Origin of the sequence: Vreelandella profundi (assembly GCF_019722725.1) — a bacterium.
Classification (GTDB): domain Bacteria; phylum Pseudomonadota; class Gammaproteobacteria; order Pseudomonadales; family Halomonadaceae; genus Vreelandella; species Vreelandella profundi.
Map to the genome: position 1 here is coordinate 2,124,635 of NZ_CP077941.1, position 57,671 is coordinate 2,182,305.

At 53.0% G+C, this 57,671-nt stretch carries 52 protein-coding genes and 3 rRNA genes (2 of these 55 running past the window's edge); 16 read left to right on the plus strand and 39 right to left on the minus strand.

The genetic code is table 11. From position 1 onward, the window contains the following. From KUO20_RS09775 to KUO20_RS09785, 3 genes are all read left to right on the plus strand, one after another. Positions 1-440, plus strand: the 3' portion of a protein-coding gene (locus KUO20_RS09775; RefSeq protein ID WP_235039694.1) for an ATP-dependent zinc protease family protein. 1 nt of this gene lie to the left of the window's left edge; the window shows 440 of its 441 coding nt (coding positions 2-441); its start codon straddles the left edge of the window (only 2 of its three bases are visible, at positions 1-2); its stop codon occupies positions 438-440. Positions 441-477: 37 nt separating this feature from the next. After that, positions 478-1,386 (plus strand): 30S ribosomal protein S6--L-glutamate ligase, encoded by a 909-nt coding sequence (gene rimK / locus KUO20_RS09780; RefSeq protein ID WP_235039695.1) that lies wholly within the window; start codon positions 478-480, stop codon positions 1,384-1,386. Positions 1,387-1,473: 87 nt separating this feature from the next. Further along, the gene (locus KUO20_RS09785) at positions 1,474-1,920 is read left to right on the plus strand and encodes a hypothetical protein (protein ID WP_235039696.1); all 447 of its coding nucleotides are present in this window, start codon (positions 1,474-1,476) and stop codon (positions 1,918-1,920) included. Here KUO20_RS09785 and KUO20_RS09790 read toward each other — a convergent pair. The 14 genes from KUO20_RS09790 to KUO20_RS09855 form a co-directional block, all read right to left on the minus strand. Continuing rightward, the gene (locus tag KUO20_RS09790; protein ID WP_235039697.1) at positions 1,917-2,651 is read right to left on the minus strand and encodes a SanA/YdcF family protein; all 735 of its coding nucleotides are present in this window, start codon (positions 2,649-2,651) and stop codon (positions 1,917-1,919) included. The genes KUO20_RS09785 and KUO20_RS09790 overlap by 4 nt on opposite strands. 18 nt (positions 2,652-2,669) lie before the next feature. Further along, positions 2,670-3,239 (minus strand): putative Fe-S cluster assembly protein SufT, encoded by a 570-nt coding sequence (gene sufT, locus KUO20_RS09795; RefSeq protein WP_235039698.1) that lies wholly within the window; start codon positions 3,237-3,239, stop codon positions 2,670-2,672. Positions 3,240-3,261: 22 nt separating this feature from the next. Further along, positions 3,262-4,521, minus strand: a complete 1,260-nt coding sequence (locus KUO20_RS09800; RefSeq protein ID WP_235039699.1) for a cysteine desulfurase — start codon at positions 4,519-4,521, stop codon at positions 3,262-3,264. A 52-nt stretch (positions 4,522-4,573) separates the two neighbouring features. Next, a complete protein-coding gene (gene sufD, locus KUO20_RS09805; RefSeq protein WP_235039700.1) occupies positions 4,574-5,914 on the minus strand; it encodes a Fe-S cluster assembly protein SufD in 1,341 nt (446 codons plus the stop codon). Beyond that, positions 5,911-6,660, minus strand: a complete 750-nt coding sequence (gene sufC, locus KUO20_RS09810) for a Fe-S cluster assembly ATPase SufC (protein ID WP_235039701.1) — start codon at positions 6,658-6,660, stop codon at positions 5,911-5,913. The genes sufD and sufC overlap by 4 nt, the downstream gene beginning before the upstream one ends. A 73-nt stretch (positions 6,661-6,733) precedes the next feature. Then, positions 6,734-8,176: a Fe-S cluster assembly protein SufB gene (gene sufB / locus KUO20_RS09815; protein WP_235039702.1), complete on the minus strand. Its 1,443-nt coding sequence runs from the start codon at positions 8,174-8,176 to the stop codon at positions 6,734-6,736. 72 nt (positions 8,177-8,248) lie between these two features. Further along, positions 8,249-8,719 (minus strand): SUF system Fe-S cluster assembly regulator, encoded by a 471-nt coding sequence (locus KUO20_RS09820; RefSeq protein ID WP_235039703.1) that lies wholly within the window; start codon positions 8,717-8,719, stop codon positions 8,249-8,251. 331 nt (positions 8,720-9,050) lie between these two features. Beyond that, entirely contained in the window at positions 9,051-9,392 is a 342-nt protein-coding gene (locus tag KUO20_RS09825) for a zinc ribbon domain-containing protein YjdM (RefSeq protein WP_235039704.1), read from the minus strand. A 113-nt stretch (positions 9,393-9,505) separates the two neighbouring features. Then, positions 9,506-9,982: a YbhB/YbcL family Raf kinase inhibitor-like protein gene (locus tag KUO20_RS09830; RefSeq protein WP_235039705.1), complete on the minus strand. Its 477-nt coding sequence runs from the start codon at positions 9,980-9,982 to the stop codon at positions 9,506-9,508. 36 nt (positions 9,983-10,018) lie between these two features. Further along, complete coding sequence (locus tag KUO20_RS09835) at positions 10,019-10,585, minus strand: hypothetical protein (protein ID WP_235039706.1); 567 nt, start codon at positions 10,583-10,585, stop codon at positions 10,019-10,021. Between the two features lie 23 nt (positions 10,586-10,608). Next, complete coding sequence (locus KUO20_RS09840; RefSeq protein WP_235039707.1) at positions 10,609-10,983, minus strand: thiol-disulfide oxidoreductase DCC family protein; 375 nt, start codon at positions 10,981-10,983, stop codon at positions 10,609-10,611. A gap of 91 nt (positions 10,984-11,074) precedes the next feature. Further along, positions 11,075-12,385, minus strand: a complete 1,311-nt coding sequence (locus KUO20_RS09845) for an arsenic transporter (protein WP_235039708.1) — start codon at positions 12,383-12,385, stop codon at positions 11,075-11,077. A gap of 110 nt (positions 12,386-12,495) precedes the next feature. Beyond that, positions 12,496-12,897: an arsenate reductase (glutaredoxin) gene (arsC, locus tag KUO20_RS09850; protein ID WP_235039709.1), complete on the minus strand. Its 402-nt coding sequence runs from the start codon at positions 12,895-12,897 to the stop codon at positions 12,496-12,498. A 6-nt stretch (positions 12,898-12,903) separates the two neighbouring features. Beyond that, on the minus strand, positions 12,904-13,254 hold the full coding sequence (locus KUO20_RS09855) for an ArsR/SmtB family transcription factor (RefSeq protein ID WP_235042460.1): 351 nt from the start codon (positions 13,252-13,254) through the stop codon (positions 12,904-12,906). Between the two features lie 175 nt (positions 13,255-13,429). Here KUO20_RS09855 and KUO20_RS09860 point away from each other — a divergent pair, with 175 nt between their 5' ends. Next, positions 13,430-13,648: a beta-barrel domain-containing protein gene (locus KUO20_RS09860; protein ID WP_235039710.1), complete on the plus strand. Its 219-nt coding sequence runs from the start codon at positions 13,430-13,432 to the stop codon at positions 13,646-13,648. 395 nt (positions 13,649-14,043) lie between these two features. Beyond that, complete coding sequence (locus tag KUO20_RS09865; RefSeq protein ID WP_235039711.1) at positions 14,044-15,132, plus strand: histone deacetylase family protein; 1,089 nt, start codon at positions 14,044-14,046, stop codon at positions 15,130-15,132. A 97-nt stretch (positions 15,133-15,229) separates the two neighbouring features. On the opposite strand, the gene fadA is transcribed toward KUO20_RS09865, so the two are convergent. Both fadA and fadB read right to left on the minus strand, forming a co-directional pair. Continuing rightward, positions 15,230-16,408, minus strand: coding sequence for an acetyl-CoA C-acyltransferase FadA (gene fadA, locus KUO20_RS09870; protein ID WP_235039712.1), 1,179 nt, complete (start codon positions 16,406-16,408; stop codon positions 15,230-15,232). 23 nt (positions 16,409-16,431) lie between these two features. Next, on the minus strand, positions 16,432-18,618 hold the full coding sequence (gene fadB, locus KUO20_RS09875) for a fatty acid oxidation complex subunit alpha FadB (RefSeq protein WP_235039713.1): 2,187 nt from the start codon (positions 18,616-18,618) through the stop codon (positions 16,432-16,434). A 230-nt stretch (positions 18,619-18,848) separates the two neighbouring features. On the opposite strand from fadB, the gene KUO20_RS09880 reads away from it, so the two are divergent. Together KUO20_RS09880 and slyA are read left to right on the plus strand one after the other, a co-directional pair. Continuing rightward, the gene (locus tag KUO20_RS09880) at positions 18,849-19,994 is read left to right on the plus strand and encodes a DUF5924 family protein (protein WP_235039714.1); all 1,146 of its coding nucleotides are present in this window, start codon (positions 18,849-18,851) and stop codon (positions 19,992-19,994) included. 85 nt (positions 19,995-20,079) lie between these two features. Next, positions 20,080-20,619, plus strand: coding sequence for a transcriptional regulator SlyA (slyA, locus tag KUO20_RS09885; protein WP_235039715.1), 540 nt, complete (start codon positions 20,080-20,082; stop codon positions 20,617-20,619). On the opposite strand, the gene KUO20_RS09890 is transcribed toward slyA, so the two are convergent. Continuing rightward, positions 20,598-21,167, minus strand: a complete 570-nt coding sequence (locus KUO20_RS09890) for a preprotein translocase subunit YajC (RefSeq protein ID WP_235039716.1) — start codon at positions 21,165-21,167, stop codon at positions 20,598-20,600. The genes slyA and KUO20_RS09890 overlap by 22 nt on opposite strands. 153 nt (positions 21,168-21,320) lie before the next feature. Here KUO20_RS09890 and KUO20_RS09895 point away from each other — a divergent pair, with 153 nt between their 5' ends. Further along, on the plus strand, positions 21,321-21,773 hold the full coding sequence (locus tag KUO20_RS09895) for a universal stress protein (RefSeq protein WP_235039717.1): 453 nt from the start codon (positions 21,321-21,323) through the stop codon (positions 21,771-21,773). 61 nt (positions 21,774-21,834) lie between these two features. Here the strand turns inward: KUO20_RS09895 and KUO20_RS09900 are convergent, their stop codons facing one another. Continuing rightward, on the minus strand, positions 21,835-23,751 hold the full coding sequence (locus KUO20_RS09900) for an ATP-binding cassette domain-containing protein (RefSeq protein ID WP_235039718.1): 1,917 nt from the start codon (positions 23,749-23,751) through the stop codon (positions 21,835-21,837). A gap of 152 nt (positions 23,752-23,903) precedes the next feature. On the opposite strand from KUO20_RS09900, the gene KUO20_RS09905 reads away from it, so the two are divergent. Then, positions 23,904-24,917, plus strand: coding sequence for an AraC family transcriptional regulator (locus KUO20_RS09905; protein WP_235039719.1), 1,014 nt, complete (start codon positions 23,904-23,906; stop codon positions 24,915-24,917). A gap of 48 nt (positions 24,918-24,965) precedes the next feature. On the opposite strand, the gene KUO20_RS09910 is transcribed toward KUO20_RS09905, so the two are convergent. From KUO20_RS09910 to KUO20_RS09930, 5 genes are read right to left on the minus strand one after another with little or no spacing between them, the layout of a single operon-like run. After that, a complete protein-coding gene (locus KUO20_RS09910) occupies positions 24,966-26,618 on the minus strand; it encodes a fatty acid--CoA ligase (protein WP_235039720.1) in 1,653 nt (550 codons plus the stop codon). 40 nt (positions 26,619-26,658) lie between these two features. After that, the gene (gene bktB, locus KUO20_RS09915) at positions 26,659-27,846 is read right to left on the minus strand and encodes a beta-ketothiolase BktB (RefSeq protein ID WP_235039721.1); all 1,188 of its coding nucleotides are present in this window, start codon (positions 27,844-27,846) and stop codon (positions 26,659-26,661) included. A gap of 46 nt (positions 27,847-27,892) precedes the next feature. Then, entirely contained in the window at positions 27,893-29,053 is a 1,161-nt protein-coding gene (locus KUO20_RS09920) for an acyl-CoA dehydrogenase family protein (RefSeq protein WP_273543233.1), read from the minus strand. Continuing rightward, on the minus strand, positions 29,050-30,603 hold the full coding sequence (locus KUO20_RS09925) for a fatty acyl-CoA synthetase (protein WP_235039722.1): 1,554 nt from the start codon (positions 30,601-30,603) through the stop codon (positions 29,050-29,052). Before KUO20_RS09925 ends, KUO20_RS09920 begins: the two co-directional genes overlap by 4 nt. Before the next feature lie 39 nt (positions 30,604-30,642). After that, positions 30,643-31,872 (minus strand): ABC transporter substrate-binding protein, encoded by a 1,230-nt coding sequence (locus KUO20_RS09930; RefSeq protein ID WP_235039723.1) that lies wholly within the window; start codon positions 31,870-31,872, stop codon positions 30,643-30,645. Positions 31,873-32,096: 224 nt separating this feature from the next. Between KUO20_RS09930 and KUO20_RS09935 the strand changes: the two genes are divergently transcribed. After that, on the plus strand, positions 32,097-32,957 hold the full coding sequence (locus KUO20_RS09935) for a TatD family hydrolase (protein WP_235039724.1): 861 nt from the start codon (positions 32,097-32,099) through the stop codon (positions 32,955-32,957). A 4-nt stretch (positions 32,958-32,961) separates the two neighbouring features. Further along, a complete protein-coding gene (locus tag KUO20_RS09940) occupies positions 32,962-33,441 on the plus strand; it encodes a hypothetical protein (protein ID WP_235039725.1) in 480 nt (159 codons plus the stop codon). On the opposite strand, the gene KUO20_RS09945 is transcribed toward KUO20_RS09940, so the two are convergent. Beyond that, entirely contained in the window at positions 33,438-34,022 is a 585-nt protein-coding gene (locus KUO20_RS09945) for an elongation factor P hydroxylase (RefSeq protein WP_235039726.1), read from the minus strand. The two genes, KUO20_RS09940 and KUO20_RS09945, sit on opposite strands and share 4 nt — an antisense overlap. 138 nt (positions 34,023-34,160) lie before the next feature. On the opposite strand from KUO20_RS09945, the gene KUO20_RS09950 reads away from it, so the two are divergent. From KUO20_RS09950 to KUO20_RS09960, 3 genes are all read left to right on the plus strand, one after another. After that, a complete protein-coding gene (locus KUO20_RS09950) occupies positions 34,161-35,579 on the plus strand; it encodes an MATE family efflux transporter (protein WP_235039727.1) in 1,419 nt (472 codons plus the stop codon). Between the two features lie 2 nt (positions 35,580-35,581). Further along, complete coding sequence (locus tag KUO20_RS09955) at positions 35,582-36,589, plus strand: DUF3080 family protein (protein WP_235039728.1); 1,008 nt, start codon at positions 35,582-35,584, stop codon at positions 36,587-36,589. Positions 36,590-36,709: 120 nt separating this feature from the next. Beyond that, positions 36,710-37,405 carry a hypothetical protein gene (locus tag KUO20_RS09960; RefSeq protein WP_235039729.1) on the plus strand — a complete coding sequence of 232 codons (696 nt, stop codon included), beginning with the start codon at positions 36,710-36,712 and terminating at the stop codon, positions 37,403-37,405. An 80-nt stretch (positions 37,406-37,485) separates the two neighbouring features. Here KUO20_RS09960 and tusA read toward each other — a convergent pair whose 3' ends face one another. Further along, entirely contained in the window at positions 37,486-37,740 is a 255-nt protein-coding gene (tusA, locus tag KUO20_RS09965) for a sulfurtransferase TusA (RefSeq protein WP_235039730.1), read from the minus strand. Between the two features lie 29 nt (positions 37,741-37,769). Between tusA and KUO20_RS09970 the strand changes: the two genes are divergently transcribed. Continuing rightward, a complete protein-coding gene (locus KUO20_RS09970) occupies positions 37,770-38,057 on the plus strand; it encodes an antibiotic biosynthesis monooxygenase family protein (RefSeq protein WP_235039731.1) in 288 nt (95 codons plus the stop codon). A 19-nt stretch (positions 38,058-38,076) separates the two neighbouring features. Here the strand turns inward: KUO20_RS09970 and rlmM are convergent, their stop codons facing one another. From rlmM to KUO20_RS10010, 8 genes are all read right to left on the minus strand, one after another. After that, positions 38,077-39,144, minus strand: coding sequence for a 23S rRNA (cytidine(2498)-2'-O)-methyltransferase RlmM (gene rlmM / locus KUO20_RS09975; protein ID WP_235039732.1), 1,068 nt, complete (start codon positions 39,142-39,144; stop codon positions 38,077-38,079). A gap of 213 nt (positions 39,145-39,357) precedes the next feature. Beyond that, positions 39,358-39,473, minus strand: a 5S ribosomal RNA gene (gene rrf, locus KUO20_RS09980). A gap of 166 nt (positions 39,474-39,639) precedes the next feature. Beyond that, positions 39,640-42,529: ribosomal RNA gene (locus KUO20_RS09985) — 23S ribosomal RNA — on the minus strand. A gap of 315 nt (positions 42,530-42,844) precedes the next feature. Then, positions 42,845-44,379: ribosomal RNA gene (locus tag KUO20_RS09990) — 16S ribosomal RNA — on the minus strand. The 16S, 23S and 5S rRNA genes sit together here, the layout of an rRNA operon. Positions 44,380-44,952: 573 nt before the next feature. Further along, on the minus strand, positions 44,953-46,758 hold the full coding sequence (locus KUO20_RS09995) for an acyl-CoA dehydrogenase C-terminal domain-containing protein (RefSeq protein ID WP_235039733.1): 1,806 nt from the start codon (positions 46,756-46,758) through the stop codon (positions 44,953-44,955). A gap of 227 nt (positions 46,759-46,985) precedes the next feature. Then, the gene (locus KUO20_RS10000) at positions 46,986-47,753 is read right to left on the minus strand and encodes an SDR family NAD(P)-dependent oxidoreductase (protein ID WP_235039734.1); all 768 of its coding nucleotides are present in this window, start codon (positions 47,751-47,753) and stop codon (positions 46,986-46,988) included. A gap of 19 nt (positions 47,754-47,772) precedes the next feature. After that, the gene (locus KUO20_RS10005) at positions 47,773-49,449 is read right to left on the minus strand and encodes an AMP-binding protein (RefSeq protein ID WP_235039735.1); all 1,677 of its coding nucleotides are present in this window, start codon (positions 49,447-49,449) and stop codon (positions 47,773-47,775) included. 200 nt (positions 49,450-49,649) lie between these two features. After that, entirely contained in the window at positions 49,650-50,219 is a 570-nt protein-coding gene (locus KUO20_RS10010; RefSeq protein ID WP_235039736.1) for a TetR/AcrR family transcriptional regulator, read from the minus strand. 125 nt (positions 50,220-50,344) lie between these two features. On the opposite strand from KUO20_RS10010, the gene KUO20_RS10015 reads away from it, so the two are divergent. Continuing rightward, positions 50,345-51,532, plus strand: coding sequence for an acetyl-CoA C-acyltransferase (locus tag KUO20_RS10015; RefSeq protein WP_235039737.1), 1,188 nt, complete (start codon positions 50,345-50,347; stop codon positions 51,530-51,532). A 120-nt stretch (positions 51,533-51,652) separates the two neighbouring features. On the opposite strand, the gene pstB is transcribed toward KUO20_RS10015, so the two are convergent. The 6 genes from pstB to KUO20_RS10045 all read right to left on the minus strand — a co-directional run. Next, positions 51,653-52,456, minus strand: a complete 804-nt coding sequence (gene pstB / locus KUO20_RS10020; protein WP_235042462.1) for a phosphate ABC transporter ATP-binding protein PstB — start codon at positions 52,454-52,456, stop codon at positions 51,653-51,655. 36 nt (positions 52,457-52,492) lie between these two features. Then, positions 52,493-53,851, minus strand: a complete 1,359-nt coding sequence (gene pstA, locus KUO20_RS10025) for a phosphate ABC transporter permease PstA (protein WP_235039738.1) — start codon at positions 53,849-53,851, stop codon at positions 52,493-52,495. A gap of 6 nt (positions 53,852-53,857) precedes the next feature. Further along, positions 53,858-55,237, minus strand: coding sequence for a phosphate ABC transporter permease subunit PstC (gene pstC / locus KUO20_RS10030; RefSeq protein WP_235039739.1), 1,380 nt, complete (start codon positions 55,235-55,237; stop codon positions 53,858-53,860). Between the two features lie 108 nt (positions 55,238-55,345). Continuing rightward, positions 55,346-56,362, minus strand: coding sequence for a substrate-binding domain-containing protein (locus KUO20_RS10035; RefSeq protein WP_235039740.1), 1,017 nt, complete (start codon positions 56,360-56,362; stop codon positions 55,346-55,348). A gap of 141 nt (positions 56,363-56,503) precedes the next feature. Continuing rightward, on the minus strand, positions 56,504-57,235 hold the full coding sequence (locus KUO20_RS10040; RefSeq protein ID WP_235039741.1) for a sulfite exporter TauE/SafE family protein: 732 nt from the start codon (positions 57,233-57,235) through the stop codon (positions 56,504-56,506). Between the two features lie 22 nt (positions 57,236-57,257). Further along, a protein-coding gene (locus tag KUO20_RS10045; protein ID WP_235039742.1) for a multidrug effflux MFS transporter crosses the window boundary here: on the minus strand, positions 57,258-57,671 show its end. It continues 783 nt past the right edge of the window; only the last 414 of its 1,197 coding nucleotides appear in the window; its start codon lies beyond the right edge, outside the window; the stop codon is at positions 57,258-57,260.

The window sequence follows — 57,671 nt, forward strand, 5'->3', positions numbered from 1 at the left end:
TGAAGGAATTACCCTATCAGGCTAAAGCGGTCATTGGTCGCCGTGAGATGGTCACACTACCCGAACTAGGCCTTCATCTATGCTGCAAAGCGGATACGGGGGCACGCACGTCCGCCCTGCACGCAGAAGAAATTGAGACCCTTGAAGATGAGCATGGCCAGCTGTGGGTCAGTTTCATAACCCATAGCGGCGGGCCAACAACGCCTGCCCACCGCTATCAGCTGCATCTGCATGATAGACGCCGGATCACCAGTTCCAACGGTCATAGCGAATGGCGCTATGTTATTCGTACTCCTATGCAAATGGGCGATTTGAATTTCCCTGTTGAACTAACCCTGACTGACCGCAGCAATATGCGCCATCCCATGCTGCTAGGACGCCGCGCTATGCGCCGCCTACTGGTTGCACCCGGCGCCGCGTTTTTGCACGGTGAGCCTTAAATTCCTTTTTAGTCGCCTTTAGCCCGGAGTTTTTTACATGCATATCGCCCTGCTTTCGCGCAACCGCAATCTGTACTCGACCCGCCGCCTCATTGAAGCCGCAGAGCAGCGTGGGCATACCGCACGCGTAGTGGACACGCTACGCTGCTATATGAGCATTACCTCGCACCACCCATCCATTCACTATAAAGGCGAAGAGATCGAGCCGTTTGATGCGGTGATTCCTCGCATCGGTTCATCGGTGACCTTTTACGGCTGCGCGGTGCTACGCCAGTTTGAAATGATGGGCACCTACGTTATCAACGATAACGTCTCGATTACCCGCTCACGCGATAAGCTACGCTCACTGCAGCTGCTGTCGCGCAAAGGGCTGGGCCTGCCGATTACTGGCTTTGCGCACTCACCTGATGACATTCCTGACTTAATCACCATGGTGAAAGGCGCGCCGCTGGTGATTAAATTACTCGAAGGCACCCAGGGCATAGGCGTGGTACTCGCCGAAACCAATCAGGCCGCTGAATCGGTCATTCAGGCTTTCATGGGTATGAAAGCCAATATCATGGTGCAGGAGTACATTAAGGAAGCACGCGGCGCCGATATTCGCTGCTTTGTGATCGGCGATAAGGTCGTAGCGACTATGAAACGCCAAGCGGCTGACGGGGAGTTTCGATCCAACTTACACCGCGGCGGCACCGCCAGCGTGATTCGGATTACTCCGGAAGAGCGCTCGACAGCTATCCGTGCGGCGAAAGCCATGGGACTGCGGGTGGCGGGCGTTGACTTACTGCGCTCAAACCATGGGCCCGTGATTATGGAAGTTAACTCTTCGCCCGGATTACAGGGTATTGAGAACGCTACCGGTAAAGATATTGCGGGAATGATCATTGAGCATATTGAAAAAAATGCGGTTCCAGTACGTAAAGCCCCACCCAAGCCTAAAGGCTAAGGTGGAAATACAAAAATAATCCGTTTTGGGGTGGCAAATCATCGCTGCCACCCCCACAATCGGCGTCACCGAAGGAGGTAGACGCTCATGTTTCTCGATAATCGCCAAGTGGCGATGGACAGCGTATTGGAAGCGCTGGCCGATAGCATTGATTATTTCCAAGATAATATCGAACGCCTGCGCCCATCACTACGCGACGCTTTAAAGCCGCACTATACTGCGCGGCTCAAGCAAATGCGTACACTGCAGGATCTTGCCCGTGCGCATCTAAAAATGCTGCCGCGTGATGCGGACGTTGAACGCGATGATTTTCTGTGGCTATGGAGTCGCCTGAAAAGCTTTGTTGGCAACGACAGCCAGGTATTGATCAATGAGCTATTAGAGCAAGAGCGGGTATTGATGCAGGCTCTCTCATCACTCTTTACCCATCCGCTACCCGACCCAATCGAACCCGTGATTGATGAGGCCATGCAAGGCTGCCGTAAACTGATTCGCGAGCTGTATGCGCTGCAAAAGCGAAAAACGCACCGCTAAGGTTTGAGGCTAGGGCTTATCAAGCGCTCGTCTAACGACGGTAGGATAAGGTCTATTAACGTCCTTTTTGGCAACCTAATGGGCTCCGGCGATCCCAGAAAATAAGGCTGCCTGTTCCAGATATAAAGATCCCCTAGGGTGGCCACGCGCGCCGCCCACTCTCGCACCTTCAAACCCCACTCAACCCCTGCCGTTGGATCATCGGCCACACACCCAGTCACGTCCATCCCGAGTGCACGGCCAATAAACACCGCACGCGGTAGATGCCAGCTTTGGGTAATCAGCAGCGCTTTATCTAACTGAAACACATCGCGTGCGCGCGCCAGCGTGTCATAGGTGCTAAAGCCTGCAAAATCCATGGTAAGCCGTTCCGCCGCGACGCCGCGCCGATGAAGATCGCGCCACATTGCCCGCGGCTCATTATAGGCCTTGGTGCGATTATCACCTGACAGCAGCAAATGCTCGACCTGAGACTGTTCAATTAAGGCAGCAGCGGTGCGCATACGCGCGTGAAAGTGAGGATTGCGAACGCCACTGCGCGTCCAGTGAGACGTGCCAAACACAATGCCCACTTTGTCAGGTCGGCACTGCAGAGGCTGCTGCTCAATATAAGCGGCGGTGGTGGTGACCACCCATAAATTACCGGCTATAAACAGCAATGCCGCCAGCAGCAAAAGCGCTCCTAGCGACATTAATAAGCGCTTAATTGCTTTCAACAACGCGTTATACATCCAGCGCCCCAGCCGAAATTAAAACATGCCGAGTTCAAGCTTGGCCTCGTCACTCATCATGTCACGGCTCCAAGGAGGGCTGAAGACAATCTCAGTGTGCACTTTGCTAATCTGCGGTGCGCCAAGAATTTTATTTCTCGCGTCGGCAGCAATCACATCACCCATACCACAGCCGGGAGCGGTCAGCGTCATGCGAATAGTGGCAATGCGCTCGCCGCTGATTAGCCGATCAATACGGCACCCGTAAACCAGCCCTAAATCAACGATATTCACGGGGATTTCAGGATCGAAACAGGTCCGCAGCTGATCCCACACAAATTGCTCGATCTCTTCCTCAGACGCTGTGTCTGGCAGCGACGGGCGCGGCAACGCCTCAAGTCCTAAAGCGTCTAAATTGCTTCCTTCGACCAGATAGAGTCGCCCCTCAAAACCGACGCTCACCGAGCTGCCTTTCGCTTGCATTACGCTCACGATGCTATCTTCGGCCAGCGTTTCCGTTTTACCAAACGGTATGGCAATGGCATCCACATCACGCTGTAGTGGCAACTGTTGGCCTCGTTCGAGGCTCGCGACTTGCTCAAGATCCATAACTATCCTTAAAGAACTGGCCTTAACGCACCATACCAATGACACGGTTGAGTGCTTCAATAAAGCGATCCACTTCTTCCAGCGTATTATACGCAGCAAAGGAAGCACGGCAGGTAGCATCAACGCCAAAATGGGCGAGTAGCGGCTGCGCGCAGTGGTGGCCCGTACGAATAGCGACGCCCAGCTGGTCAATCAGCAGGCCAATATCTTGGGAGTGTGCGCCGTCGACAACAAACGAAAGTACGCCGGCTTTTTGAGGCGCAGTGCCTAAAATACGTAGCCCATCAATACAGCCAACGGCTTGCGTAGCGTGATCGAGAAGCTGCCCTTCCCACGCGCCAATGGCCGTGATGCCAACGCTCTCAATCCACTCCAGCGCTTTGCCAAGAGCGATGACTTCGGCAATAGCCGGCGTACCCGCTTCAAATTTATGCGGAATAGCAGCAAAGGTTGTACCCGCATCAAACGAGACGGACTGAATCATCTCACCGCCGCCCTGCCAAGGGGGCATGGCCTCCAGCAGCGCCTGCTTACCGTACAGCACGCCTACGCCGGTTGGCCCATAAACTTTGTGGCCCGAAAAGGCATAGAAGTCGGCATCGATCGCCTGCACATCGACCAATTGGTGAGGCGTAGCCTGGGCGCCGTCAATTAAAATGAGCGCGCCATGCTGATGGGCTAACGCGGCCATTTCCTGCACGGGATTAATAGTTCCAAACGCATTGGACACGTGATTAACAGCAACAAGCTGGGTGCGCTCACTGAGCAGTGCGCGGTAGGCTGCCATATCCAGCGCGCCATTGGCTTCAACGGGAATGACCTTAATGGTAAAGCCAATCTCAGCGGCCAGCAGTTGCCAGGGCACAATATTAGAATGATGCTCCAACATGGAAATCAGCACTTCATCGCCAGGGGCAAGATGCTTACGCCCCCAGCTCTGAACGACTAAATTGATCGCCTCGGTCGTGCCGCGAGTAAAGATAATCTGACGCGCATCTTCCGCGTTAAGAAATCCCTTCACCCGGTGACGAGTGCCTTCAAACGCCGCCGTCGCCTCATCAGCTAGCGTGTGCAACCCGCGGTGAATATTGGCGTTATAGCGTGAGTAGTAATCGCTAAACACGTCAATCACCGACTGAGGCGTCTGACTCGTCGCCGCGTTATCTAGATAGATCAGCGGCTTGCCATGCACCTGACGCGTCAGGATTGGAAAATCTTGACGCAGTCGCATGACATCAAACGGCGCTTTCACACGCGTAGACTCAGTAACGGTATGTGGCATCAATCACTCCTGGTATAGCCCTTGAGAGCGGGTGGTTAAGCGAGTGGTTGAACTAGTCGTTGAGTGCGACGGCGGCTTCAACAAGCCCAGCAAGATTGAAGCGCTCTGGTAGCTTACCGGCAACGGCTAGCTCGACGCGCTCTGCAATCTCATCCAGGGTTACTTTGTCCAGCACTTCACCGGCAAACGCGAGCGTCAACAGTCCACGCGCCGTGGCTTCATCAATACCGCGCGTGCGCAGTGCGTAAATAGCATCTTCATCCAGCTGGCCCGTGGTCGTGCCGTGAGAGCACTTAACGTCGTCAGCGTAGATTTCAAGCTCAGGCTTGGCATCAATGTGAGCGCGATCAGACAGCAGCAGGTTTTTATTGCTCTGAAAGCCTTCAATTTTTTGACTATCGCGCTTCACATACACTTTGCCGTTAAATACGCCGTGGGCGCGGTCGTCCAAAATACCCTTGTAGTTCTCATTAGAGAACGTCAGCGGCGCATTGTGGTTAACCTTGGTGTGGTTGTCGACGTGCTGACGACCCTGTCCAAAGAACAAGCCATAGAAATTGGTTTCTGCCCCTTCACCATTCAAATCACTGATGAGGTCGTTACGCACCAGCGCACCGCCCAGGCTCAAGTTGTAGGAGGTATAGCGCGTATCGCGCGCCTGCTCGACGTGAATGCTCGCCACGTGCAGATCACCCAGCGGCGCTTCTTGAAGCTTGTAATGCGCCATTATCGCGCCACGATCAAGCATGAGTTCGGCAACCACGTTAGTGAAGTTAGCCGCATCGCTTTCGCCTGCGTAGTGCTCAATCAGCGTCGCTTCGCTACGGCCACCGGCTGTAACCAGCACTCGAGGATGACTCATGACCGGTTTACCCGCACGAGACAGAAACTGTAGAAGAATCGGCTTCTCAACGATCGTTCCCGGCGCAATACGTACCACCGCGCCCTCTTCCATAAACGCCGTGTTCAGCGCAGCAAAGGGTGAAAAATCCACGCCAGTGAGACGGCCAAGCGGGCCACCTACCGCTTCATGATTTTCAGCAAGTGCTTTGGAAAGCGGCAGCACCTGCACGCTTGAGGGCAGCGATCCAACGTCCGACAGTGCTGACGAAAAAACGCCGTCAACGAAGGTCAAGCGGTAGGCATCAATTGGCAGCGTCAGGGCAGCGGCACTGGCTTGTGAGAACTCAGCATTATCCGCAAGCGCAAAGTTGCCCTGCGCAATTGAGCGCACATCCGTATACTTCCATTCTTCATCACGGCGGGTAGGAAAGCCCAGCGCTTCAAAGCGCGCAGCGCCGGCCTGGCGACGGGCAGCAATCCACGTCGGCTCCGCTTTATAGCGAGCGCTGCGCGCCTTCAGCGTATCTAAAAAGATTTGTGTATCGCTCATGCAACAGACTCCTCGATACCTTCATAGCCGTTGGCCTCAAGCTGCTTGGCCAGCTCAGCGTCGCCGGTTTTCACGATGCGACCATCGACCAAGACGTGAACTTTATCAGGCACGATGTAATCAAGCAGGCGCTGATAATGCGTGACCAGCAAGATGGCGCGATCGTCAGCTCGCATGCTGTTGACGCCATCGGCGACGACCTTCATCGCATCGATATCGAGACCTGAGTCTATTTCATCCAGCATGGCAAGCTTGGGCTGGAGCACCAGCATTTGCAGAATCTCGTTGCGCTTTTTCTCGCCGCCCGAAAAGCCTTCGTTAACGGCGCGCTGCAGGAAGCTTGCATCCATTTTCATAAAGCCTAGCTTCTCTTTCACTAGCTTCATGAACTCAGGTGCAGGCATTTCACCTTCACCGCGCGCGACACGCTGGGCATTCAGAGCAGACTTCAGCAGGTAAATATTTTTAACCCCTGGAATCTCAACCGGATACTGGAAACCCAACAGCAGGCCGGCCTGGGCACGCTCCTCAATCTCCATTTCCAGCACATCTTTGCCTTCAAAAGTAATCGTACCCTGGGTAACTTCGTAGCCGTCTTTACCGGCGATAACTGCCGACAGTGTCGATTTACCCGCGCCGTTCGGCCCCATGATAGCGTGCACTTCACCCGCGTTAATGGTTAGGGTGAGGCCTTTAAGAATTTCTTTGTCTTCGACGGTGACGTGTAAATCTTTCACTTGCAACATATTGATTACCTTTTGATTCTGGCGAGTCGCCGCGGCGACACTCATAAATTAACTAGGATGAACAGCGAGACGCTTAGCCAACTGCGCCTTCCAGGGTCACGTTCAGCAGCGCTTCGGCTTCTACAGCGAACTCCATGGGCAGCTCTTGGAAAACGTCTTTACAGAAACCATTGACGATCATGCTCACCGCATCTTCTTCTGAAATACCGCGGCTCTTGCAGTAGAACAGCTGATCTTCACCAATTTTTGATGTGGTCGCTTCGTGCTCAATGGTCGCCGTGCTGTTGCCAATTTCCTGGTAAGGAAAAGTATGCGCTCCGCACTTATCACCGATCAGCAAAGAATCACACTGGGTAAAGTTACGCGCGCCTTTGGCACGTGGCCCGATTTTAACCAGACCTCGATAGGATTGGTTGCTCTTGCCCGCCGAAATGCCTTTAGCGACGATATAAGAACGGCTGCCTTCGCCAATGTGAACCATCTTGGTGCCGGTATCCGCCTGCTGGCGACCGTTAGTCACTGCCACGGAATAAAACTCGCCGATACTGTCTTTGCCGCGCAGCATACAGGAAGGGTATTTCCAGGTAATCGCGGAGCCGGTCTCGACCTGCGTCCAGCTAATCCGTGAACGATCACCGCGGCAATCGCCACGCTTAGTGACAAAGTTATAAATACCGCCTACGCCATTTTCATCGCCGGGATACCAGTTCTGCACGGTGGAATATTTGATATAAGCATCATCCAGCGCAACAAGCTCTACGACTGCCGCGTGAAGCTGGTTTTCATCGCGCATCGGCGCGGTGCAACCTTCTAAATACGACACTTGTGCGCGGCTTTCACAAATAATCAGAGTGCGTTCAAACTGGCCGGTGTTAGCCGCGTTAATACGGAAGTAGGTAGACAGCTCCATCGGGCAAGTGACGCCTTCAGGAACAAACACAAAGGAGCCATCGGTAAACACCGCTGAGTTCAGCGCCGCAAAATAGTTGTCCGCCACGGGAACGACCGTGCCCAAATACTGTTTGATCAGCTCTGGGTAGTCGCGAATGGCTTCTGAAATCGAGCAGAAAATAACGCCCGCTTCGCCCAGCTCTTTTTTGAACGTTGTGGTGACGGAAACGGAGTCAAACACCGCGTCTACCGCAACGCCAGCAAGCGCGGCGCGCTCATGCAGCGGAATACCCAGCTTTTCATAGGTTTCGAGCAGCTTGGGATCTACCTCATCCAAACTCTGCGGGCCATCTTCAGGGCGTTTTGGCGCACTGAAATAGGAGATCGACTGGTAGTCAATCGGCGGATAATCAAGATGTGCCCAGGAAGGAGCTTTCATCTTCAACCACTGGCGATAGGCATCAAGGCGCCACTCCAGCATCCATTCCGGCTCGCCCTTTTTATTCGAAATAAAGGCGATGGTATTTTCATCAAGGCCAGGTGGCAGGGTGTCGCTTTCAATATCCGTTACAAAACCATCTTTGTATTCGCGACGAACCAACTGTTCCATTTCTTCGCTTGCCATGGTGATACCCTCCGGGCAGTTGGGTGGCGAGTTCGGCTCGCCGTCAAAATGAGTAAGGCCTGTTTTACGCCGCTAATAAGAAGCAGGCGCTGTCGACAGGCTGATCGTTTGAATAGGCAGTTGCACCGGCAGTTTGATCGGCGCTGTATCAGCCAGATGTGCGAGCGTTACGCTTTCTAGCAACGTTCGCATTGCCAGTGAAACCCGCTGCCAGTTGTCTGCCACACCGCAAGTAGCCACAAGTTCGCAGTCGCCTTCTGCCTGACTGCATTCGGTCATGGCGACAGGGCCTTCGATGGCCGCAATAATGTCAGCGGCGGTAATCTGCGACGCCGGTCGCGCTAGGCGATAGCCGCCTTGCGATCCTCGCTGGGACACAAGTAAACCGGCGCGCACCAGCATTTTGAGCGTTTTGCTCACCGTCGGGTGTGGCAACTGCACGGCATCCGCTAACTCTGCCGCTGCATGCGATGCCTGAGAGTGACGGGCAATTTGCGCCATCACCACAGCGGCATAGTCTGTCAGCCGAGAAAGCTTGAGCATGTCACTCCCCTTCATGTACTTAACACGCAGCCGATCAAATGAACGCCACGTCAATTGAGGACCATTTTAGTCCTGTATAAATTTGATGTGAAGCCCTTGAGCAAAATGGTTAGCAATTTGCGCGAAATATAAGCACGTTCGGCGCTGATAGCATCAAAAACAACAATCATTATCATTTAAAAAAGCTATTAGTGTCTTTTACACTCACCCATGGTTTTGCACATGACCTTCGGAACGCAATGCTCAGCATGGCTACCAGATGATTGGGAGTAAAAAAATAGCCTCTTGAAATCAAGAGGCTATTTTTTAATAACATTTGGAAGCAGTGAGCTTAGGCCTTTTTAACAAACTCAGATTTCAGCTTCATCGGACCGATGCCATCAATTTTACAATCGATGTCATGATCACCTTCTACCAGGCGGATGCTTTTGACTTTTGTGCCTACCTTAACGACCAGTGAGCTGCCTTTTACTTTTAAATCCTTAATCACCGTTACGCTATCGCCATCGGCCAACGCATTGCCATTGGCATCACGCACGCCGGATGCGTCATCAGCGCTCTCTTCTTCTGCTACCTTTGACCACTCGTGACCGCACTCCGGGCACACGTATTGCAGCCCATCATCGTAGCTAAATTCAGAGGCACAGGCAGGACAGTTAGGAAGATCACTCATCAGACGACTCCATCACTCAGCAAACACGAGAGCGCATATAAGCTCTCGTGTATAGGGATTCAGAAAGCGATGGAGCCTACACGGCCTACGCAAAATGTCCAGCCGCTAGCAAATCAATCGCGCTGGTAAGTACCTACCAAGCGATTCATGCCCAGCAGGTGTGGCTCTATCTCGTTGAGCAACTCAGCTTGGGTTAGCCCTGCTGGAAGCGACGTTTGATGATCTAACGCCAGCACCCAGAAATAGTAGAGATGTTGGCCATGCCCTTCTGGGGGCATCGGGCCACAGTAGCCGCTATTGCCGCGATCATTCACGCCTGCGGTGCCCACGGCCGTGTTCTCCGTTAATTCTTGAATATCTCCAGGTAAGTTGTAGAGCACCCAGTGAATAAAGCCATAGCTGCCTTCCTTAACCAAAGGGGCGTCCGGATCGTGGCATATCACTGCAAATCCTTTAGTTCCTTCAGGGGCATCTTGCCAAGCTAGCGCAGGAGAAACATCTTCACCTTCACCGGAGTGTTTGGAAGGAACCGCTTGGTGATTAGCAAAAGCTGCGCTGGTAACTTGCATGGTTGAAAGTGCAAAGGCCATCGTTCTCTCCTGAATAATCTTAATAATAGTGGCGTATTAGCGATCAAGCTGCATTGAGTGACGTTGCCACCACTGCTGGGCGATAGCGACGTTATCAGCGTTATATGCAGGGTCTAGCACCACTCCCAGCTGAATATACTCACCGCTGGTTCGAACCATAAGTTGCGGGTCCTGCGTAGCGAGCTGCAGCGCATAGAGCGCCAGCGTCAGCTCATACGGGTCGGCAGTATTCAAACGAGTAAACAGCAAAGAAATCGCGGGAAGACCTATTTCGCCCAAACGCTCGGCGGCAATATAATAAGGCCGCCGGTCACCATAGCCACCGTAGCTGGTCACAAAGCGCCTATCCGCTAAACGGCTAACGTAGTAGGACGCCTCCTCTTCTGGGCTGATAAACAGAGGCGGCACCCAGTCACTTGCCATCCCGGTAACGGGCATCGTATTCATGCCCGTCTCGCTTGGCACAGGCTGCGCGGTGGTTTGCGGCGCCTCACTCTCGGGCTGAATGGGGGAAGGCGCCGGACGCTGCCCGCCGGCACAGCCTGCTAACATCAGGCTCCCCCCTATTCCTACCACCCACATCCGTAGTGAACTTCGCTGCATTGCCAGGCATCCTATGCTAGTGCTTAAGTGGGCCAGCGGCCCTGTTTTTGTAGGCGGCGTTTTACCCACCTATCGTAAAAGGCACGAACGCCCGGTTTTATTCCTGGCAGGCCAAGAACCCAGGCGACAGGCACCAGTAATGAAATACGCTTCATTAGTACACGATAGGCATCAATGCCTTCTATCAGCTCGCCCTGCGCAGTTTCGATATGCAGCGAGCGCAGCGCCATGGCAGGATCAACGCCCTTATCTCTTAGCGCCTGCTCATTCTCGCTGACATCAAGCCAGCCGATGTCATCCGCCTCTTGCCCTAACCAACGCTCATAGCGGCGCCGCTCTTTACGGCAAAGCGGACACTGCGCGTCGTAAAAAATGTTGATAGATGTCTTACTAGGCATGATCAGCTCTCAGCGTTAAGACACTCGCCATGTTAAAACATTTAAGTAGTGTCTTCACTCTAGCAGTCTCGCCATAGTAAGCACTATATGCTTACGCGGCGGGCAGCATGGGCAGCCATAAAGCCAGGGCGATCAAGGCCGCCAACAGTACTGGCGGCGTAATCAATAAGCCAATCTTCATGTACTGGCCCCAGCCAATTTTGTATCCCTTGCCCGCTAGCACGTGCAGCCATAGCAGGGTAGCGAGACTGCCGATGGGGGTGAATTTTGGCCCCAGATCATTACCAATGACGTTAGCGTAGATCATTAACTCCTGAGTTCCCGCCGGCAATTTCGCCTGTTCAATCGCCAGCGCCCCCACCAGTGTCGAGGGCATATTGTTCATTACCGAGGCCATAGTGGCGGAAAGGAAGCCGGTGCCTAAAGTGGCGATAAAGTCACCCTGCTGCGCCAGCCACTCAAGCGCCAAAGCGCCATAATTCGTCAGCCCTGCATTACCCAGGCCGTAGACAACGAGATACATGCCGATTGAGAACAATACTATCTGCCAAGGGGCACCGCGCAGCGCACCCGTTACGGAAACGACTGCCCCCCGACCCGCTTGCCACCAACGTCCGGCAATAGCCATCAACAGGACAGCACCCGTTCCCGTCACAAACGCGATGGGAATTCCTAACGGGGCAGTCACAAAATAGGCAATAAGCAGCACCGCTAGCAATGGGAATGCTACGCGAAATACGAGGGGATCCTTGATGGCTGAAACCGGCACATCAAGATTTTCGACGCTATAACGTGTAGGAATGCGGCGACCAAACGCAATCCAGAGAACGATCATCGTTGCCGCCAGCGACACTAGGTTGACCGGCACCATAACCGCAGCATAACGATCAAAGCCGATATCAAAGTAGTTGGCACTAACAATATTCACAAGATTGGAGATCACCAGCGGCAGGCTTGCGGTATCGGCGACAAAACCCGTTGCAATAATGAAGGCGAATGCCGCAGGCGGCTCAAAGTTAAGGCGTAACAAGATAGCGATCACAATGGGTGTTAGCAGTAAGGCCGCGCCATCGTTAGCAAAGAATGCTGCAATGATTGCACCCAGTATAACGACTAACGGGAAGAGAAAATGCCCGCGCCCATTGCCCCAGCGCGCAACATGTAACGCCGCCCAGGCAAAAAATCCCGCCTCGTCTAGAAGCAGGGAAATGATGATTAACGCTACAAAGGTGAAGGTCGCATCCCAGACAATATCCCATACCACGGCGATATCGGATAAATGCACTACCCCCACAAGCAATGCGATTAGAGCACCGCCCAGCGCACTCCAACCGATACCCAGCCCTTTAGGCTGCCATATCACCAGAACCAGAGTGATGACAAAAATAGCTAGTGCCAACATGGAATGACCTTCGTCAGTGAGTGTTTGTTTAGCCCCATGGGGAATCTTTGCGCTTTCAGCGCGTATCGAATAAGCACTTGCACGATAAGTCGAGTGATTTATCAGAGCTTTTACTCTACGCGCACAACCTCACCGTCTTCTTTAGTAAATATCGCCGCCGGGCTAGCCAATAAATCGAGTACGCACTCTGAAGGCCGACACAGCCTTGCGCCTTTAGCTGTAACGACAATCGGGCGATTGATCAGAATTGGGTACGCGATCATGGCGTCTATCAGCTGATCATCGCTTAACGCTAGATTTTCTAGATTGAGCTCTTCAAACGGAGTGCCCTTACGACGCAACAACTCTCGCGGAGCAATCGCCATCATTGAAATCAGCTCAACTAGTCGTTCACGACTCAGCGGTGTCTTGAGATACTCGACCACTTCAGGCGTCTCGCCTGAGGCTTCGAGCATTGCTAGCGTATTACGGGAGGTGCCGCACGCGGGGTTGTGGTAAATCGTCGTATTCAACGCCTTTCACTCCTGACCTTCATTGATGGAACATTCATTGAATGTCGCCCAAAACGGCTCACACACGTCTGGATGGCCTGCACAGCAATCATGAATCAGAAAGTTAATCGTTTGCTGCATGTGCCTCAGACTGGCGCGGTAAATAATTGATCGGCCCTGCCTACGCGATACAATCCAACCCGCCCGCGATAGCACCGAAAGATGTGCAGACATCGTGTTATGTGGCACAGATAGCTGACGGGCAATGTCACCCGCAGGAAGGCCTTCGGGTTCATGACGTACAAGCAGCCGAAACACCTCAAGGCGCGTACCTTGAGACAGCGCGGCAAAACTATCGGTAGCGTTTTTAATTTCCATATGTCTAGAGTAATGGACATATTTCAATATGACAATTTTTCCTTTGCGTATTTTCCAGATCTGGCCACTCCAAGAAAAAGCCTGCGAGGCTGAATGAACAGCTCGCAGGCTTTATTTTTGTTTTAGTGCCTTTAACCAACGCCTATCCAATGTCATCGATGGCGAAGTCATCCACGTGAGTGCCAATAGCTTTGAGGACGAGGCTACCCGGGCACGTTATTACAAAGTGCGCCTGCGCGTTACCACCTCGGGCGAAGAAAATATGACTGAGTCCATGAAGCTACTCGCTGGCATGCCGGCCGAAGTGATGCTGCGCACCGGCGAAAGAAGCTTTTCAAGCTACATAGCTAAACCCCTAACCGACATGCTGGCCCGAGCCATTCGTGAGGATTAGGTTATAGAAGCGCTAACTGCCGCCAGGCTTTTGCCCTGAGTAGGTCGACCACTGCCCAGCGATAGAAGCATCGCTTCAATTGGCGTTTTCATAATGCCCGTCATCACTAGCGTGTTACACAAGGTGCCGCACGCCGGATTATGATAGATAGCTTTTTACAAACACTGACTCCTTTAAAAGCATCTTCAATCAAGTCTCTTCACACAAGCATTTGCCTATCTAGTAGAAAAAACTGCATTAGCCCAGCACTTAACGCTGAAAGTGGCATTGAATAACCCCGCCTAGCCTGCCTTACTGTCAGTAAGCATTTCGTGCGCATTGCAGGATAGGACGACGTTACTATTCTCTGTTCGCACAACCGCTATTATCCAATGCACGCATTCTAGGTAGCCATTATGCACAATGTCATTGCTTTATATGATGATCGCGTACTTGCTCACGAACCGAATATCGACGCCGAGTTCTTGCCCCATCGAATCGACAAAAGAGTTAGGAACCTGCTGGCAGGCCTTCCGGGGCCGTGGAAATATCCTGAACACCCTGGGCGGTTAACCGCTATCCAAGAGCTGCTTGAAAAAGCGCCCATCGAAGGACTTAAAATCGAAGGCGGCAAAGCGGCCACCCATGAACAGCTCGCCAGGGTGCATACCACGTCTTACTTAACCGACATTTTCAGCTTACGCGGTAAAAATGCCTGGCTGGATGTCGATACCACGGCCGTTTCGCCGGGCAGCGTAGATGCGGCTGAAGTCGCGGCGGGTACGGCGATTGCGGCGGTAGAAGCCGTGATGGAAAAGCGCGCTAAAAGTGCGTTTGCACTCGTACGTCCACCTGGGCATCACGCGGAGCCCGTTCGCGCGCGCGGGTTTTGCTTGTTTAATAATGTGGCCGTTGCGGCTGCGCATGCGCGAGCGGCACTGGGCTGTGAACGCGTACTGATCGTCGATTGGGATGCTCACCACGGCAACGGTACTCAGGATATCTTTTGGGCAGAACCCGACGTGATGTTTTTCGACATACATCGCGCCGCGCCTTTCTACCCAGGCTCAGGTCATCTTGAAGAAGTCGGTGCGGGGTTAGGCGAAGGCACCACTATTAACGTTCCTCTGCCCGCGGGTGCCGGCGATGAAGCATATCTCAAAGCATTTCGTGACATTCTGGCACCGGCTGCAGCGTGGTTTAAGCCCGACATTATTTTAGTGTCTGCGGGCTTTGATCCTCACTGGCACGATTTAGCACTTAACGTTTCCTACGCAGGATTTGGCGCGCTAACCGGTTTCATGCAACAACTGGCAGAGCAGCACTGTGAGGGCCGCTTAGTTTTTGTATTAGAGGGTGGCTACAACCTGGAATCATTAGCCAACGGCACCCGAGCCGTGCTGGCAGTACTAGCCGGCAATACCGTTCCTGTGCCCGACACCTGTGGTATTGCAGAAGTTGAAGCGGCGGCTAACTTTCATCGCACGGCCTTTCAACCCGAATGAAAAATTCGTTTAAATAACGACGCTTTAAAATAAAAACGGCACCTGATACGGTGCCGTTTGGTTTGAAACTAACAATGCGCTGATGCTGGCCTAGCCTTCATTTCAGCCGTTCAAACACTGTGGCTACACCCTGCCCCATGCCAATACACATGGTAGCGAGGCCCAGGGTCGTATCACGCTGCTGCATGACGTTAAGCAGCGTGGTGCAAATGCGTGAGCCTGAGCAGCCTAACGGATGGCCTAGCGCAATAGCGCCGCCGTTGAGATTGACCTTATCGTCAAGCGCATCCAGAAAGCCTAAGTCCTTGAGTACCGGAATGCCTTGAGCAGCAAATGCCTCGTTAAGCTCAACGGTTTCAATATCCGCGGACGACAGGCCCGCTGCTTTAAGCGCCTTCTTCGATGCGGGCACCGGGCCATAGCCCATAATCGATGCATCGCAACCAGCCACACCGGTTGATAGCACACGGGCGATGGGCGTTAAACCAAGCGCCTGCGCACGTTCATAGCTCATAACCGCCATCGCTGAAGCACCGACAGACAACGCCGATGAGGTGCCCGCCGTGACGGTGCCGTTACGTGGATCAAACACGGGTTTCAGGTTCGCCATAGATTCGAGGGTGGAGTCGCCACGAATAACCTCGTCACGCGTCACCATCACTTTAAAGCCCCGCTGATCATGGCCTTCTACGCCGATAATCTCATTATCAAAATAGCCCTTTTCCATCGCCGCCTGGGCGCGCTGATGGGAGCGCACGCCGAACTTATCCTGCTCTTCCCGCGAGACGCCGTGCATTTTGCCCAGCAGTTCGGCAGTTAACCCCATCATCATCGCCGCTTTGGCCGCGTACTTACTGGCCGCCGGGTTTACATCAACGCCGTGTGCCATGGGCACATGCTCCATGTGTTCAACGCCGCCGATGATGAAGAAATCGCCCATGCCCGCTTTAATATTCGCAGCGGCAATGTGTAGGGCCGTCATTGAAGAACCGCACAGACGGTTTACCGTTTGCGCAGGAACCGAGCGAGGAATGCCGGTCATTATTGCTGCGTTACGAGCAATATTCATCGACTGCTCAAGCGTTTGGTTCACACAGCCCCAGATCACATCGTCTACTTCTGACGGGTCTAGGTTGGGGTTGCGGGTAAACAGCGCCTGCATCGCAGCAGCGGATAGGTTCTCAGCGCGAACGTTGCGAAAAGCACCATGCTTGGCTTTCGCCATGGCGGTACGAACACCGTCAACCACCACAATATCTCTCGGACTCAAACTCATCTTTTATCTCCTATGCGTGGTGGTTAGGCTTGGTTGGCCGGCTTATCGCTGGAATAGAATAATTCGCCGCTTTGCGCCATCTGACGCAGCTTGTCGGTGGGCGCGTACAGCGGCCCCAGCTCGTCAGCCAAGCCTTCTGCCAATTTGACGAACGCTGCCACGCCCATGGCGTCAATGTAGCGCAGCGCGCCACCGCGGAACGGTGGGAAGCCGATGCCATAAATCAGCGCCATATCGGCTTCCGCTGGCGTCGCGACAATGCCATCTTCCAAACAGCGTACGGTTTCCAAGCACAGCGGCACCATCATGCGCGCAATGATGTCTTCGTCAGAAAATTCCTTATGCTCTTTCACCACCTCTTTAATCAGCGCGTAAGCGGCTTCATCGGTTACTTTCTTAGGCTTACCTTTTTTGTCTTCCTCGTAAGCGTAAAAACCTTTGTCGTTCTTTTGACCCAGGCGGTCATTGTCATACATGACCTGGATAGCGGTTTTGCCATCACGCGCCATGCGATCAGGGAAGCCTTCGGCCATGACGTCATTGGCGTGTACGGCGGTGTCTAAGCCCACCACGTCAAGCAAATAAGCCGGACCCATAGGCCAACCGAACTTCTCCATCACTTTATCAACGTGCTGGAAGTCAGCGCCCTGCTCGACCAGAAAACTAAAGCCGCCGAAATACGGAAACAGCACGCGATTAACTAAGAAACCGGGGCAGTCGTTAACCACAATCGGCGTTTTTCCCATCGCGCGCGCATAGGCCACGGTGGCTGCCACGGCGGCATCAGTCGTCTTTTCACCACGAATCACTTCCACCAGCGGCATGCGGTGAACGGGGTTAAAAAAGTGCATACCGCAGAAGTTTTCTGGACGCTTAAGATTCTCTGCCAGTCGATTAATCGAAATCGTTGATGTATTAGAAGTCAGAATGGTGTTTTCGCTCACCGCATCTTCAACTTCAGCTAGCACCGCGCCTTTTACCTTGGGGTTTTCAACCACCGCTTCGACAACGAGATCAACGTTCCCAAAATCACCATAGGAGAGCGTTGGTCGAATATTGGTCAGTTTCTCCGCCATCTGCTCAATCGTTAGCTTTTTACGCTCGACCTGCTTGGCAAATAGCTTGCGCGCTTCTTTCAGGCCTAGCTCAATCGCGTCATCCTTGATGTCTTTCATCAGGATGGGCGTGCCTTTAGACGCGCTCTGATAAGCGATACCGCCGCCCATAATGCCGGCACCCAGCACCGCCGTTTGTTTCACCGGCTGTGCCTGTTTCTCATAACGGCTGGCTTTCTTTTTAACCACTTGGTCATTAAGAAATAGGCCTACCAAGTTGAACGCCACGCTGCTCAGTGCAAGCTTGGCGAACGCTTTGGCTTCAATTGCCTGGGCACGGCCACGCTCTTCACCCGCCCCTTTCTGAATGACTTTGATGGATTCAACCGGCGCGGGATAATGCGGCCCGGCTTTTCCGGCAACAAAGCCCTTAGCGGTTTCAAACGCCATCATCTGCTCAATGGGGTTAAGCTTCAGCGGGCTGGTTTTTTCCAGACGGCGTGCTTGGTAATCCAGCTCGCCGGTATTGGCACGGTCTAGAATGTCGAACGCCGCTTCTTCTAACTGTTCCGCAGTGACAACCGCATCGACAGCACCTACTTTAAGCGCCGCATCGGCGCGGTTTTCGGTGCCACCTGCAATCCACTCAATGGCATTGTCTGCGCCGATCAAACGAGGCAAACGAACGCAGCCTCCCCACCCGGGCAGTATACCTAGCTTAGTTTCTGGAAGGCCGATCTTGGCGGTTTCACTCATCACACGAAAATCGGTGGTCAGCAGAACCTCACAACCGCCGCCAAGCGCCAGCCCGTTGACCGCCGTGACTGTCGGGAAAGGCAGGTCTTCAATCGCGTTAAAAATATCGTGAACCTTAAGGTTCATCTCGACGAGGTATTCTTCGCCTTTATCAAAAAGGGTGTGGAACTCGGTGATATCGGCGCCTACGATAAATGCGTCTTTACCACTAGCGATGACTAAGCCTTTCAAGCTGTTTTCAGCCTGAATAGCCTTCACCGCGTCAGCGAGCTCCGCGACAACAGCGCTAGAAAGCTTATTGACGGACTCATCCTTCAAATCGAAAGTGAGCATTGCGATATCATTCCCGCTAGGGGTGTCACGACGTGTCACCGTGATGGCATTGCCTTGGTAGATCATCCGCGTTCTCTCCACTTTTCGGGCTGGCTCTGAAAAGAGAACCTGCCACACTTTTATACGATTTTCATACGGCCGTTTGATTACCTTAGCTTGGTTGAGATGCCTAAGCACGTCAAGCCCTGACTTTCGGCTAATAAATCAATTAATCCAGGCCGGGATTCGCAGTAGATCAGCGCTAAGCCCGGCAGACTGTTAGAATCACCCATCTTTCATCATCCAGGTTACCTTGTATGGGCACACTGCTCACGCCTTCTCGCATTGCCTCGGCTCAGCGGCGTATTGAAAGTATTGTCGTACGCATAAAGCCTTGGAGCTGGTTATGGCCGCCGATGGCCTTTGCCGCAGGCCTGGGAAGCTTTTTTCTAGTAGATCGTCAGCAGTGGCTAGGCGCGGCGTTGGCGCTTGGGCTACTGTTCGCCTGGACATTGCTATTATCAGAAGGGTTAATCAGTCGCTGGCTATCTCACCGAGGCCACCCCACGCCGCCTCGGGGCGTGGCCACGTTTATTGCACAGATGATTCACCAAGAAACGCTTTTCTTTACGCTGCCGTTTATTTTAGTCACAACGGTTTGGAATAGTGGGCAAACGCTCTTTGCGATATTGGTTGGCGGCATGTCCTTGTTGTCTATCATCGATCCGCTATATTTCAAAGTAGCCGAACGCTGGCGCAGCCTCTACTTTATGTTTCATGCCCTGTGCGTGTTTCTAGTGTTGCTGGTCACACTGCCTATCATGGTACATCTGACCACCGGTCAGAGCTTGCTGCTAGCACTTAGCATTACTATTGTGGTGGCGCTGCCTAGTTTTTGGCATTTATTAAAGCGGCGTTCGCTGAAACGCTGGTGCCTGTTTTTTGCACTAACGTTAATACTCGTCTATGGCGCTTGGATAGGCCGCATATGGGTACCGCCTGCCAGTTTATGGATGACCAGCAGTGCACTGTCGCCCTCGTTCAATATTGAACAGCGGCTACCTCAAGGTTCAATAACGCTAACGCCGCAGGCGATTAGTGAAAACGGACTTTATGTTTATACGGCCATACGCGCGCCAAGGGGATTAAGTGAAACCATTACCCATGCTTGGCATCATAATGGTCAGCCCATGGACGTGGTGAAACTAAACATTAGCGGTGGGCGCGAAGAGGGGTATCGTGCTTGGAGTCATAAGCAAAACTTCCCCGATGACCCCACTGGCGATTGGCGCGTCGATATTATGACAGACAGCGGGCAGCGCCTTGGCTTGATACGTTTTGAAGTCTCAGAGGACAGCCAAATCGCCTCTAAAGCCGATGCACAAATACGCCCCAGCGGTCTAAGTGGATTGCGTCTGGGACATTTCGTGCCCGGCAGTTCTAACAATACCGAGGATGAATAAGCAGATTGATTGACTCAATATCTTGCATTCAGCGGCGTAGCTTATGACAATTCGCCTATACACACTTATTGGTAGCTAGTTGCTTATGGCTTCATCTATTGGTTTTCGCCTTTCTCGTTTGCCACATCTATGGCGCTCAATCCTAGATCGGCGACTTGCCCCGCTGGGCTTAACGCAAACCCGCTGGGTAACGCTCTATCACCTGTGGCGCTTGGGTGAGGGGCATCCCCAGTGTGATCTTGCCCGGGTTATTGGCGTGGAGGCACCTTCACTGGTGCGCACGCTAGGCCAGCTTGAAGAACAAGGGTTAGTTGAGCGGCGTGCCTGCGACAATGATCGACGCAGCAAGCGTATCTATTTAACGCCTGCCGCTATGCCATTACTGGAAAAAATTGACAGCGTTGCTAAAGAAGCCCGCAAAGAGATATTGCAAGGCCTAACGGATGAAAACCTTCAGCAGCTAGATGAGTGGCTGATCCTGATTGAATCAAACGGACTGGCAATTCAAGCGCGCGATCAGGATGGCTCTGAAGAAAACGGTCTTGAAGAAAACTGCCCTGAAAAAAATAATGCTAATGTCGACTGCACTCAAGAAGAGGTTCTTCAAGACAAGCCCACGTCGTGAGGCTTCGCCTCTCTGTTGCCAGGCTGCTGTTTAAAACCGAGCGGCCTGGTAATGGGCCGATCTGCATAGCCACGCAGCGCATCTCTTAATTGCTCGAACTCTGGCAAGTAGGTCGCAAATCGTTCCGCCGTTTGCGACTCCCACCACCATAGCGTCAACGTATATTCGGTAGATTGCACCACTAGCGCATCCAGTGGCAGGCGTTCCAGCAATGTTTTTAAAGGCGCCGTAGCGCTGTCGGGCAATGGGCGCAGTGGCGCCACTCGCCAGCGCCAACCGGCATGGAAAGGCGCTAATGCCTCGCTGGCATTGCTATCTCTTACAAGCAGAAAATCCGGCCCGGAGTCGTCTTGTGGATAGTGCCAGCGATAAGCAGGCATCGTGCCTTTAAAATGATGAAGTGGAGGCTTTTCCATCTTAATAGTCACGCCTTGACGGGCGATCTGCGAGCGAAGCAGCGCGTGGCGCTTTTGCCGCGGGCTCGGCTTTAACCACATCACGGGCGCAATGACAAACATCGCAATACCGACAATAATTAACCATTCCATCTCTACATTTCCTTCAACATAGGCCACACTAACTAAGCTAACCTAAAAAACCATGACATAGGTCGTTGTTAAGTAACGCTACGCCATCTAAAGTAAAGGCCATCATCATCGTACAAAGAGCCCCTTTGTAACCCACTGCCAAGGAGATACGCCATGAGCTATCACCACATTTTAGTTGCCGTTGACCTAACCAAAGACTCGCACAAAATTCTTGAGCGCGCCGTCGTCATTGCCGAGCGTAATGACCGAGCTAAAATATCCATCATGCACACGCTTGAACCGCTTGGTTTTGCCTATGGCGGCGATATCCCGATGGACCTTACCAGCATTCAAGACCAGCTGGATGAGCATGCTAAAAAGCGCTTGGCTGAAATTGCCGCTCCGCACGTGCCTGAACCCCATCAGCATGTGGTAGTGGGTATGCCCGACACCGAGATTCATCGCTTTGCCGAAGACCATGACGTGGATTTGATTGTCGTAGGCTCCCACGGCCGCCATGGCTTTGCCCTGCTGCTGGGCTCAACCTCAACCGGTGTACTTCATGGCGCCCAGTGCGATGTCTTAGCCGTTCGCGTCGGCAAGAAAGGTGAGAAAACCGACGAGTAATCAAGCCCGCTTTATCAAGAACAAAAAAGGCGCCCATGAGGCGCCTTTTAATTTATCGGGCCTACTCCCCTGCGGCCATTGCCTCAAGCTCCATCCAACGCTCCATCGCTGTTTCTAACTGCTTTTGCACGGCTTCTAGCTGCTGCAACTTAGCCGCGACGGCGTCGGCGTCCTGCTGATAAAACGCTGGGTCACCTATCGCGTTCTCTAACGTTTCTACCTCGCTCTCAAAACGCTCAATATCAGCGGGCAGCGTATCTAACTCACGCTGCAAATTGTAAGAAAGCTTGACGCTTTTTTTGGCAGGTGCCGCCGTGGCTTCAGGTGCTTTTTTAGCCACCTCTGAGGTCGGTTCAGTACGCTGACGTGCCGCCCCTTCCCAAGGCGCCGGCGGTAGCTTACCGCCCTGACGAATCCAGTCGGTGTAGCCGCCCACATATTCACGCACCACGCCCTCACCTTCAAAAGCCAGCATGCTAGTGACGACGTTGTCCATAAAGGTACGATCGTGGGATACCAGCAGCAGCGTGCCATCGAAATCGAGCAGCAGCTCTTCAAGCAGCTCCAGCGTTTCCATATCGAGGTCGTTGGTGGGCTCATCGAGGACTAATACGTTGGCAGGCTGGGTAAATAGCTTGGCAAGCAGGAGCCGATTGGATTCACCACCGGAAAGTGCTTTCACCGGCTGGCGTACCCGCTCAGGCGTGAACAAGAAATCCTGCAGGTAGCTCATGACATGGCGATCTTTACCGCCAACGCTCACCCGATCACTGCCCTGAGCAACGTTATCGTAGACCGTTTTGTCTAGTTCAAGCCCGGCGCGCAGCTGGTCAAAATAAGCCACCTTCAGATTGGTACCCATCTGAACGCTGCCCTCGGTGGGCTCAAGCTCGCCCAACAGTATTTTCAGCAGCGTGGTTTTACCCGCCCCGTTGCGTCCTAAGAAGCCGATTCGGTCGCCACGCAGTATTTCGAGATTCATGCCACGCAGCACAACGTCATCACCAAACCGCTGGGTAACGCCTTTCAGTTCCACGATACGCTTACCGGTGCGCTCACCGCGGTCTACCGTCAAGTTGGCATTGCCTTGGCGCTCACGGCGCTGGCTGCGCTCATTGCGCATGGCTTCTAAGGCCCGCACGCGGCCTTCATTACGCGTACGCCGCGCTTTGACGCCCTGACGAATCCAGACTTCCTCTTGCGCTAACTTTTTATCAAACTCGGCATTCTCACGCGCTTCAACTTCAAGCTCGTGCTGCTTGCGGGCTTGATACTCAACGTACTTACCGGGATAGCGACCCAGCTGACCACGGTCTAGCTCCAGAATACTGGTTGCCAGCTTAGATAAAAATGCCCGGTCATGGGTAATCAATAGCACGGCGCCGTTAAACGACAGCAGCTGCTCTTCTAGCCAGGCAATGGTGTCTAAGTCCAGATGGTTAGTCGGCTCATCGAGCAGCAGCAAATCAGGCTCAGCGACTAACGCGCGGGCAAGCGCTACGCGCCGCCGCCAGCCGCCGGAAAGCGCGCTCATTTGCGCCTCAGGCGGTAAGCCTAAGCGGGTTAATACGGTATCAATACGCTGGTGATACGACCAGCCGTCAATGGCTTCCAGGCGCGTTTGCAGCGTGGCCATGCGGTCCATATCAGGATCAGGATCATTGATAAGATGATCATACTCAGAGAGCAGCTCACCGGCTTCGGGCAACCCTTGGGCGACCATATCGAAAATAGTGAGGCCGGATGACTCCGGCAACTCCTGGGCGAGCACGCCGATTTTGAGACCAGGGGCGCGCCAGATGGAGCCATCGTCGGGTAAAATATCGCCCGCTACCAGTTTTAGCAGGGTGGACTTGCCGGTGCCGTTGCGACCGACCAGCGCCAGCCGTTCGCCTTTTTCAACCGTCAGATCGGCGCGATTGAGCAGTACATGGGTGCCATAGGCGAGTTGCAGCTGTTCGAGTCGTAACAGGGCCACGCGGAGTCCTCCTTAATCATAAGGCGCACAGTGTAACGCATGCGCGCGCCGAGGGGGTGGAACCTATGGAGCGAAAACTGACAGCGTGGTAACGTTTTGCCAATGCACAACAACAATTCGTCGATAAGACTCTTTCCATAGGCAGCCCGCCAGTGACGGTTACCGTCTCGATGCATTTTGTAAATGAGCTATTTAAAGGCTTACCAGTGACCGCAACGCCACCCACTCGCTATCTTGAACGGGCTGGGATCTCGCCCTTTTTACTCGCCGCGCCTCACGGTCGAGTAACGGTTGAGCAGTTTGCCGAGCTATACCGTTTGTTGGTAAATGAATTAGACGATGAAACGCCCGGCTTTTTTGCCCGCCCGCTGCGCGGTGGCACGTTAAAGCTACTGTGTTTAACGATGCTGGACGCACCTAATCTGCAGGTGGCGCTGCATCGCTACACGCAGTTCTTCCGCATTTTGCTTGATGACTTTGGCTACGTGTTTACGCTGGAAGGAGATCTAGCCCGCATGGCTCTGGTAGAGCATGCGCCCTTGGCGGGGAGCAGAACCTTAATTCATGAGCTGATGCTCAAGCTCTTTCACGGCATCGCATCATGGATGATTGCACGTAAAATACCGCCGATTTTAATGGAGTGTGCCTACGCCCTGCCGCCACACAGCGCTGACTATTTGTACTTTTATCCTGGCACTGTTCGCTTTGAGAAGCCTCAGACCGCGATTTATATTGATCGGGCTTGGCTTGATCATCCTATACGTCAAACCAAAAAACATCTGGGCGCCTTTTTAAAGCGCGCCCCGGCGGATTGGTTTTACGTCTCATTTGCGGATCGCCTGCTGGCGCATCGTGTGCGGGAACACCTTTCACGTGATCTCGTCAATGCAGGCACGGTGCACAGCGTCGCCGGAGCACTGAATATGTCAGCGCGCACATTAGCTCGGCATTTAAAACAGGAAGGCACTCACTTTCAGGCCGTTAAAGATGAGTATCGGCGCGATTACGCCGTTCAGGCGCTTACCTGCAGTCAAAAGCCGCTCATCAGTATTGCCGAAGCATTAAGCTTTGAAGACTTGGCCTGCTTTAGCCGCGCGTTTAAAACCTGGACAGGCAATTCGCCCGCCGCGTACCGTAAAGCTCGCACGGCGGGCAACCTTCACTGATCGCGCGACAGGTGCTTTAGACTTTAGACACTCTAAACTTTAGATACTCTAGACTTCGCTACGAATACGTTTTTTATCCAGCTTACCCACACTTGTTTTGGGTATTTGATCGACGAAACGGATCATGCTCGGAATAGCCCAGCGTCTGAGCTTTCCCTGCGTGACAAACTGCTCTAGAAATGCCTGTACAGCTTCCACCGTCGGCGGGTTGTTAGCGTCGACCGCTACGGCTAATGCAGCCGGGCGCTCTCCCCACTTGTCATCGGCGATACCGATCACGGCCACTTCGGCAATCCCTGGGCACTGGCTGATATAACTTTCAAGCTCTAGCGATGAGAGCCACTCGCCGCCCGTTTTAATAACATCTTTGATGCGATCACTAATGGTTAGAAAGCCACGTTCATCGAGTGAACCTACATCCCCGGTGTGTAGCCAACCATCGCGCCATAGCTCAGCACTGCGCGCCTCTTCTTTAAAGTAGGCCTGAGTCAGCCAGGGCGACTGGACGCGCACTTCACCGATGCTTTTACCATCTTGCTGTAGCGGCTCACCGTTGGCATCTACAACCTGCAGCTTAACCAAAGGAATCGGCAGCCCCGCTTTACAGCGCCAGGGCAGTTGGGTCGCAAAATCGGCGGCGGCGATATCCTGGGGCAAAATCCCGGCGGTCAGCATTGGGCAGGTTTCCGACATGCCATAGGCGCTGCGCGTATCAATGCCAAGTTCCCAGGCCTTGTTTGCCAACGATTGCGTTAGCGCACTGCCACCCACCAGCACCTTCCAACCGGTGAGATCAATTTGTTTTGAGGCAATCGCCTCAGCGCTGACCACCATATTTAATAGCGTCGGTACACAGTGTGAAAAATCGACCTTTTCACTAACCAGCAGTTTCACCAGCATTTCTGGCTCGTAGCGACCCGGATAGACCTGGGTAGCCCCCATCAGCGTAGCTGTATAGGGCACGCCCCAGGCATGCACGTGAAACATGGGCGTAATGGGCATATACACCTTGTCTCGATTCAGTAGCTCAAAACCTGGCGCTTGGAACGCACTCGCCTCGCTTAAGGTGTGTAATACCAATTGGCGATGAGTAAAAAACACCGCTTTTGGATTGCCCGTGGTGCCCGTCGTGTAGAACAAGGTCGCCACGGCGTTTTCATCAAAACTAGCAAACGCATAGTCAGTGGGCTGCTCACTTAACAGAGATTCAAACTCACCAACAATAGGAAGAGTGGTATTAATAGCCTGTGACGTTTCTTGGCAAAGCAGGTAGCCACGCACTAAGGGAAGCTTGTCGGCCAGCGGCTCAATCAGCGACATGAACTCTTCATGCACGATAACAAAGGCGTCTTCGGCATGCTCCATGGTGTAAAGAATTTGCTCCGGCGCCAGGCGTACGTTGACCGTATGCAGCACCGCGCCAATCATTGGAATCGCAAAAAAGCACTCTAGATAACGATGGCTATCCCAATCTAACACTGCCACCACATCTCCCGCTTTAACGCCTTGCGCAGTCAGTACGTGGGCCAGTTGATGGACTCGCTCGCGAAAATGCCCGTAGTCGTGGCGGCTTTGGTCTTGATATACGATTTGATTATCACCGGCCATGCGAACCCCCGCGTCCAGTAAGTCACCAATCATTAACGCGGGATTGATGGCCGACGCGGTTGCCGGTAAAATTTTTGGTGTGATCGTGGACATGACAACTCCTTTTCGCTTGTTCTTGTTGCGGCGAGCTTCATTAGCAGCGCTCAATTAGCAGCGCGATGCCTTGACCGCCGCCAATACACAGCGTAATCAAGCCATAGCGACCGCTAATACGCTCTAACTCATACAGCGTTTTGAGGATCAAAATAGCCCCCGTCGCACCCACCGGATGGCCTAGCGCAACCGCCCCACCGTTAGGGTTGAGTTTTTCCAGTGGAAAGCCCAGCGTCTGCGCCACCGCCATTGCTTGAGCAGCAAATGCCTCGTTTGATTCAATCACATCAATATCATGAATGCTAAGACTTGCCTGCTGCAGGCAGCGCTTTACTGCGGGAATCGGCCCTAAGCCCATAAGCGAGGGCTCAACACCCGCCATCGTGGCTACCCGTAGGCGTGCCCGGGGCACCAGCCCGCGCCGCGTCGCTTCATCACTGTGAGCAAGGACAAGCGTTGCCGCGCCGTCATTAATGCCCGACGCATTGCCTGCGGTTACCACACCGTCCTTTTGAAAGGCAGGCTTCAGCCGCGCTAAATCGCCTAGTTGGAGACCTTCGCGTACGTGTTCATCCTGACAGAAACGCACCGTCTGCTTACCTTGGCTTATTTCTATCGGTACAATTTGCGCATCAAAGCGGCCTTCCGCTATTGCTCGAGACGCCTTTTGGTGGCTTTCAAGAGCAAATTGATCCAGCTGCTCACGGGTAAACCCATACTGTTTAGCAATGTTTTCTGCGGTGCATCCCATATGGCCGCTACCAAAAGGATCGCTAAGTATGCCTAAGGTTAAGTCCTGGATGCCCATATCGCCCATACGCACACCGTTGCGCGCTTGAGGCGGTAGCAAATAGGCCCCGCGAGACATGGATTCAGCACCTCCCGCTAACGCCAAACGACTATCGCCTAAAACGATCTGCTGCGCGGCAGACACCACGGCCTGAACACCCGACCCACACAGCCGGTTAACGTTGAAGGCGCTGGCTTCTTTGGGTACACCAGCATCCAGCGCAATATGCCGCGCTAAATAGGCGTCTTGAGGGCCTGTGGTAATGATGTGGCCGAAAACAGAATGATCAATATCTGTCCCCTCAACACCAGAGCGCCGCAATGCCTCTCTAGCGGTTATCGCCCCTAGTTCAGATGGCGCCATGCTGGAGAGAGACCCGCCAAAACCGCCAATAGCGGTGCGCACACCCGCTAAGATCACGACATCATCCAGCCGCATAGGTATTTCCTCATGTCTTAACTAACTGATTCTTAGCAACGCTTTATTAGCGACTCGGTGAGTCCACTTTGCCAAGCAGCGAGCGTGCAATAACTTCTTTCATGATCTCTGAGCTGCCGGCATAAATAGTCTGCACTCGTGCGTCTCGATAAAAGCGTGAGATAGGATATTCCTCCGTGTAACCGTAGCCGCCAAACAGCTGCAGGCAACGGTCCACCGCTCGGCACTGCAGCTCACTGAGCTGCAGTTTTAAAATCGCGGCATCGGTGCTGCTCATTGTCCCTTGGCGGTATTTTTCGAGGCAATGTTCGAAGTAGGCGCGCGCCACGTCTAGCTGGGCCTTTATATCAGCCAGGACAAAACGGGTATTTTGAAAATCAGCCACGCGTTGCCCGAACGCGTGGCGCTGTTCTACATACGTTAAGGTGAGCGCTAACGCGCCCTCTACTGCGCCCAAGGCTTGAGCGCCAACGCCGAGACGTTCACGCGGCAGCTCCTGCATTAAATAGCGAAAACCGGCGCCCTCTTCGCCCAGCAAAGCACCATGAGGCAACTGAATATGATCAAAGCTAAGTTCGGCGGTATCGCTGGCGTGCTGGCCGATTTTTTTGATTGGCTTACCGCGTGCAAAGCCCGGCAAATGCGTATCGACTAAAAACAGAGAAACGCCTTTGGCGCCAGCGGAAGGATCTGTTTTTGCACACACAATCACCACGTCAGCAAACTGGCCGTTGGTGATAAAAATTTTGCTGCCGCTTAACTCCCAGCCTTCATTAGTGCGCTTCGCGCGGGTTTTCATCGATGCCAGATCGCTACCGGCATGGGGCTCAGTCATGGCAATAGCACCGAGAATTTCGCCACGGGCCATGGCTGGCAGCCACTGCTCACACTGTGAGTCAGTGCCTAACGTTTGCACATAAGGCATAACGATATTGGCGTGAATATTATAAGCGCTGGCTAAGCCACCAAACCCCTGGCGAGAAAGCTCTTCCAGCACGAGCTGGGTAATCGCAATATCGGCCTCTGACCCACCGTTTTGTTCATCCAGATCAATACCCAGCAAACCTGCAGCGCCTAACGCATGCCACAACGAACGGGGGATTTCGCCTGCGGCCTCCCACTGATCGTAAAACGGTGCTACTTCTTTCGTGAGACAGCGCTTAATCATGCTGTAGAACAGTGCGCTTGCTTCCTGGCCCACGCTCATGGCTTAAGCTCTTGACGTAGATGGCGCTTGAGAATTTTTCCAGCAGTGCTCTTGGGTAACGCATCGGTAAAGACAACGTGCTTAGGCACTTTATAAGGCGCCATTAACGTTTTGGCGTGATGGATCAGAGCTTCTTCGCTTACCGACTGGCCTTCTTTTAGAACCACCACGGCGGTGATAGCTTCAATCCACTTCTCATCCGGCTGGCCGATGACAGCCACTTCCGATACCGCAGGGTGCTTAAAGAGCCCCTCCTCTACTTCACGGCTCGCCACCAGTACGCCGCCGGTATTGATCACATCTTTAATGCGATCGACGACATAAAGATAGCCTGCTTCATCGAAGTAACCCACGTCGCCAGAATGAAACCAGTCTCCCTGGAAGGCTTCTTCAGTCATCGCCGCTTTGTCCCAGTAACCGTTCATAAGCTGGGGTGAGCGGTGGACAATCTCGCCATGTTCGCCGGAAGGTACGTCGTTCATGTCAAGATCGACGATGCGCGTTTCCACCGTCAAGATGGGCCGCCCGGCGGAAGCCGGCCTCGCGGCATGCTCTTCTGGACGCAGTACGGTCGCCAGCGGTGCAATTTCACTCTGCCCATAGCAGTTATAAAGGCCTACGCCCGGTATGCGCTGCTGCAGTTCCTCAAGTACCGGCACCGGCATAATCGAGGCACCGTAATAGGCTTTGTTGAGAGCGCTCAAGTCAAAGCGGTCAAATTCAGCATGGCGTAGCAGGCTGATCCAGACCGTTGGCGGGGCAAAAAATGACGCGATCTGGTAGTTAGCCATGGCGCTTAAACATAGCTCAGGAAGCGGTGCTTCAAGCAAATAGACGGAAGCACCCAATAACAGCGCGGGCATTAGAAAGACGTGCATTTGCGCTGAATGGTAAAGCGGCAGCGCAGCGAGCATGGCGTCATTGCCTTTAATATCCAGCTCGACCATGCAGGCCATATATTCGGCCATTAACGCTTGATGGGTCATCATGGCGGCTTTTGGCGCAGCGGTGGTGCCCGAGGTATAAAGCAGTTGAGCTAGGCTGGCACCATCGACATCAACGTCTGGCTCTTGGCTATGTTCGGCCGATGTGGCATGACTCAGCACGTCAAAACCGCCGGCATCACTCTCCTGCTCAGCGTGCAGCGTTCCCAACAGGGCTAAATTCAATCCCTCTGCCGCGGCATTCACTTTGTCAGCAAGGCTCATATCACTTAGCAAGCCCGTGGCACCCGACTGCTCAAGAATGTAGCGCAACTCTTCGCCGCTTAGCGCAAAGTTAATAGGCACGTGCACTAAACCTGCCTTGGTAGCTGCCAGCCAAGCAATCACATAAGCGTCAGAGTTTTTGCCATAAACGACCAATCTATCACCTGGTACGAGGCCTGCTGCCAGCAGGCCATTAGCCACCCGATTGGCGGCTTGACTGAGCTCACGATAGCGCCACTGACGTTCACCAAATACCAGTGCCAACTGATGCGGATACTTTCGAGCGCTGCGACTTAAAGCGGCCCCAATACTATTTTGCTGAATAATAGACGGTTCAGACATGCTAAATCCTCAAGTGGGTTGCCGTGAATGAACAACGCTTTAGCTCGTGACTAGCGGGCAAACACTTTCTGAAAGCGGCCGGAAGGCTTCTTCTGCAGGAATGGTACGAATGATATGGAAAAGATCATCCTCATCCTGCGACTCTTCAGGCGTCTTAACTTCGACTAGATACATGTCATGCACCATGCGGCCATCCTCACGGATGTAGCCATTGGTAGCAAAGATGTCGTTGATGGGCGTATCAGCCATTTGCTGACGCACGGTTTGTGTATCGTCCGTGCCCGTTGCTGCGATGGCCTCAAGATAATGGCGAGTGCTGGAGTAAAGCCCTGCATGAACCATCGTTGGCATACTGCCCGTGCGTTCGCGAAAGCGTTCAGCCCAGGCGCGGGTCTCGTCGTTTAAATCGTAATACCACGCTTTGGTAAACTGTAAGCCCTGTGCATTCTCTAGCCCAATACTGCGCACATCGGTACTAAACAGCACCATTCCGGCTAAAATCTGCCCTGCCTGGGTAATGCCAAACTCGCCAGCCGTTTGCACGGCGTTAATTGTGTCGCCCCCGGCGTTGTTTAAGGCAATAACATCCGCACCCGAGGCCTGAGCCTGGAGCATAAAAGAAGAGAAATCACTATTGGGGAACGAGTGACGAGCGCTGCCCACAATGGTGCCGCCATTTTCTGTGACGACTCTTGTAACATCAGCCTCTAGCGCATGGCCAAACGAGTAATCGGCACTCAGCAGGTACCAGTTTTTATGGCCCTCGTCGGTAATGGCTTTTGCAGTGCCATTGGACATCGCCCATGTGTCGTAAACCCAATGAATATGATTAGGCGAGCAGTGTTCATTAGTAATAGCTGACGACACGGCACCATTGACCAGCCCAAGCTTGTCGGCTTCTTCTAATAGGCCTACCGCAGCCAGGGTGACAGATGATGCCACTAGCCCGGTGACCATATCGACATTACGTTCGTCGATCCACTCACGCACTACGCTTGAGCCAACGTCTGGGCTATTGCGATCATCGGCACTAAATACCACGACATTGGCGCCGTTAACGCTTCCGCCGATATCTTCAATCGCCATCATGATGGCATCTTCGCCTAGCGGGCCAATAGGGTCGCGGTAAACGCCGGACATATCGGCTAAATAGCCGATTCGTATTTCATTATCAGAAATACCTTCAGCAGCAATAGAGTGGGAAGCACTGCTGGCCAGTACAATAGCGCTGGCAAGCGTGGAGACTGCAAAGCGGTGAAATATTGGCATCGTTATTAGACTCTCTATTGTTGTTATTAAATCAATGGCCGCGGAATTGCCGGTAATACCCTTAGCTCATCCTAGCCGTAAATACCCCGTTGCTGTTTACCTAACAAGCCAATTTTTTTGCAATTCGTGCCATTCGCGCGCTGTGATCGCTCTCAATACAGCATTAGTCGATGTACGCGCATACCGTTACAATGGGTGTTTTCGATCTGGCTAAGGAGCAACGTTTGGCTACTGCTGACACTGATGCGTTTTTACCCGAAGCACTGCAGTTTCGCCCTAGCGCTCCTTTAATAGATATTGGCGCCAACTTAACTCACGAAAGTTTTGGCCGTGACCTGGAGGCGGTTATCCAGCGTGCGCAGGCGGCACAGGTAAGTACAATGATCGTGACCGGCACTGACCTCGCTCATGCCGAACAGGCCATTGCACTCGCTAAACAACATCCTGGCTTATACGCCACGGCAGGCGTACATCCCCATGATGCCAGCCACTGGAATGACGATCTTTCGCGCTCTATGGCGGCGCTACATGCCATGCCAGAAGTGGTCGCAGTGGGTGAATGCGGGCTGGATTTCAATCGCAAATTTTCGACGCCTCAGCAGCAGGAACGTGCCTTTGAAGCTCAGCTGGCACTCGCCGTTGAAAGCGGTTTACCGCTCTTTTTACATGAGCGGGATGCGGGTCAGCGAATGCGCGAAATATTGCATGCATGGCGAGACGATATCAGCCAGGCGGTAGTGCACTGCTTTACGGCGGATCGCGATACGCTTTTTGGCTATCTCGACCTAGACTTGCATATAGGTTTAACCGGCTGGATCTGCGATGAGCGACGTGGACACCATCTACGCTCACTGGTTAGCGATATACCGCTGACGCGGTTAATGGTAGAAACTGACTGCCCTTACTTGCTGCCACGCAATCTGCCAGCGAAATTAAAAGGCCGTCGACATGAGCCCGCGCTGCTGCCTTGGATAGTGCGCGAGATTGCCCAGTGGTACGGCATCAGCGAAACAGCGTTAGGCACAGCCACGACCCAAATCGCACAGCGGTTTTTCCGCCTTCCTACGACGCCCTTAGAGGAGTAATAGCGTGTCTGATTATCCAGGATTTATTGCCATTGAAACGGGTGAAGATGATGGTCTACCGCTAGCCATCGCCTGGTCACTACCCGATGGTCGTGTAAAACAAACGTTGATTCAGCCGGATGATAGCTGGATTAAAGAAGACACTAATGCCTTGGGCGCCTATAGCATGGAAGAGCTGGAAAGCCTCGGCGTAAGCCCGCTTGAGGTGATTCGCGAGCTTGAAACCGATCACTTTTCCGCCACGCTATATACCAGTGACAACGGAGAGGAGGAAGCGGCGCTTGCGCGTCTATTCGACACCTATGGGCTAGACCCTTTTGTTGAGCTTGCCCCCGCCTCGGTGCTTTATCCATCGATCACTCCCAGCGAATGGCATCGCCAACGCCGCGAAACCTTTAGCGAACTGGGTCTGGAGCCGATGCGACCAGAACATGAGCTTGAGGTCATGCTGTCGATGCATCAGCGCCTAACCGACGACGATTAAACGCTGGCCGCCACGTCCAATTGATCTAACACAGCCCGCCCTTCGGCGATGGCGGCCGCTAGCGCTTTCTGGTTAGAGTAAAAGCAGTTAATAGCCACCAGAAAAGCGTTAGCGCGTATAGGCAGCCCTTCTTTCAAGTAGCTTTGCGCGCGAGACGCAACGCGCGCCATAAATGCGCCTCGATCCACTTCAACATCGCCGCCTAGATTATCGACGCTGATATTAAACGGGCGACCACAGGCATGCGTAAATATTGATTCAAGCGCCTGTGGCGCAATTTCAGCTTGCTCAAATAATGCCTGCTGCTCGGCATCACGGCCATCAGGACAGTACCAGTAGCCGTAATCTTCTTGCAGGCGCCGCTGCGAGCCGGCAATACACCAATGGCTGATTTCATGCAGCGCACTGGCAAAATAGCCTCGCGCAAAAATCACCTGGTTATAAGGTGTTTCATTATTCGCGGGGCGATAAAGAGGCTCATCATCGCCTCGAATCAGGCGTGTTTGATAACGCTGGCCAAAAACACCGTCAAATAGCGCGGTAATATCTTCAAGGGTCCAGCGCTCCTCGGCGTGACTCACATTGACCTCATTTGTCGTTTAATTTCCTGCATTATACCCGCCTGATGAACGCCAACTAAATACTAGGCGGCAAGGCTTAGTGATCCCTGCTAATCTATCGCATTTTTATAGCTTAACTCGCCAACCAGGAGCCAACCATTGGGCGATTTCACTCGACACGTTAAATCAGTGTACTGGCCGGAAACACGCGCCTTGATCTTTTTGGCACTGCCTATTTGTGGTGCTCAGCTGGCTCAGGCGGGTATGAGCGTTGTCGATGTCATGATGACGGGACGACATAATGCCACGTCGCTCGCGGCCGTCTCGGTTGGCTCCAGCCTGTGGATGCCGCTAATGCTATTTATGACCGGCACCTTGATGGGATTGACGCCGATTGTGGCTCACTTACTCGGTGGCCAGCGACAAACGGCCATTCGTCCGGCAGTCCACCAGGGGCTTTGGGTCGCCCTGCTGCTAGGTATCGTCGCGGCGTTGCTGCTTTGGTCAGCCGTGATGCCCATATTTGAATTAATGGACGTGCCGCCCGCTGTGGCGCGCGAATCTGCCGCCTATCTCTCTGCCGTGGCGTTTGGCATGCCTGGAATTGCGCTCTTTCAGGCGCTGAGGGCATTCTCAGATGGTATGAATCACTCTCGCCCGGCACTGTGGATTAGCCTGGTGGGTTTGAGCGTCAATATTCCCGCCAACTATGTGCTGATTTACGGCGGCGATGGCTTAGTCGAGCTATTCGGCACCTGGATTCCTGGCACCTTGCAGCAAATACCTGCGCTAGGCGCCTTTGGCTGCGGTATAGCCACGGCGTTCTCAATGTGGACGATGGCGCTGGCAATGGCCTATTACACGCGTCATGGGCGTACCTATAAAAGCGTGGCTATCTGGCAAGGGCTAACGCTCCCACAGTGGGCAGGCATTCGGGAACTAATCGTCGTAGGTGTCCCCATCGGAGTGGCTATTTTTGTTGAGGTGACGCTATTCACATTTATTGCGCTATTCATTGCAAGCTTTGGTGAAGTGACCGTGGGCGCCCATCAAATAGCGCTGAGTTTCACTACTATTTTGTTTATGCTGCCTATGTCGCTGAGCATGGCATTGACCGTACGCGTTGGAAACACGCTCGGCCAGCAGCGCTGGGCGCTCGCCCGAAAAGTTGCCTGGAACGGGGTTATCATTAGTGTGATCATCGCGGTCATTAACAGCACACTTCTCTGGTTCACGGCGGTACCGGTGATATCACTTTATACGTCGAATAGTGAGATACAGGCGCTGGCGCTATCTATCATTGCATTGGCGGCTATCTTTCAATTGTCCGACTCGCTGCAGGTTACGCTGGCGGGTGCTTTAAGAGGCTACAAGGATACGCGTATCGTTATGGTAATCACGGTGCTCTCTTATTGGATTGTCGGCTTAGGCGGCGGTCATTGGCTAGGATCTCAAGGAATTGGTGATATGGTCCCGCCGCTTGGGGTTCACGGTTACTGGATCGGCCTAATTGCTGGCTTAAGCACTGCTGCCCTATTGCTCGGCTGGCGGTTACAGCACATCAGCACTCAGGAGTAATCATGGCTCGATGGGCGCATGCTTGTCTTACGCTCGCGCTAAGCGCCCTACTGGCTGGCTGTGGCGACAGTCCCGCTGAGCAGCAGTGGCAGGCCTATCACCAGCAGCTTGCCGCTGATCTTGCACGGGCAGGTATAGACAGGGCAGATATAGACAGGACAGCTCCGGCCAATATTGGCGCGTTTCCTGATCGCAAAGATCGGCTCATCGATATTCCTGAAACGCGTGACAGCATACTCAACGTTTACGCTTTGCGTGAATGCCAAATCACCTCGCTAATCGCTGCACGTAATAATCAGCTTGGCCGGGTGGCGCCCCCTAGCCAGCAGTGGCTATATGAACGAACGCTATGGCAGCGGCTAAGTATCTGCTCCAATAGCGACGTTGCCGACCAGCTAAGCCTTGAAGATCAAGAGCGACTGCAGCAACTAACCGCAATAAAAACGTCGCAGCTATCTGCCGTTAGCTGGAACGCTATCTTTGACTCCAGCGAGTGGATAAAAAGCTTTTCGCGCTCAAGCCAGCCGTTAGCCAATGTCGATAAAACGGTTATCGCAGGCCATCTTAAGGCTATCGATTACTTGCAGCAAATGACCGATCACCAGTTTGATCTCGACTGGCAGCAAAGCTCATCAGCCCTTGAAAACCATCTTAAAACGCTACAAGAACGACCACTGACGGCTGAAATTTTGCGGGCGTTGCTACTCGCTACTCAGCGCTTAACCGAAGCCAATACGTTATTAACTCAGCAAAGCGATGAGCCCGTGCACTGTTTAACCCTTTGGAATCCTCAGCCACTGGAGGACTTAGCTAACACGGCGCATGAGTGGCTTACAGCGATCAATCGGCTAATCGATGCGCAGCAGGTCGACAAACCGGAGGCAATCCAACGTTATCAAGTACGCTGGCTTTCGCTGCAAGATCTGAGCGCTCCGTGGCAACAGTTTCAGCAGGTAAGCAGTGAACATATAGCGTTAAGAGCACGTTTCTCTGCTTGCACTACCAATTAAATTGCCCGAACCCTTACCCTTATGAGCAACTTGTGCTATTGGTGAATAGAAGAGGTGAAGAATGCGGCAAGCTAGCCTGCTTCGCCACTGTCATGACCACGCAGCATAAGGAGGGACACAATGGGCGCATCCCTGTCACCCCGCTCTGCCCAGGTCATCGACCTGGAAACCGTGCGCCAACGTCAGCAGGCGCAAAAGTGCTTAGTCCGTTTAGCACCTGAGCTAGATGGCATTGAGATGGTGTATAAGCTCGCTGCGAATCCTGACACCTATTACGGCATGCCGATTTTAGCCTGGGGGTTAAGAGAAGACGGCAACATTATCGGCCTAGTACCGTGGATGGAAACCTTAGCCGCCTGCCAAGATCTCAACAATGAAGAAAATGGCTACTTTGTTGGCTACCGTGATCCTGAAACGGAAGAGATTTTCGATGCCCCACCCGATCATAAGTTTCATGAGCTAATGGCGGCAGCGGAATACTTCGATTATGAGTCTTCAGGCGACGTCACCCTTATTCAGCAAATCCCGGATACACTAGGCACACACGCTTTGTGTATGAACCACCCAAACTCGCCCTGGCATATGAAGCCCGTATACGGCTGGCGCCTTTACAGTGACGGCAGTCTTGACGCGCTGCTAGCCGACGAGCAAAAAGCGGTAATGACGCCCATTCTACTAGGCGACAAGTGCCTATATAGCGCACAGGATCGCCACCAGACCGTTTATTTTTTTCAACGCCATATTGCTAACCGCATATTGGAAGAAGATCCAGCGACGCTGGATGCTCTCGCCATGATGGTCGTGGCAAGCGATTGATAGAGACGCCGCACATTGTCACTAATAGCGAGGCCAGTCGACCTGTGCCTCGCAACTTTCAATGATCAGTAAAATGAGAACTATGCCAAGCGTATAAAATACAGGTAGCGGCTCTCAGTTGAGACGTCTTGCTCAAGCAGTTCATGGCCCAGAAACTGACAGAATTTAGGCACATCACGCGTTGTCGCTGGGTCTGTAGCCACCACTTTAAGAACCTGGCCCGACGCCATATCGCGTACTTTATTATGCATCAACATAATCGGCTCCGGGCAATATAGCCCAGAGGTGTCTAACAACTCATCATAGCTGGGCAAGTTACCCGTTTTAGTAGCCATTGATATCCTCGATGCAGGAAGCAAAGCGTATGATTAAAATTATCATCGAACGGCGCATTATGCCCGGCCTAGAAGAAGAGTATGAGCAAGCGGCACGGGAGGCCATGCGCGTCTCTTTAGGCGTAAGGGGCTTTGTCGGTGGCGAAACCCTAGTAGAGCTTGGCCATACCGATCGCCGTTTAATGATTACTAAGTGGCGCGACATTCGTGCTTGGAAAGAGTGGCACTCAAGCGATGCGCGTACAATGGCTATGCAGCGTATTTTGCCGCTACTAACCGAAGATGAAACTATCCGTATTTACGAGCCTGGCTATTAAACTTAAAAGACCGCTGGCACTAGCTTCTTAGCCTTACATGCACAGTGACTTCTTCGCGATCATGGTAAAGATGACGACACGTTACCTTAGCACTGACACCCGCTTTTTCCAGCGACTCTTCCAACGTCGTTAAACAGCGCGTTACTTCATCCCAGCGCTTTTTCATAGGTAGCTTGAGGTTAAAGATTGCCTCTTTACACCACTTACGAATTAGCCAGCGCTCAACCATCGCCAGCACGCGTACAGGCTTATCGACAATATCACACACCAACCAGTCTAAACGCTGCGGTGGCTCCCAGGTAAAACCATCTTCTTTAAGATGATCAATCTGCCCTGTCCCCATAAGCTGAGGATCCATTGGGCCATTATCAATCGCATACACGTACATGCCGCGCTGCACCAGCTGCCAAGTCCATCCACCAGGTGCAGCGCCTAAATCAGCGGCCTGCATATGCGGCGCAAGACGCGTCTCCCACTCTTCGCGAGGAATAAATTCGTGCCATGCCTCTTCTAACTTCAACGTTGAGCGACTAGGCGCACGCGAAGGAAAACGCAGCCGACGAATACCGTTAACAAGCTCACTACGGTTACCCGGAAAGCTCATTGCCAGCTGCGCTTTATCACCATCGGTCCAAAAAATATGCAGCCGCCTAGCACCCGCACTTCGCCTTAACGCACCACGCTTTTTTAGCAAGCTTTCCAACGGCTTTTTAAGCGCCTTGATGAGCCCTGCCAGTGCTTTACCGTCGTTAGTGTCCGGCGTCTCATGCCAAATTTCTTCGAAGTTCCAGCCACTGGCTTTGACCTGCTCCAATATAGCGGTAAGCCGATCATCGCGTGATAGGCTCAGCGCAGGCAGTGCCGCCAGGCTCTGGCGGGCGAAAATCAGTGATTTAAAGGCAGCTTGACGGTGCAAATCATTCACCGGCTCGCCATCGATACGCGTTAGGCTTACCCACCCTTCTCCGTAAGATGCCTCACAGGGAACATCGAGCCGTTCTGCGTGATGTTGCAACTCGGCCAGCGCATCATTCTCAAACCCAGGACGACAGTAAACTAGCCACGAAGTGGGTACTATCTCACTCACCCTTTCACCTCAAACTTAGCATATAGACATGGCGGATTATTTCGAGTCTAAGCGATAACCCTTAGCGGCTGCATCATAGCATTTATGGCAGCGAGGCGGTCGGCAATACGCGCAGCTGTATTGTTAACGTTTTCTCACAAATTAAAAACAGATCAAAAAAAGAGCAAAAAAAATCCCCCGGGGCATAAGCCCTGGGGGATTTTTCATATAAGTGCCTGACGATGACCTACTCTCGCATGGGGAGACCCCACACTACCATCGGCGCTAAGCGGTTTCACTTCTGAGTTCGACAAGGGATCAGGTGGTTCACGCGTGCTATGGTCGTCAGGCGTAACTGGCTGTATATCATGCTGTTTGTGACTGCTTCATTTTTTTTCGTGCCGCCTGCCTGTCTCATTTTTATGAGTGAGCTTAGCCACACGCTGCGTATCCGGCTTTTTTGATGCACTTAACATCATTACGTTATCACTGTGAGCCAGACCCCTTGGGTGTTATAGGATCAAGCCTCACGGGCCATTAGTACACGTTAGCTCAACGCCTTGCAGCGCTTCCACACCGTGCCTATCAACCAGCTGGTCTCGCTGGGCCCTTCAGGAGGCTCTAGGCCTCAGGGATGTCTCATCTTGAAGGGGGCTTCCCGCTTAGATGCTTTCAGCGGTTATCCCGTCCGACCATAGCTACCCGGCAATGCCACTGGCGTGACAACCGGAACACCAGAGGGTCGTCCACTCCGGTCCTCTCGTACTAGGAGCAGCCCTTCTCAAACATCCAACGCCCACGGCAGATAGGGACCGAACTGTCTCACGACGTTCTAAACCCAGCTCGCGTACCACTTTAAATGGCGAACAGCCATACCCTTGGGACCGACTTCAGCCCCAGGATGTGATGAGCCGACATCGAGGTGCCAAACACCGCCGTCGATGTGAACTCTTGGGCGGTATCAGCCTGTTATCCCCGGAGTACCTTTTATCCGTTGAGCGATGGCCCTTCCATACAGAACCACCGGATCACTAGAACCTGCTTTCGCACCTGCTCGACGTGTCTGTCTCGCAGTCAAGCACCCTTATGCTCTTGCACTCAATGCACGATGTCCGACCGTGCTGAGGGTACCTTCGTGCTCCTCCGTTACTCTTTAGGAGGAGACCGCCCCAGTCAAACTACCCACCACACACTGTCCTCGATCCGGATAACGGATCTGAGTGAGAACGCCAATGATGCCAGGCTGGTATTTCAAGGTTGGCTCCCTTCGAACTGGCGTCCGAAGTTCAAAGCCTCCCAGCTATCCTACACAGGCAACATCAGCGTCCAGTGTGAAGCTATAGTAAAGGTTCACGGGGTCTTTCCGTCTAGCCGCGGGTACACCGCATCTTCACGGCGATTTCAATTTCACTGAGTCTCGGGTGGAGACAGCGTGGCCATCATTACGCCATTCGTGCAGGTCGGAACTTACCCGACAAGGAATTTCGCTACCTTAGGACCGTTATAGTTACGGCCGCCGTTTACCGGGGCTTCAATCAAGAGCTTCGCCTTGCGGCTAACACCATCATTTAACCTTCCGGCACCGGGCAGGCGTCACACCCTATACGTCCTCTTACGAGTTAGCAGAGTGCTGTGTTTTTAATAAACAGTTGCAGCCACCTGGTATCTTCGACCGGTTCGGGCTAGGAGAGCAAGTCTCTTCACCCTACGCCGGCGTGCCTTCTCCCGAAGTTACGGCACCATTTTGCCTAGTTCCTTCACCCGAGTTCTCTCAAGCGCCTTGGGATTCTCACCCTGACCACCTGTGTCGGTTTGGGGTACGGTCGCACATGATCTGAAGCTTAGAGGCTTTTCCTGGAAGCGTGGCATCAGTGACTTCCTGACCGTGGTCAGTTCATCTCGTGTCTCGGCTTTAAGATCCCGGATTTTCCTAAGATCTCGGCCTACTCACTTTCACCAGGACTACCAACGCCTGGCTCACCTAGCCTTCTTCGTCCCCCCATCGCAACCATGTCCGGTACGGGAATATTAGCCCGTTTTCCATCGACTACGCCTTTCGGCCTCGCCTTAGGGGCCGACTCACTCTGCTCTGATTAGCATCGAACAGAAAACCTTGGTCTTCCGGCGAGGGAGTTTTTCACTCCCTTTATCGTTACTCATGTCAGCATTCGCACTCGTGATACCTCCAGCAGACTTCTCAATCCACCTTCATTGGCTTACACGACGCTCCTCTACCGCTCATTCCGAAGAATGAACCCGTAGCTTCGGTACCTGGTTTAGCCCCGTTACATCTTCCGCGCAGGCCGACTCGACTAGTGAGCTATTACGCTTTCTTTAAAGGATGGCTGCTTCTAAGCCAACCTCCTAGCTGTCTAAGCCTTCCCACATCGTTTCCCACTTAACCAGGATTTCGGGACCTTAGCTGACGGTCTGGGTTGTTTCCCTTTTCACGACGGACGTTAGCACCCGCCGTGTGTCTCCCACGCTGTACTCACCGGTATTCGGAGTTTGCCTCGGGTTGGTAAGTCGGGATGACCCCCTAGCCGAAACAGTGCTCTACCCCCGGCGGTAATACGTGAGGCGCTACCTAAATAGCTTTCGAGGAGAACCAGCTATCTCCGAGCTTGATTAGCCTTTCACTCCGATCCACAAGTCATCCAAATCTTTTTCAACAGATCCTGGTTCGGGCCTCCAGTTGATGTTACTCAACCTTCACCCTGCTCATGGATAGATCGCTCGGTTTCGGGTCTATATCCAGCGACTGTGTCGCCCAGTTAAGACTCGGTTTCCCTACGGCTCCCCTATACGGTTAACCTCGCCACTGAATATAAGTCGCTGACCCATTATACAAAAGGTACGCAGTCACAGAACAAGTCTGCTCCTACTGCTTGTACGCACACGGTTTCAGGATCTATTTCACTCCCCTATCCGGGGTTCTTTTCGCCTTTCCCTCACGGTACTGGTTCACTATCGGTCAGTCAGGAGTATTTAGCCTTGGAGGATGGTCCCCCCGTCTTCAGTCAAGGTTTCTCGTGCCCCGACCTACTCGATTTCACATGATCAGATTTTCGACTACAGGGCTATCACCTGCTACGGCCAGACTTCCCAATCTGTTCGTCTAATCAGTCACATGCTTAAGGGCTGGTCCCCGTTCGCTCGCCGCTACTAGGGGAATCTCGGTTGATTTCTTTTCCTCAGGGTACTTAGATGTTTCAGTTCCCCTGGTTCGCCTCTTACACCTATGTATTCAGTGTAAGATACTGACCTTATGGTCAGTGGGTTTCCCCATTCAGAAATGTCCGGGTCACAGGTTGTTGCCACCTCACCGAACCTTATCGCAGGCTACCACGTCTTTCATCGCCTCTGACTGCCTAGGCATCCACCGTGTGCGCTTCATTGCTTGACCCTATAACCCGAAGGAGTCTGGTATCTCGCAATGATAACGTTCATTTGCCGGATACGTATAAAACGTATCACAATTTAAGAACTCACCTTGCGGTGTGTTCTTGTCAGCATGATATACATTGTTAAAGAGCGACTGCTATAAGCAGTGATAAGTGTTCTTTCACATTAAAAGAAGAAGAAAAGAAGAGACCTTTAAAACGTCAAAGGCTATTTTTTCTTTTTAATGTAAAAAAGACAGAGACACTTATCACTGCGTATCAACAGCATTTTGATCAGGTAATTCATTGTGGACGCTTACTGACTGTGACGCATCGTTTAAGGAGGTGATCCAGCCGCAGGTTCCCCTACGGCTACCTTGTTACGACTTCACCCCAGTCATGAACCACACCGTGGTGATCGCCCTCTTGCGTTAGGCTAACCACTTCTGGTGCAGTCCACTCCCATGGTGTGACGGGCGGTGTGTACAAGGCCCGGGAACGTATTCACCGTGACATTCTGATTCACGATTACTAGCGATTCCGACTTCACGGAGTCGAGTTGCAGACTCCGATCCGGACTGAGACCGGCTTTAAGGGATTCGCTGACTCTCGCGAGCTCGCAGCCCTTTGTACCGGCCATTGTAGCACGTGTGTAGCCCTACCCGTAAGGGCCATGATGACTTGACGTCGTCCCCACCTTCCTCCGGTTTGTCACCGGCAGTCTCCTTAGAGTTCCCGACATTACTCGCTGGCAAATAAGGACAAGGGTTGCGCTCGTTACGGGACTTAACCCAACATTTCACAACACGAGCTGACGACAGCCATGCAGCACCTGTCTTATAGTTCCCGAAGGCACAATCGCATCTCTGCAATCTTCTATAGATGTCAAGGGTAGGTAAGGTTCTTCGCGTTGCATCGAATTAAACCACATGCTCCACCGCTTGTGCGGGCCCCCGTCAATTCATTTGAGTTTTAACCTTGCGGCCGTACTCCCCAGGCGGTCGACTTATCGCGTTAACTTCGCCACAAAGTGCTCTAGGCACCCAACGGCTGGTCGACATCGTTTACGGCGTGGACTACCAGGGTATCTAATCCTGTTTGCTACCCACGCTTTCGCACCTCAGTGTCAGTATCAGTCCAGAAGGCCGCCTTCGCCACTGGTATTCCTCCCGATCTCTACGCATTTCACCGCTACACCGGGAATTCTACCTTCCTCTCCTGTACTCTAGCCTCACAGTTCCGGATGCCGTTCCCAGGTTGAGCCCGGGGCTTTCACAACCGGCTTATAAAGCCACCTACGCGCGCTTTACGCCCAGTAATTCCGATTAACGCTTGCACCCTCCGTATTACCGCGGCTGCTGGCACGGAGTTAGCCGGTGCTTCTTCTGCGAGTGATGTCTTTCCTAATGGGTATTAACCACTAGGCGTTCTTCCTCGCTGAAAGTGCTTTACAACCCTAAGGCCTTCTTCACACACGCGGCATGGCTGGATCAGGGTTGCCCCCATTGTCCAATATTCCCCACTGCTGCCTCCCGTAGGAGTTCGGGCCGTGTCTCAGTCCCGATGTGGCTGATCATCCTCTCAGACCAGCTACGGATCGTTGCCTTGGTAGGCCTTTACCCTACCAACTAGCTAATCCGACATAGGCTCATCCAATAGCGGGAGCCAAAGCCCCCTTTCTCCCGTAGGACGTATGCGGTATTAGCCTGGGTTTCCCCAGGTTATCCCCCACTATCGGGCAGATTCCTATGCATTACTCACCCGTCCGCCGCTCGTCACCCAAGAAGCAAGCTTCTCTGTGCTACCGCTCGACTTGCATGTGTTAGGCCTGCCGCCAGCGTTCAATCTGAGCCATGATCAAACTCTTCAGTTTACAATCATTGTGATCCTTACTTGTCATCCGAGGACAACAAAAGCGGAATCAAACTTGGCTCAAGGTTCAAACGAATTCATTCAAAACGGATTAAAAAGGCAATGCCTTTAAAATCTTATTGCTTGAGTCGCTTGCCTTGATATTGGGTGATTTGCCACCAACATCAGCAAGCGCCCACATGAATTACCTGATCAAATTGTTAAAGAGCGTTTCGCTGTGGCTATCGTGTTGTGATAGCGGGCCAACCGTTGAACTGTTTGGCCTCAGCGAGGAAGGCGTATTCTACGCACTTCCGAGCGTTTGTCAATCTGCAATTTTCGCGGCCAATTTGACGACCCAACAAAAACGCTAACCTACTGACAAACCGAAGTTTTTCAACTTCATTCACCGCTGGTAACGCTTGGCGTCCCCGGCAGCGGATGCGTACCTTACGGCTTCACAGATAAGATTGCAAGAAAAAAAAGCACAGAGTAAAAAACGACAGAAAATCTCCCCTCTGCCGCAAACCACGATCAGGACAATGCCATTAGAAAACACTCATCAGCGCTTGCTTTATCGCGCCAGTATTAACGGTTAAATTTCAAAACCTAGCCCAAAGTCTTCACTAGAGATGGCCATCAGGCTCACGGCACCCGCACTTATCATTTGTGCGTGCGCACGAGTGCGCGGCAGCAGCCGCTGATAGTAGAAGCGCGCGGTGTTTACTTTCGCGGTATAAAACGCCTTTTCAGGCCCGTCCAAGGAACTCAACGCCTGCTTGGCCGCACGGGCAAATAGATACGCCAAGGTGACGTAACCAGAGTACATAAGATAGTCAACACTAGCCGCCCCGACCTCTTCACGATCCTGCATTGCCTTCATACCCACACCCATGGTCAGCTCACCCCATTCTGCATTTAGCTTGGCAAGCGGCTCGATGAATTCTTTAAGGTCGGGATTATCGGCCTCGGCTTTGCAAAACCTATGGATCTCTTTGGTGAATACTTTCAGCGATTCGCCTTGGCTCATAAGCACTTTACGGCCCAATAGATCAAGCGCCTGAATACCGGTAGTGCCTTCATATAGTCGTGTGATGCGTGCATCACGCACTAGCTGCTCCATCCCCCACTCTTTGATAAAGCCATGGCCGCCATAAATCTGTACACCCTCATTCGTGCTTTCAAAACCCACTTCGGTCAGAAAAGCTTTAACGATCGGCGTTAGCAGTCCAAGTAGAGTTTCAGCACGATCGTGCTCTTCCCCCGGCCGGCCCTTCTCAACAGTATCGAGCATTTGTGCTGCGTACAGCACCAGCATGCGCCCACCTTCCGCAAACGCTTTTTGCGTTAACAGCATACGGCGCACGTCCGGGTGAACGATAATCGGATCAGCTGGCTTGTCAGGCGCCTGCTTACCCGACAAACCACGCATTTGTAGTCGATCGCGAGCGTAGCTCAGTGAATTCTGGAAACTCGCTTCAATTAAACCAAGTCCTTGAATACCTACGCCGAGACGCGCAGCGTTCATCATGGTGAACATGCACGCCAGCCCTTTGTTGGGCGCCCCTACCAGGTAGCCTGTTGCGCCATCGAAGTTCATCACGCAAGTGGCATTACCATGGATGCCCATTTTGTGTTCGAGCGAACCACAGGTGACGCCATTACGCTCACCGACACTACCTTCAGCATTCGGTAAAAACTTAGGCACTACAAATAGTGAAATACCTTTAGAGCCTTCGGGCGCATCAGGCAGTTTTGCCAGCACCAAGTGAACAATATTTTCGGCTAAATCATGCTCACCCGCAGAGATGAAGATTTTAGTACCGGTAATTGCATACGCATCACCATCAGCAGGCACCGCGCGTGTCTTGATCAACCCCAAATCGGTACCGCAATGCGACTCGGTTAGGCACATGGTACCCGTCCAAACACCTTCAACCAACTTGGTGAGATACGTCGCCTTCTGCTCTTGCGTGCCATGATGGCGTAGCGCATCAGCAGCGCCATGAGAAAGTCCGGGATACATCCCCCATGCGAGGTTAGTCGCACAGATCATTTCCGAAAGTAGCATCGCCAGCGAAGGCGGCAGCCCCTGACCACCGTGCTCAGGGTCTGCGGCAAGGCTCGGCCAACCACCCTCGACGTATTGCTGATAGGCCTCTTTAAACCCATCGGGCGCTTTGACTTCGCCCCCTTCTAATAGGCAGCCCTCTGCATCACCACTTTGATTAATCGGTAGCAGCACCTCGCGGGCAAACCGAGCTCCCTCTTCCAAAATAGCGCTGATCACATCAGGCGATGTGTCATCGCAACTTGGAAGCTGTGCGTAGTGAGCGGGGTAATCAAGCATCTCGTCCATCACGAAACGCATATCACGAATAGGGGCCTGGTAGCTGGGCATCGTATTTCTCCTGAAAAGGGGGTTGAGAGCAGATACGCAGCTAGCGCAACGCTTTCAAACACATGTTTGAAAGTTAGCGCGTGCACTCTACAGAGTCAAGCAAGCGTTTTAATGTAGTCTTAAAACTCATTACAACGTTGGTCGCCAACTCAACAAGCTATTGCCTCTAAAAACAAAAACTCGCCAGTGATTAGCTGACGAGTTGACATGATTTGCTGGAAAAAACGTTACTGCATGCGAATGCCGCCATCCAAGCGAATCAATTCACCGTTAAGCATAGCGTTAGTAATGATTTGCTCCGCTAATTGAGCAAACTCATCCGGCCTGCCCAACCGCTTAGGGAATGGCACCGCAGCGGCTAGCGCCTGAGCGGCGTCATCAGGGATCTCACTCATCATCGGGGTTTCAAATACGCCAGGGGCAATTGCCATGACGCGAATAGCATGCCTTGAAAGCTCACGTGCGGCGGGAAGGCTCATTCCCACAACGCCCGCCTTAGAGGCACTATAGGCACACTGGCCCACCTGCCCATCGAAGGCCGCAATGGACGCAGTATTAATAATCACTCCCCGCTCACCGCTTTCATTAGGCGTATTTTTTGCCATCGCAGCGGCGGCAAGGCGCATAACGTTGAACGTACCCACCAGATTTATACTGATCGTTTTCTTATAGCTGTCTAGATCCGCTGGAATACCGTCTCGATCAACCAGCTTTGCCACGCTAACCACACCCGCACAATGAACCACGCCTGACAGCCCGCGCTCACCGCCTAGCGCAACGGCTGCATCCACCGCTTGCTGCATCTGTTCAGCAGAGGTGATATCAGCAAGGACAGCCTGCGCGCTTGCCCCCAGCTGCAGGGCATGTGCATTAACGCTGTCGCTTAAGTCGCACAGAACAACCCTGGCACCCGCGGCGACCAAGCGCTCAGCCGTTGCCGCTCCCAGCCCTGAGGCGGCGCCGGTAATCAAAAACGTACTGTCCTTAACCTGCATAACCGTATTCCCTATGTGGTTACATTGACTGACTTGCTTTGGATGCTTCTACCGCCTGGGCGCGCAGCTTAAAGCGCTGAATCTTGCCACTGGGCGTTTTGGGTAGCTCATCGACAAACTCTATAATGCGCGGAAACGCATGTGTCGAAAGCCGCTCGCGCACTCGCTGTTTGATTTCATCGGCAAGGGCATCACTGGGCTCAAAGCCTTCGCGTAGCACGACATACGATTTAATGACCTCGCCTCGAATTTCATCTGGCTGCCCTACGGCTGCCGATTCAGCGACCGCAGGATGCGTCATCACGCTGTTCTCAACATCCGTTGGCCCAACGCGGTAGCCTGCCGTGGTAATAATGTCATCATCACGACCGGCAAACTGAAAGGTGCCATCTTCGTTGCGAATCACCACGTCTCCAGTCAGGTAATAACCTTCCACAAAGGGGTTCTTTTCTTGCCAGGTGTATCCTGGGAAAAAGTGCGCTGGCGAATTTTTGATATCCACCGCCAGAACGCCGGGCTCACCTGCGGGAAGTTCGCGATATTCCGCATCCAGAGTGACTAGCCGATAGCCCGGCATAGGCACCCCCATAGCGCCTACGTGCTTTAAATGATCAAGCGCATGATGGTTATTGCAGGTCATCCCCGTTTCGGTTTGGCCGTAGTGATCCATCACCGAACAGCCGAGCGACCTTTCTACCCAGGTCACCACTTCGGTATTTAAAGGCTCTCCTGCCGAACTAGCCGCTCGCAGCTCTAACGTCTCATGGGCGTCATCAAACAGGCCTGAGGCCTTCATCAAGCGATAGGCAGTGGGCGCGGCGGCAAAATTGGTAATGTGGTGGCGCTTCATAAACGCAAGCGCCCCTTCGGCACTAAAGCCTGCTTCACAGAAATGCGTGGTTACGCCCAGCAGCAGCGGCCCGGTAATCGCATAGTAAAGGCCGTAGGCCCAGCCTGGATCAGCCATATTCCAGAAGCGATCATCGCCACGTAGATCGATGGCGAGTTCCATATAGATCGCAAATGCCGTCATGCCCGCCAGCGGAACAGCCACCCCTTTGGGCTTGCCCACCGTGCCAGAGGTAAACATTTGCAAGAATGGCTCATCAGGCGAGAGCCTTGGCGGACTTTCGCGCATTGACGCGTGCGTCAATGCAACTTGCCAGTCGTGATCCTCGGCGTGCTCGCTGGTTGCGCCACCGACGGCTAACACCGGCGGGCACTGACTCAAACCATCAAATTTATAGCGATTGGCATGATCCGTTATCACCAGCTTGGTATCGGCACGCCCTAACCGGTAGTCCACGGCGTCAGGGCCAAACGCGGTAAACAGCGGCTGATAAACGGCACCTATGCGCCATGTTGCCAAGACAGCAATCAACAGCTGTGGGGATCGTGGCAGCATGCAGGCGATGCGATCGCCCTTGCATAGCCCCTGAGCCTGGAACCAACCGGCAAGCATCGCACTTTGCTTATCGAGCTCGGCGTAAGTCAGCGTATTAATAGCCCCTTGGAAATCTTCCTGAACCAACGCAAGTACGTCGCCACGCCCTTCACGCACATGCCGTCCACAGCAGGCCTCAAAGGCATTAAGAAAGCCGTCCTGATGGTCGTCTAAGCGAGCTATGACGCTATCGATAGAAAAGTTATCGCGGTAGTGCTGATAGTCGGGCAGGGAATCTGATGTGGCTGTCATTGTGGCTCTCTTGTGTTGTTGGAAATGAGCACGTGGCAAGCAATATAGGAACAGACAACGCTTAAAAAAATATCCGTTGACGTTAACGGAAGCTTTAAGATAAAAACAACGCTAAAAGCAATCGCCTTAGAGAGCAAGCATTCTGATGGTTTAAGGCACTAGACGTTGGTCGGGGCTAGCCAATGGTCTACAGCGGAATATCAATCAGCGGTAGGCATAATCATAGCGACAAGCTCGTCAGCGAGGTTATCGGGTGAGCGTGAGCCGTTGGGGTCGTACCAGCGAACGGTCCAATTCAGCGCCCCAAGCACAAAGCGCGACACAAGAAAACGATCACCATGGATTAGTCCTGAATCTAGGGCCTCGTCAATCACCGAAACCCACAAAGCCTCATAAGCATCGCGTAAGTGACTGAGATGCGCACTGGCCACAGGATCAAGCCTACGCCACTCAAAGAGCGCTACTACATGCGCATTGCGATCGGTAAATAAGGTTTCAAGATGGGCACGCGCCATGGTGCGTAAACGAATTTCCGGCTCGGCGGCGCACTCAGCCAAGGCTTTGCGTGCAATCGACAAGGCATTCTGGGTGCCGTCTTCAATAACGGCCGCAAGAATTTCCTGCTTATCTTTAAAGTGATGAAACAGGCTGCCGGATTTAATGCCCATTTCCTGCGCCAGCATACGCACCGTGGTGCGGTCGAAGCCTTCTTGGACGAACAGCTGAGCGGCGAGGCGCGTCAGTTCCTTGCGGCGTGGAGATGCATTCATTACATTCATGTCATTTACACTAGCGCTTGCTTGGTTACTCTGGAGAGAACCACAGCGCTGCCAACGGGTCAACGTATCACCCGCACTTGGCATGACAATCACAACAAACTGGAAGGAGATTGACCATGAGCAGCCCCACCGATGTTGTATTTCTAGCCGCCAAGCGCACGCCGATGGGCGGCATGATGGGCAGCCTTGCCACAATGACAGCGCCACAGCTCGGCGCAGCAGCCATTAAGGCCGCGATTGAAGCGTCAGGCATCGACCCCGCTGCGATAACCGAAGGAATTATGGGCTGTGTACTGCCCGCGGGCGTTAAACAGGGCCCTGCACGCCAAGCCATGCGCCAAGCCGGCATACCCGATGCCAATGGTGCCACCACCATTAATAAGCTGTGCGGTTCTGGAATGAAGGCAACCATGCTTGCCCACGATCTTATCAAAGCAGGCAGTGGCGATATTTTGCTGGCTGGCGGTATGGAGTCCATGTCTAACGCCCCTCACCTTCTGACCAAGGCGCGCGGCGGCTATCGGCTAGGGCATGGCGAGCTAAAAGACCACATGTTTTTAGACGGGCTGGAAGATGCTGAAACGGGAAAATTGATGGGCGTCTTTGCCCAAGACGTCGCCACTCAGCGCGGCTACACCCGCGAACAGCTCGATGACTTCGCCATCTCTTCTCTTGAGCGTGCCATGGCCGCAACGAATGCAGGTCACTTAACCAGCGAGATGGCCCCCGTGACCGTTACGACTCGCCACGGAGACAGCGTCGTTGAACATGACGAGCAGCCCTTTTTAGCCAAACTGGATAAGATCCGCCAACTTCGTCCTGCCTTTGCCAAAGACGGCACCATTACCGCGGCCAACGCCAGCTCTATTTCCGACGGCGCATCCGCCCTCATCTTGGCCAGCCAAGCAGCGGCCGAGCAGCACGGCATTAAACCACTCGCGCGCATGGTGGGTCATTCAACCCATGCCCGTCACCCTAGTGAATTCACTATTGCGCCGGTTGGTGCGATTGAAAAATTGATGAAAAAGCTAGGCTGGGGCGTCAACGATGTGGATTTATTTGAAATCAACGAAGCCTTTGCGGTCGTTACCCTGATGGCTATGGATGACCTCGGACTTCCCCATAGCAAGGTCAACGTTTTTGGCGGTGCCTGCGCCCAAGGCCACCCGATTGGCTCAACGGGCTCACGTATTATTGCAACGCTGATTCATGCGCTACGCAGCACTGGCGGTAAACGCGGCATCGCAAGCCTGTGTATCGGCGGAGGTGAAGCGACAGCAGTCGCCGTTGAATTAATCGACTAACCGATGGCATATAACCGATTTTGATAAGAGCCAACGCCTCTTGCTAATAGAAAAGACGTTGGCTTAAGACTGAGCAAAGAGCTCAACAGCGCAGATTACTTTCCCCGTAACGGCTAAAATTTAGCCAAAACGCCCGGTAATATAATCGTGCGTGCGCTGATCCCGTGGGTTAGTGAAGATAGTGTCAGTACTGTCCACCTCCACAAGGTCTCCCATGTGGAAAAACGCGGTGCGGTCAGCAACGCGGGCAGCCTGCTGCATATTGTGCGTTACCATCACAATGGTATAACTCTCGCTAAGCTCATCTATCAACTGTTCAACTTTCGCTGTAGCGATTGGATCGAGCGCCGAACAGGGCTCGTCCATCAAAATCACATCAGGGCTAACGGCCACGGTTCTGGCAATGCATAAACGCTGCTGCTGCCCGCCCGATAAACCCGTGCCGGGCTGATCAAGGCGATCCTTAACCTCGTCCCACAACCCCGCACGACGCAGGCTGCTTTCAACGATATCGTCTAACTCTGCCTTACGCTTTGCCAGTCCGTGAAGACGCGGCCCATAGGCAATATTTTCGTAGATCGATTTAGGAAACGGGTTAGGCTTTTGAAACACAATGCCGACCTGAGCCCGCAGCAGTACGACATCACGATCCGGAGCATAAATATCGTTATTATCTAACGTTATTTTGCCTTCAACTCGACAAATATCAATGGTGTCGTTCATCCGGTTCAAGCAGCGTAAGAACGTTGATTTACCGCAGCCCGAGGGGCCGATAAAGGCCATTACTTCATTCTCGTAAATATCGAGATCAATCCCATTAATGGCCTGAGCGTTGCCGTAAAACACCTCGACGTTTTCAGCGCTCATTTTCACTTTATCTTTTGCCTTACTGGTGCGGCTCTCACCGTTACCCACACTCACCATAGGCGAAGGTATATTAGGCTGTGTAGAAGTATTCACTTACCACCTCGTCTCGAATTTTTTACGCAACCAAATCGCTAATGCATTCAAACTAAGCATCAGCCCTAGCAACACGATAATGGCCGCTGATGTGCGCGCCTCAAAGAAATTGCGCAGCTCATTGCCCTGCCAGAGGTAAATCTGTACGGGTAACGCCGTTGACTGCTCCAGCGGCGTACCCGGGACGTTGGCCACAAAGGCATTCATGCCAATCAGTAATAGCGGGGCCGTTTCACCTAACGCTTGGGCAATACCTAGAATAGAGCCAGTTAAAATACCTGGAAGCGCTAGCGGCAGAACATGATGAAAAACGGTCTGTACTTTCGATGCCCCAATACCTAACGCCGCTTGGCGTATAGAAGGCGGGATCGAACGCAGCGATGCGCGCGTGGTAATAATGATCGTCGGCAATGTCATTAACGTTAGCACCAATCCGCCGACTACCGGTGCCGATAGCGGCAAGCCGAAATAGCCAATAAAGATGGATGCCCCCAACAGGCCAAAGACAATAGAAGGCACTGCAGCCAAATTATTGATGTTGATTTCGATCAGATCGGTTAAACGGTTTTGAGGCGCAAACTCTTCAAGATAAACCGCGCTCGCGACACCAATGGGCACTGACAGCAAAATAACCACCATCATCATGAACAGAGAGCCCATAAAGGCACCGGCTAAGCCCGCTGACGCCGGTGAACTGCGCGAATCTGTATTGAGAAACAGCGATGTGCTAAAAGCATTCTCAATGATGCCTTCATCACTGAGCCGGTCAGCCCACTCTCGCGTTTGCGGGCTAAGCTGCTGACGCGCATCCGGTAAGCTGCGATCTATATTGCCTTTGATCCATACATCCACATTGGCGCTGGCAAGCAGCTTGACCTCGACAGTTTGACCAAGCAAAGAAGGCTTTTCAATAAACTGGTCGCGTAGTGCAAAGCGCTCGCCAGAGGCCAATAACGCGCGCAGGTCGCGCAGCTGGCGAGATTCAACGCTCACGCCCAATGCTTCTTCCATCGCACTATCAATGAGCGACTGCCAATTGATTAGGCTGGCCTGCGTTAGCCATGCGCCATAGCGTTCATCAAATGCAAGCTGGTTCTCGCCATCTTCGCGTCGAGGTTTTTCATCCAGCTGTATGACCTCAGGGTCAAAATACACGTCGGTGTAAACCGTCGACTGCCAAAAAGCAGGAACACCTCGCGCCAGAATGCTCGCGAATAAAATGATTACCAGGGCCATTCCCGTTGTCACGGCGGCCAGCCCCACGCGGCGAAAGCGCGTCTCTTTGCGGTGTCGTTTCGCCAGCGATTTTTCGATCGTCATCAGGCGGTGCTGACGGCGCTGCTCAATCGTTATAGACATAGTCGCTTACTCGTATTGCTGGCGATATTTACGCACCACAACCAGTGCGATAACGTTCAAACCTAGGGTAATCACAAACAGCGTCAAACCAAGCGCAAACGCCACCAGCGACTGTGGGCTGGCAAAATCCATGTCTCCGGTCAGCTGATTAACGATAGTGACCGTGATGGTTGAAACCGCTTCGAAGGGATTGCCATGCAGCACGGGATTATTACCCGCGGCCAATACCACAATCATGGTTTCCCCAATCGCCCGGCTGGCAGCCAACAAAAAGGCCCCGACAATACCCGGCAATGCAGCCGGCAAAACCACCTGGCGGATCGTTTCAGACTTCGTCGCACCAAGCCCCAGCGCGCCATCGCGTAACGATTTAGGCACCTGAGTAATAATGTCGTCGGAAAGTGATGAGACAAAAGGAATAATCATAATCCCCATCACCAGGCCAGCGGTCAGCGCGCTGGTGGTGCGGATGTTGATACCGATGACATCACCGACACTCGACAAGAAAGGACCAATTACAATCAGCGCGAAAAAACCATAAACAATCGTCGGAATGCCCGCTAACACTTCAATCACCGGCTTAGCGATATTACGCAGCCAGCGTGGAGCGTACTCGGCCATGTAAATGGCTGTCATAAGACCAATGGGGATAGCCACCAAGAGAGCAATGGCGCTCACCATCATGGTCCCCCATAGCAGTGGCAGTAGTCCAAACTCGCCCTGAGCACTCGATCCAGCAGTATTGAAGCGAGGATTCCAAGTGGTTCCCAAGAAAAATTCAGCCGGGCTAATAAAGCTGAAAAACTTTAACGCCTCCCCCAGCATGGAGAGCACAATCCCTACCGTGGTAAAAATCGCCACGGCCGAGCAGGCTGCTAAGGCGAAAGTAATAACCCGCTCAACTTGGTTTCTAGCGCGCCATTGGGGTGAAATATGCCGTTTGGCATACGTCAAACCTGCCACGACTAAAACGGCCATTAGTGCGACTAGGCTTAGATTTTCATAGGTATGAAGGCGCGCCATATGACCGGCAGCCGCAAGCTCTTGGACACTTCCACCGCCGGCGACACCACGCCCTTCGGCTAGTGCAGAAATACGACGTAACGTTGTTTCAAGCTCTCGGCCGCTCATGCTAGCCACCAGTTCATGGGGCAACTGATGAGTAACGAGCATCTCAATAAGCTGGGGGGCTAAAAAAGACCACAGTAAAAACAGCACTAAGGCTGGCAGCCCACACCACAATGCAACGAGCACACCGTAGTAGCCCGGCCGCGAGTGCATCCTGACATCATTTTCTGCCGCAACCGCACGGCTTCGCGTCAACCCCAAGTGGTAAGCCAGGGCCATGATCACGAGCAGTGTGGCTATCAAGGCAATGTTGCTCATTATCTCTCCGCCTGTGATTTTCTACATTTAAGCGCCGGCATCAATGATCTGATGCCGGCGCGACTGCCAATCGAGTTAAGTGTTAATCGGTGGCAAGTAGACCCGAGTTTACTCTGGGCTAACCACAGTGCGGGCTTGGAACTGCTCAAGCGCCGTTGCGCGCTCTTCTTCATCTAGCGGGATGAGGCCAGCATCTTCCAGCGGGCTGCCGTAGCCTGACACCATGTCATTCAGGAAGTATTCGGTGTATTCCGCAAGGCCCGGAATTACGTCAAGGTGCTCACCTTTCACGTAGAAGAACAGCGGACGAGAAACAGGGTATTCACCCGAGCCAATGGTTTCCAAGCTTGGCGTTACGCCGTCAACGGTAGCCACTTGCAGGCGATCGCGGTTCTGGTCGTAAAAGCTAAGACCAAACACCCCAACGGCGTCTTCTTGAGCATCTAGACGCGCTAGTGTTTCAGTGTAATCGCCAGCAATTTCAACGATACGGCCATCGCCACGTAGGTTGACACAGGCATCACCCTCAACCTGGGCATCGCTTTCACAGCCAGGGTGAATGACTTTCTCTTCGAATACTTCACGGGTGCCGTGGTTTGAGGCGGGGATGACCAGCACAATTTCCTGGTCAGGCAGGTCAGAATCGATTTCTGACCAGCGGGTATAGGGATTATCCACCAGCTCGCCGTCTTGAGTCACTTGGGCAGCGGCAGCCTTGAAGACATGCTCAGGCGTCAGCTCAAATGCTCCGCGGTCTAGGCGAGAGGCAAAAACGATACCGTCGTAGCCGAACTTGACCTCAAGTATTTCATTGACTCCGGCCTCATTACAGCTCGCTACTTCAGCGCTACGCATGGCGCGTGAGGCATTCGCAATATCGATGGTGTTTTCGCCAACGCCTTGGCAAAACTGACGCAAACCACCACCAGAGCCACCAGAGCCAACGACCGGCGTACTGAACTGAGAAAAGGTATTACCGAATTCTTCAGCGACGATACTGGCAAACGGTAGCACCGTAGAGGAACCCGCAATCTGCACGGTATCGCGCGCCATTGCAGCAGCGGAAATGCCAGTGGCCAGGGCCGCTACTACTGCAACACCTAATGTCTTCTTAGTTACATTCATCGTCGTGTTCCCCTCTGGTTTAATATCCGGTTAGCACTTACTTTCCGGAAGAGCTGGCCCAATGGCCTTGCGCAAAGAGGAGTCTGCACACGATCGATTGCAGAAATATGACAGTGACACATTATTGCTATTTTTTTGACGTCACACTAAAAGCCCTATCGCTGCCAGTGTACACAGCGTTAGTGAGGCGCCCTGCAGTAGACGTCTATCTAAGCGATGCGCTAGCGTATCTGCCAACGCATTACCGATCAGCACCGCGGGCAAAAAAGTCAGCGCAATTTGAAAATGCCATAGCTGAATTTGATCCGCCAGCGCGAGCGTTATCAACGTTAATGTGGAGGTTAGAATAAAGAAAGCGGCCAGGTTTCCGCGCATTCGATCAGGCGGTAAACCGTGCATTAACAATACGATAGGCGGGCCGCCAATAGCCGCAACGGTACCAAAAATACCCGACAGAACGCCCGCTCCAAACAGCGTTATACGGTTCACCGGCAGCTGAAAGCGGCATAATGTGACGAGTACCGTAAACAACACGATAACGGCAATTAGCTTTTCTAGAATCACCATGGGCGCCACAAGTAACAGCCAAACGCCCAGCGCATTACCCGGCAGGCGCCCTACTAACGCCATTCCAATCGCATCCAGCCGCACCTCGTGCCAATAGTGGCGAACCATCATAAGCGAGACGGTCAGCCCAAATAACACTAGGATGACCGGCACTAAGCGAGGCTCCAACATCAACAGCAGCGGCGCTCCCACTACCGCCAACCCAAAGCCGGTGGCTCGCTGAACAAAGGCGCCAAGCATCAAAACTGCGGCACAGGCAAGCCAGGTATCTAATGGCAGATTGGCCCAGGCGAGCAGACTATCCATGCATGCTATTCATGTGTGCTGTTCATCCTCGCAGTTCATCCACCGCAGGCTTTTTCGTTAGCTTGCGTACGCCAATATTACCCAGCAGAGTAGCACTCAGCATGGTGAGAACCATCGGCCACAGATGCTCCACTTCAAACAGCCCAACCATGACACCCGCGAGCGCTCCGCAGGTAAATTGGATACCGCCAAGCAACGCCGTTGCCGTTGCGCTGATATGCCCAAAATGATCCAACAGTGCGGAAATAGCGTTAGGTGTAATCAATCCAATCATGCCGGTAAATAGCATAATGAGAGGAACCACAACGAACAGTGACGCCATATTCAAAGCGGTAACAAGCACCAGCCCAAGCGCGGCAACCAACTGCACCAGCAGCCCTAAGCGTAAATTTTGTTGCGGCGAGCGCTTACGCAACAGATGAATATTGACGCGATT

Bases quoted from the DNA above. Each gene is read 5' to 3' on its own strand.
- KUO20_RS09960 (WP_235039729.1), top strand. From the start codon at position 36,710: ATGGGCGCATCCCTGTCACCCCGCTCTGCCCAGGTCATCGACCTGGAA.
- KUO20_RS09835 (WP_235039706.1), bottom strand. From the start codon at position 10,585: ATGCAGCGAAGTTCACTACGGATGTGGGTGGTAGGAATAGGGGGGAGC.
- KUO20_RS10015 (WP_235039737.1), top strand. From the start codon at position 50,345: ATGAGCAGCCCCACCGATGTTGTATTTCTAGCCGCCAAGCGCACGCCG.
- KUO20_RS09910 (WP_235039720.1), bottom strand. From the start codon at position 26,618: ATGTCCACGATCACACCAAAAATTTTACCGGCAACCGCGTCGGCCATC.
- rimK (WP_235039695.1), top strand. From the start codon at position 478: ATGCATATCGCCCTGCTTTCGCGCAACCGCAATCTGTACTCGACCCGC.
- slyA (WP_235039715.1), top strand. From the start codon at position 20,080: ATGGCTTCATCTATTGGTTTTCGCCTTTCTCGTTTGCCACATCTATGG.
- KUO20_RS09800 (WP_235039699.1), bottom strand. From the start codon at position 4,521: ATGCCACATACCGTTACTGAGTCTACGCGTGTGAAAGCGCCGTTTGAT.
- sufC (WP_235039701.1), bottom strand. From the start codon at position 6,660: ATGTTGCAAGTGAAAGATTTACACGTCACCGTCGAAGACAAAGAAATT.
- bktB (WP_235039721.1), bottom strand. From the start codon at position 27,846: ATGCGGCTGGATGATGTCGTGATCTTAGCGGGTGTGCGCACCGCTATT.
- KUO20_RS09830 (WP_235039705.1), bottom strand. From the start codon at position 9,982: ATGGCCTTTGCACTTTCAACCATGCAAGTTACCAGCGCAGCTTTTGCT.
- sufB (WP_235039702.1), bottom strand. From the start codon at position 8,176: ATGGCAAGCGAAGAAATGGAACAGTTGGTTCGTCGCGAATACAAAGAT.
- pstA (WP_235039738.1), bottom strand. From the start codon at position 53,851: ATGTCTATAACGATTGAGCAGCGCCGTCAGCACCGCCTGATGACGATC.
- fadA (WP_235039712.1), bottom strand. From the start codon at position 16,408: ATGAGTTTGAGTCCGAGAGATATTGTGGTGGTTGACGGTGTTCGTACC.
- KUO20_RS09930 (WP_235039723.1), bottom strand. From the start codon at position 31,872: ATGCCAATATTTCACCGCTTTGCAGTCTCCACGCTTGCCAGCGCTATT.
- KUO20_RS09955 (WP_235039728.1), top strand. From the start codon at position 35,582: ATGGCTCGATGGGCGCATGCTTGTCTTACGCTCGCGCTAAGCGCCCTA.
- KUO20_RS09925 (WP_235039722.1), bottom strand. From the start codon at position 30,603: ATGTCTGAACCGTCTATTATTCAGCAAAATAGTATTGGGGCCGCTTTA.
- KUO20_RS09890 (WP_235039716.1), bottom strand. From the start codon at position 21,167: ATGGAATGGTTAATTATTGTCGGTATTGCGATGTTTGTCATTGCGCCC.
- KUO20_RS10040 (WP_235039741.1), bottom strand. From the start codon at position 57,235: ATGGATAGTCTGCTCGCCTGGGCCAATCTGCCATTAGATACCTGGCTT.
- KUO20_RS10005 (WP_235039735.1), bottom strand. From the start codon at position 49,449: ATGACAGCCACATCAGATTCCCTGCCCGACTATCAGCACTACCGCGAT.
- KUO20_RS09820 (WP_235039703.1), bottom strand. From the start codon at position 8,719: ATGCTCAAGCTTTCTCGGCTGACAGACTATGCCGCTGTGGTGATGGCG.
- KUO20_RS09865 (WP_235039711.1), top strand. From the start codon at position 14,044: ATGCACAATGTCATTGCTTTATATGATGATCGCGTACTTGCTCACGAA.
- KUO20_RS10000 (WP_235039734.1), bottom strand. From the start codon at position 47,753: ATGCAGGTTAAGGACAGTACGTTTTTGATTACCGGCGCCGCCTCAGGG.
- pstC (WP_235039739.1), bottom strand. From the start codon at position 55,237: ATGAGCAACATTGCCTTGATAGCCACACTGCTCGTGATCATGGCCCTG.
- KUO20_RS10035 (WP_235039740.1), bottom strand. From the start codon at position 56,362: ATGAATGTAACTAAGAAGACATTAGGTGTTGCAGTAGTAGCGGCCCTG.
- KUO20_RS09840 (WP_235039707.1), bottom strand. From the start codon at position 10,983: ATGCCTAGTAAGACATCTATCAACATTTTTTACGACGCGCAGTGTCCG.
- KUO20_RS09785 (WP_235039696.1), top strand. From the start codon at position 1,474: ATGTTTCTCGATAATCGCCAAGTGGCGATGGACAGCGTATTGGAAGCG.
- KUO20_RS09920 (WP_273543233.1), bottom strand. From the start codon at position 29,053: ATGAGCGTGGGCCAGGAAGCAAGCGCACTGTTCTACAGCATGATTAAG.
- KUO20_RS09880 (WP_235039714.1), top strand. From the start codon at position 18,849: ATGGGCACACTGCTCACGCCTTCTCGCATTGCCTCGGCTCAGCGGCGT.
- pstB (WP_235042462.1), bottom strand. From the start codon at position 52,456: ATGGTGAGTGTGGGTAACGGTGAGAGCCGCACCAGTAAGGCAAAAGAT.
- KUO20_RS10010 (WP_235039736.1), bottom strand. From the start codon at position 50,219: ATGAATGCATCTCCACGCCGCAAGGAACTGACGCGCCTCGCCGCTCAG.
- sufT (WP_235039698.1), bottom strand. From the start codon at position 3,239: ATGGATCTTGAGCAAGTCGCGAGCCTCGAACGAGGCCAACAGTTGCCA.
- KUO20_RS09790 (WP_235039697.1), bottom strand. From the start codon at position 2,651: ATGTATAACGCGTTGTTGAAAGCAATTAAGCGCTTATTAATGTCGCTA.
- KUO20_RS09895 (WP_235039717.1), top strand. From the start codon at position 21,321: ATGAGCTATCACCACATTTTAGTTGCCGTTGACCTAACCAAAGACTCG.
- KUO20_RS09855 (WP_235042460.1), bottom strand. From the start codon at position 13,254: ATGGAAATTAAAAACGCTACCGATAGTTTTGCCGCGCTGTCTCAAGGT.
- KUO20_RS09995 (WP_235039733.1), bottom strand. From the start codon at position 46,758: ATGCCCAGCTACCAGGCCCCTATTCGTGATATGCGTTTCGTGATGGAC.
- tusA (WP_235039730.1), bottom strand. From the start codon at position 37,740: ATGGCTACTAAAACGGGTAACTTGCCCAGCTATGATGAGTTGTTAGAC.
- KUO20_RS09825 (WP_235039704.1), bottom strand. From the start codon at position 9,392: ATGAGTGATCTTCCTAACTGTCCTGCCTGTGCCTCTGAATTTAGCTAC.
- KUO20_RS09845 (WP_235039708.1), bottom strand. From the start codon at position 12,385: ATGTTGGCACTAGCTATTTTTGTCATCACTCTGGTTCTGGTGATATGG.
- KUO20_RS09970 (WP_235039731.1), top strand. From the start codon at position 37,770: ATGATTAAAATTATCATCGAACGGCGCATTATGCCCGGCCTAGAAGAA.
- fadB (WP_235039713.1), bottom strand. From the start codon at position 18,618: ATGATCTACCAAGGCAATGCCATCACGGTGACACGTCGTGACACCCCT.
- sufD (WP_235039700.1), bottom strand. From the start codon at position 5,914: ATGAGCGATACACAAATCTTTTTAGATACGCTGAAGGCGCGCAGCGCT.